The sequence below is a fragment of the Streptococcus mitis subsp. hohhotensis genome (assembly GCF_020089495.2).
GTDB lineage: Bacteria > Bacillota > Bacilli > Lactobacillales > Streptococcaceae > Streptococcus > Streptococcus hohhotensis.
In genome coordinates this window covers 3,465-61,135 of record NZ_JAIRCA020000001.1, presented here as the reverse complement: position 1 = coordinate 61,135, position 57,671 = coordinate 3,465, and the positions used below count along the sequence as shown (strand labels likewise).

Genomic DNA, 57,671 nt, shown 5'->3' with positions numbered 1-57,671 from the left:
ATCTATTCGTTTATTCACGATTGAAGGTCGTGTGTGCTTCACGATTGAAGGTCGCTTGAGCAGTATTCATTATAACATGCTTGGTTGGAGAAGACAAGAAAGAGGCTGTCAATCGACCAACCTCTTATTCTGAACCTATCAATCTAGCACTTTCTAGCTTCATTCGCTTTCTTAGCAACTGCAATCTGGTATTTCACTTGGTCAAATCCTGTACCTCCCAAAGAATTTCGTCTTTGAACAGCAGTTTTAGGTTGCAAGTAGACATAGATATCCTCGGCAATGAGGGAATGATAGGTTTGCAATTCCTCCAAAGTCCAATCTTGAATATTTTTAGCAGACTTGATAGAGTCTAGCACTAATCTTCCCACAACCTCATGAGCTTCTCTAAATGGCAAGCCTTTCCCTGCCAAATAATCTGCCAACTCAGTTGCATTTGAAAAGTCCTTCTCTGTAGACTCTTGCATTTTTTCTTTGTTCACCTGCAAGCTGGATAACATACCTGCCAACACATCAAGGGAATTTAAAATCGTTTCAACCGTATCAAACATTCCTTCCTTATCCTCTTGCAAATCCTTATTATAAGCTAAAGGCAAGGACTTCATGACTGTCAACAGTCCAAACAGATTCCCATAAACTCTACCAGTCTTTCCTCGAATCAACTCAGCCATATCTGGATTTTTCTTTTGGGGCATAATAGAGGAACCTGTTGTAAACGTATCTGACAAGGTAATGAATTGGTACTCAAAACTACACCAATTGATCATTTCTTCACAAAAACGGCTCATATGCATCATGAGTATGCTGGCATTAGACAGAAATTCTAAGATAAAATCGCGGTCACTAACAGCATCCAAAGAATTTGTATAAGGTTGCTTAAACTCTAACAAATCGCTAGACAATTGGCGATCAATGGGGAAAGTCGTCCCTGCCAAAGCTGCCGCACCTAGAGGGCATAGGTCTGTATGCTTCTGGTTAAATTCAAAACGTTCACTGTCTCTCTGAAACATATTGTAGTAAGCCATCAGGTGGTGGGCAAAACTAATAGGCTGAGCATGTTGCAGATGGGTATAGCCCGGCATGATTGTCTCCACATGATTTTCCGCCAAGTCTAATAAAACACCCTTGAGATGAGCCAGTTTATCTAGGACATGGCCTAGTTGCTCCTTGAGATATAAGTGCATATCTGTCGCAACTTGGTCATTTCGAGAACGAGCTGTATGTAACTTCCCTGCAAGGGGACCAATTTTTTCTGTCAGCAATACTTCCATATTCATGTGAATATCTTCGTTTGCGATATCAAAGTCAAGTTGGCCTGCCTCTAGCTCTTCTAAAAGCTCTTTCAAACCTTCTTGAATCTTTTCTGACTCATTCAAACTCAAAATACCCGTCTGACCCAACATCTGAACGTGGGCCAAAGAACCAATCAAGTCAAATTTAGCTAATTTCTGGTCAAAAGATATACTCGCACCAAAGCGCTCTACCCAGTCTTCGACAGTACCTTCAAAGCGACCACCCCATAATTTTGTATTCTTAGCCATATCACATCCACCTCTCTAGTCAATCGTCCTATTTGGCGCTTTTTTGAACCTCAGAATGAACCTTGGTTGGAAGTCCCCACAACTTAATAAAGCCAACAGCCGCATCTTGGTCAAAGGTATCTGCACTGGTATACGTCGCCAAATTTTCATCATAAAGTGAATTTGGTGATTTCCGAGCCACGACCTGAGCGCTCCCCTTATAGAATTTAACTTTTGCAGTCCCATTGACAACTTTTTGAGTCTCTTTAATATAAGCAATCAAGGCTTGTGTAGCTGGACTAAACCACAAAGCATTATAAATGAGATTTGATAATTCATTTTCTATGATTGGTTTAAAATGAGCCACTTCTCTCACAAGCGTCAAGTCCTCAATTTCCTTATGAGCTGTCAGCAGAGTCACTGCACCTGGGCATTCATAGATTTCTCTTGATTTAATCCCAACCAAACGATTTTCCACGTGGTCAATTCGTCCGACCCCATGTTTTCCAGCTATTTCATTGAGTTTTTGAATCAAATCTGCCAATTTTAGCTCTTCTCCATTGAGGGAAACTGGAACACCTTCACTAAACTCAATATCAATGTATTCTGGCGTGTCTGGAGCTTCCTCTGGAGAAGATGTGATGCCAAAGGCTTCTTCTGGAGCCTGATTCCATGGATTTTCCAAAATACCACACTCATTGGCACGTCCCCAAAGATTTTGGTCGACAGAGTAGGGATTGTCAAGGTCAGCAGGAACAGGCACCCCATTTTCCTTAGCATAGTGAATTTCTTCCTCACGAGACCATTTCCATTCACGAACTGGTGCAATTACTTTTAAATTGGGATCCAAGGCTGCAATCGATACTTCAAAACGTACTTGGTCATTCCCCTTACCTGTACAACCATGAGCAATTGTAGTCGCTCCTGTCTGATGCGCGATTTCAACCAATTTTTTAGAAATAAGAGGGCGGCTCAAGGCAGATACCAAGGGATACTTTTGTTCATAATAGGCATGTGACTGGAGAGCCACTAGCACATAATCTGTAGCAAATTCGTCCTTAACATCAATGACATAAGATTCGACTGCCCCAACCTTAAGAGCCTTATCATGGATGAAATCCAAGTCTTTCCCTTCACCCACATCCATACAAACTGCAACAACATCATAGTCTTTCTTTAACCAGGTAATAGCAACTGATGTGTCTAAACCGCCAGAATAGGCCAAAATTACTTTTTCTTTACTCATGTTCTTTTCCTTCTTTCTATTTTTCAATGGACGCTTTAAATGCATCCTCGATGAGTTTGTCTAATTCTCCAGACTCCTTCAACTTTTGAATGGTTTTATCGACTGCCTCTTTCAATTCCTTGCTATCTTTTTTCATGGCGACCGCGTAGGAATCATCTTGCTCTTTTTCAAAATTGAGGTCTGCGATTGCTAAATCAGGATTATTTTCCACAAATCCCTTGGCAACGGGTTCTTCAAATATAACTGCATCCACTTGCCCTGATTTTAAATCTGTGATTAAATTCCCATTTTTAGGCAGAGATACGAGGGAAGAATTTTGTAGCAAATCTTTCGCCATCGTCTCTTGAATCGAACCTTTCTGTGCTCCGACCTTTTTCTGCGCTAAGTCGTTGACAGACTGATAAGTGGCAAAGTCAGATTTTTTGACAATGAGCTTATTTTTTGAAGTATAGTAGGGAATTGAAAAATCGAACACCTTGCTCCGTTCATCTGTCTTAGAAACACCAGATATGGCAAGATCGGCTTTTCCTGATTGAACACTAGCCAGTACATTGTCAAAACTCATGGGAGATAGTTCCAATTCGACACCTAGTTCTGTTGCGATAGCCTTGGCTAATTCGATATCTGAACCCACAATCTGATTTTTCCCATCAACCACTTTTTGGTATTCAAATGGAGCAAAATCTGGATTGAGGGCTACAACCAATTTTCCTTTGGACTTGATGGCTTCAATTCCAGCCGATTGATTGTTACTACAAGCAAATAGTAGGGGGAGCATCACTAAACCAAACATCGTCATCAACACCTTCTTCATCTTATTCATAACAAAGCCTCCTTTATGTTTATTCTTTTTGGTTGTATAAATAATACTCCTATCCTCATCGTTTGTCAAGCCTAAATTGAAAAATTTTTCAATTTGAAACAAAAAAACCTAGAAATACTACATAAAAATGTCATTCCTAGGCGTATTTATGCTATTTCTCTCTGAAAAACATGAGTATTCAGCCAGTCAAAAGGAGCTGAATGAACTCATTTCCCCTCGCCCAATTCAATGATCCGATGACATTGTTGGGCTACATAAGCATCGTGGGTCACGATAATGACTGTTTTCCCCTCTCGATTCATCTCTAAGAGAAACTTCAAGACCAAGTCTCTATTTTCAGGATCCAGAGAACCTGTTGGTTCATCGGCTAAAATCAGCTGGCTGGGTTTTAAGATGGCTCTAGCAACTGCAATTCGTTGTTGCTCCCCACCAGACAACTCGGAGACCTTTTGATGCAAAGTAGCTGACAAACTTACTCTCTCTAAAATCTCTTCCACCTTTTTGAGCTTGTCTTTCTTAGACAATTTCACATATTTCAGTGCCAGCATGAGATTATACTCGACCGTTTCATCATCAATCAGGGCAAAATTTTGAAATAGATAAGAGATATGTTCACGGATTATTGTTTGCGACTTAGCAGAATTGACCGCTAGATTTGTCTGACCAAAAATCTCATACCGTCCGCTGTAATCACCATCTATCAAACCTAATAAATTTAACAAGGTCGACTTGCCACTGCCACTTTTTCCAACGATAGCAACTAAATCCCCCTGATCAATCCTGAGAGACAAGTTATCCAAAATCACTTTTCCTCCAATGGTTTTGGTAATATTTTTCAACTCAATCATAAGATGCCCCCTTTCAATAACTCTGCTAGGCTTCTTTTCTCCATCCTAGAAGCCAAAACTAGCACAAACAGTATATCCAGACATGTAAAACCTGCAAACAGTAGGAATGGCAAGAACGCATGGGCAAAGAAAATCAATACTAGAAGAGGAAGACTATAGCCCAGCAAGAGCAGAACGAGGAGAGGGCGATAGCGATCGACCAGTTTCCACCCCATAAACTTCTTGGTAATGATATCCCTGCGCTTCAACAAGAAAGTGGTAACGAGTAAAAAGTAGGAGACAATCATACTGAGAAGAGCAAATAAGGCAAAAAGAACGTTAAAATTACGAACAGAATCCCGATAGGTATCAACCATCCCCTCTTGAATTGCTTGAATCGATGAAAATTTTAAATAGCTACCATCAGATAAGTTATCGACTAACTCTGTAATCACTTTTTGATTTTGTTCTGTATTTTCAACTTTCATCGGGTTGTTTAAACCTGTCGTTGACAAGTGAGTCTTTTCTTCCCACATCATGTCTTGATCATTTACCAGACTAATGATTGGATTGTGGAGATTTTCCTTTCGCTCATTATTATAAGGGAAGAAAGACCAATCTCCTTCATAGTAAGCAATTTCTACATCCATATCTTCTATTGTTTGCTTTTGCTGATCTTCATACCTCAGAGAAAGATAGGCGATGGATTTTCCCAAGAACTGATTCTTGCCTTCTTGTCCTTTATCACTGGCTGGCATCAAAATAACTTTTTTAGTGCCGGTATCTGGTAACTTGAATCCCTTGCTCTTTAGAAAATTGCTATTAGCATAGTAAACATCTACCTTATCAGGTAGTTGGTAGTTCTGCACTTGTTCAGCTTTGATGACTGGTTTGATAGGAAGACTCGCACTTCGAACATAATTTACTTGTATTTTTGCTAGCAAGTCTTGATAAAATTGATAGAAATAATCTGTAGATTTCCCTGACCCTGCTAGCTCTTCTTGCCACAGGTTATCATTGAGTTTGAAGGTTTCTAAGGTCAGGTAATTGCCTTGGCTTACCCACTGTTTCTGATAAGCAAGTTCTTTGTTTTCTTGTTCTAGACTTCTGCCTACCCCAATCAGTAAGGCCGTCAGTAAAATAGTTGTTCCTATTTTCATCACATAATTGAAGATGAGACCAAGTTTGACAGATGAAAAACCTTTCAACATGGAACTAACTGTCATTTTCTGAATCATCAGGTAGGTCAGCCAACTGATGAACAAATACAACTGTAAAAGCAGAAATTGGGATAAGAGTAAACTTGGGAACAGAAGTTTTGGCCTGTAGTCCAGCACTAAAAATAGTCCCAAGTCAATGACAAGACTTCCACCCAAGAGAAGATAAAAATTAGTCTTTACAAAACCAGCTAAAATCGCCCTGCTTTGAAAACCAAGTAACTTTTGAACCCCCACTCGTTTCATCTCCATCATCGGCTGATAAACTGTCATTAAAATCACAAGCAAGATTGCCAAGATAAAGATAATGATAGATAGTAACAACTCTTGATTTAGCACTCCAACCTGACTTCGGTAAGTGGGTTCTAATAAAATCGTCTTATCTATCTGGAAAAAATCACTCCACTTTTGTAGAATGGTATCGCGATCTATCTCTTTGCTGGAGGTAATCATGTAGCGCCCATTTACAGTATGGGATTTATCCTCAATGTAGGATTGAAAGGTCTGGAGTCGAATGAGTTTCACCTTTAAAAAGGTGGGAATGGTTCCTAGATTATTGGGAAGATCCTGGTTGCTGTAGACCCCCTTCTCATTCTTTGAAAAATCAAGAGAAGTCAGACCGAACTCTTGATAGGGGAAGGTTTCCTTATCAAAAACACCAGCCTTGACGGCCTCATCGCCATTATCTACTTTGATAATAGAGACCTTGTCTTGACTTGCAACCTCTTCAAAAAACTGGAGAATCGTTTCTGTCGGTTTAGTGACATCTTTCAAGTACAAGTCAAATGAATAAGTTGTCTTGCCCATCTCCTGAATCCGCACTATTTCTCTTGTAACATTTACATTCAGGACAAAAAATGTAGTACACAGTAAGAGCAGGAGCATACAAAGATGACTGATTTTTTTCATAGAGATACCTCCCGTGAAGAGACGAAAGCGAGATAGGTGCAGGTACTTTTTATTTTTTACTAAATTTTAAATAGGTGTAAATAAATCCTGCACTTATAGCTAAAGTTGTCCACCATTTAAAGTCGATATGTAAAAGTGAAAAGATTATAAAACTGATGATTAGCGAGGCTAAAATATAAACAATGATTAAAATTTTATTTTTCATAGGAATTGCCTTTCTGAATGGATTCTAGTGTTTACAGCTCATTTGTAAAGTTTACAATAAACAACTAGGGCAATTGTCTATCAGAATGTCCTTTTATCTGTCAATAATCCTAAAAAATCTTGTCGTTTCAAGTCTGAGAAATGTTTGCTAGAGAGACTTCCTTTTTGAAGTCCATCATCTCTAACCTGCAAATAATAGCTATGTTGGCTTGTTTTAATTGTCAAAAAATCGCCAAATACAAAAAATTTTTTCCAGTTACGAATCTCAAATTCTTTCATCTCTGATTTTGGAATGCGGATAAGTCCTTGCCACAAATCACGATGATGCTCACTGATGAAAGTCATCCCATTCCCAAGATTTCTTATCAGTAGTTCATCTGGAGTTACCATCACCAGCGCTATTTTAGTTAAGAAAATTTCAACTGTTGGTGGTAAAATCGCCAAGTTGAACCAAGGATGTAGGTAGCGATAGGCTAAGAAATAATGAGGCTCCTCACCCAATCCTAGTTGTTTATATAAGGCCTTGACCTCACTATCTAACCTCGCTTCAAAAGACACATCCGAATGCTCTTCTTCCTTCTTCTGATTAAAATAACGCATCCAGACTAGGAAACCTATAAAGACTAGGACAAATATTCCTGATAAGAGATATTTTAAATTGTAGTTCATCACTTAACCTCCTGATTAACTACTCTACCTAAAGCAGAAGAATCGTATTTATTTTAAAAATAGTTCCATAACAACTTTAAATAAAACTGGTGACATTGTATCAAGCTAGAATTCTTTCTTTTCTAGTTGCATCATAATTCTTTGCTGAATACAAAGTTAAGGGTACTGTATTTGTCAACGCTCACACAACCCCTATTTTACCTATATTAAAAATCAACATATATAACCTGTCAAGTAATTAAAGAAAAATATTAAATATTTTCAAGTAGTTTCAGTCTTGAATACAATCAAGTTGAAAGGAATACCGTGTGGTTTTTGAATTTTTGAAGTTTCATAGGTCAGTTTGTTGGATAATGTTATAAGAAAATTCATGCTCATCAATAGAAGGCTTAATTCCCCTACAATTATCTGTTTACCTCTGTTATACATTCTAATTTTCTTTAGTCAGCGCAACATCTTTTTATTTTTTGCTGGATTTTAAGTCTGCAAAATAATACTAAACGAAACTAAAATGAATACTCCTTGCTTTTCTTGAGAGTGAAAAAGTACAATAAAATGATTGTAGTGGTTGCCACAAGATACTGACTAATAGACATCGTATTTGAAGCCACAAATACAGGTAAGGAATAAAAAGGAAGAAGTTCAATTGCTTTGATAAACAAATCATTACTAGTATTCATCATAATCGTATTTAATATATTAGGGACAAAGAGTAGTAAAGCTACTAAAATACCAAATACCAAGCCACTTTTCAATTTGTATAAATAGAAAATGTAAGATAATAGAAAATAAAATAGGACTAACAAAATTGTATTGACTACAATGACTGCTATAAAATCTAACCCTAAAGCACCTGGAACACCCAATTTACTTACGATGACTAGTAACAAAATACCATTCAAAGCATAAATAATGGAAACTGAGATGGCATATAGAAAATTGGACAAGACGTAAATCATCCGATTTTTCTGTTGATTATAAAATAAACTGATCGTATTGTGGGAAAAATCCCTGCTAATAATTCGGTTAGCATGTATAACAGCCATTAACATACCGAGCATGGCATAAAAATTTGAAATATGCTTAATACCAAGTGATGTCCCTTGAGTCTTTAGAATAAAGAATGTAACCAGTAGCGGCGGTATAAACGAGATAATCAATCCGAAATATATTACGCCTGATGAATATAAATCTCTTATATTTTCCTTAAGAAAATTCAATTTATTTAATTTCATGATTATAACCTTCCTTTATTTTGAACGATTTAGATAAATATCTTTAAGCGTCTCTTTTTTAGTTTCAAAATCAACTACTTTAATAGAGTTTTCGTTAAAAAATTTAAAAAGCTCACTACTTTGAATATTCCCAGACATAGTAATTCTCAGTCCCTCTTCCTGAACAATATCCCCAAATTCTTGCTTGGTAATGAAAATGTCTCTATCTGTAGCTGATGAAAAAGCTATCTCAAACAAGCAATTATGACTATCTTTTCCTACTTTTTGAAATGTCAAAAGCCCGTTCTCCAAGAAAAGAACCCTTTCACAAATTTCTTCAATATCTTCTAATTTATGACTCGATATTAAAATTCCCACATTTTCATGTAAAGCTAAATTTTTTAGAACCGCTAAAACTATTTGTGATGATTCAATATCTAAACCATTAGTCGGTTCATCTAAAATTAATATATCAGGTTCCGTAACAAGAGTCAGAAGCAAAGCTAATTTTTGTTTTGTACCCAAAGAATAGGTCTTTACTTTTTTATTAATAGACTGAGTCAAATCTAACTCTTGGATCAAACTTCCAAATCTTTCTTGATTGTAGTCAACACCATATAAATTTGACAAATATTTTAAATTCTCTAAACCTGTTTTAGATAAAAATAATTTTGGTTCTTCGATTAAATACCCAACATTATCACTACTTATAATATTCCCTGAAGTCGGTTGGTTATTCTGAACAAGAATTTTCATCAATGTACTCTTGCCAACTCCGTTTCTCCCTACTAGACCAACAATTTCACCCTTATTAAGTGCAAAATTTATATCTTTGAGAATGATTGAATGACCATAATGCTTACTTACATTTATAACTTCCATTTTTTATTCCTCCCTGTATTTTGTATCTACAGTATACCTCTTCTTTATTCTATTTTAAAATTAGTTAACTTTTTTCACACATTATTTTAGTTTTCTTTTTTACTATTCCTGTTATTATGATACAATATTTTTAATAGAATTTTATTATTTGTTAACTTTTTTCACGAAAAGGAGAAAATCATGCGTTATGATTTTGGAAAGGTCTATAAAGAAATACGTGAATCAAAAGGATTAACCCAAGAAGAGGTCTGTGGGGAGGTTCTCTCAAGAACCAGCTTATCAAAAATTGAAAGTGGTAAAGCAACTCCCAAATATGAAAATATGGAGTTTCTTCTCCGGCAAATCAATATGAGTTTTGAAGAGTTTGACTATATCTGCCACCTCTATCAACCGAGCCAACGAACAGAAATCATGCAAACCTATCTCAATATGAGCTCAACCCTAGGGACTAGTGAACTCGAAAAACTATTTCAAAAATGCCAAGACTATCTCAAAACCCACCACGACCTGCCCATAGAAGAAATCAGAGATATGTTGGAAATTGTCATTCATATCCGTCAACATGGTACAGAGCAACTGTCAGACCAAGTGAAACAGACTGTCAAAAAACTTTGGGAAAAAATTGAAAAACAAGATACATGGTATGAAAATGATCTAAAAATCCTCAATACCATCCTTTTCAGCTTTCCCATTGATCACCTCCATCTCATTACTGGAAAAATCCTGCAACGCTTGGAAGTCTATAAAAACTACCAACATTTATATGACTTACGAATGGCAATCCTACTCAATCTGTCCACCATTTACTTATACCATCAAGACAAAAACATGTGTCAACAAATCTGCTATACTTTACTAGAGGATGCCAAGAAAAAGAAGCACTACGATAGGCTTGCTATCTGCTATGTCCGTATCGGGATTTGTAGGGATGACGCTAGACTTATCCAAAAAGGGTTCTCCCTTCTGGAGCTGACCGAGGAAACTTCTATGCTGTCTCATCTCAAAAAAGAAGTGGAGAACTATTATCAACCGAAGAAAATATAAAAAGTCGAGGGATTTCCTCGACCTTTTCATATTATTCTGTTCGTTATTTCTTAATACCAACCGTTGCTAAGCCAGAAGTTTTTAGCGGCTGTCCATGAACCGTAACGTCCTGCAACGTAGGCATCTGCTACACGTTCTTGGTTTTCAGCTGAGTAGTCACCGTTCAAGTATGAATCTGTCAATTGGTAACGTCCGATGTAACGTCCGTTTGTAGCTGTGTAGCTGCCACCTGATTCTTTTTGAGCGATCCATTCTTTAGCTTCTGCTTCAGATCCACTTACAGTTGAAGCAACTGTTTCTTCTGCTACTGGCGCGCTTTCTGCTGGAGTTTCTTCCTCTACCTCTGTAGTTTCTGCCACTGTGGCTGAAACAGCTTCATCTTGGGCAGCTGGAGCTGCATAAGTAGCTGGCGCTGGTGTTGCAGCAGGCGCTACAGGGCCATCGATAACCAACTCTTGACCAACATAAATCAAATGAATGTTGTCGATGTGGTTGTTTTCTGCCAATTTCTCAACAGTTGTATTGTGAGTTTCAGCAATTTCTGAAAGTGTATCACCTTCTTTAACAGTGTAGGTTGATGATTCTTGAGCAGATACAAATGATGGAGCAAATACTGCAAACAAGGCAGCTACTCCTGCAAGAGTTGTTTTAATCTTTTTAGTTGTTGATTTCATATTTGAAAATTCTCCTTCTTTCTATAGTTCTATCATACCCTTTAAATATTACCGTTTCTTGACACTTTTATGTAGAAATATTACAAAATTATTTTTTATTTCCCTAAATAATGTGTTTTTTGTCATAAAAGATACTATTTTTATGCTATTTGAGGTATTAGAAAGGTTTTCATCTACAATTAAAGTCAAGACCTTTATTCTTTGATATAATAGAGATAAGAATTTTTATAAGGGGAAACTGATGAAATCACTTCGTTTTCAATCTGTCTTTGATATCATCGGACCAGTTATGATTGGCCCTTCTAGTAGTCATACCGCTGGGGCTGTTCGTATTGGGAAGATTGTCTCTTCCATCTTTGATGATACTCCGACAGAAGTCGAATTCCAACTTTTTAACTCATTTGCCAAGACCTATCGTGGTCACGGGACAGACCTAGCCCTTGTTGCTGGTATTTTAGGCATGGATACAGATGATCCTGAAATCCCAAACAGCCTGGAAATTGCTCACAAGCGTGGCATAAAGATTGTCTGGACCATTCAGAAAGACAGTAATGCTCCTCACCCAAACACCACTAAAATTACCGTCAAAAACGCGCACAAGACCATCAGCGTAACTGGTATTTCCATCGGTGGAGGGAATATTCAGGTCACAGAACTCAATGGCTTTGCCGTCTCTCTCAATATGAATACACCGACTATCATCATCGTTCATCAAGATATTCCAGGTATGATTGCCCTCGTAACAGAGGCCCTTTCACGCTATGATATCAATATTGCCCAGATGAATGTCACTCGTGAAAAAGCTGGTGAAAAAGCCATTATGATTATCGAAGTCGACAGTCGTAACTGTGATGAGGCCATCGAAGAAATTCGAAAAATCCCTCATCTCCACAATGTCAATTTCTTTAAATAGGAGGAAGCATGTTTTATTCTATCAAAGAATTGGTCGAGCAAGCAGATTTGGACTTTCAAGGAAATGTCGCAGAACTCATGATTACAACAGAGTTTGAATTGACCGGTCGCGAACGTGAAGAAGTCTTCCTTCTCATGGAACGCAATCTGGAAGTCATGAAAGCCTCTGTCCAACTTGGCCTCAATGAAAATAAATCTCGTAGTGGCCTGACAGGTGGAGATGCTGCCAAATTGGATCACTACATCAAAAACGGAAAAACTCTGTCAGATTACACAATTCTCTCTGTTGCCCGAAATGCCATTGCAGTCAATGAACACAATGCCAAAATGGGCTTGGTCTGTGCCACTCCGACCGCAGGAAGTGCTGGCTGTCTCCCTTCCGTTCTCACTGCTGCTATTGAAAAATTAGACCTTAGCCACGAGCAACAGCTAGATTTCCTCTTTGCTGCTGGTGCCTTTGGACTAGTCATCGCAAATAATGCCTCTATCTCAGGTGCTGAGGGCGGTTGCCAAGCCGAAGTCGGTTCGGCCTCTGCTATGAGTGCTGCAGCCTTGACTCTGGCTGCAGGTGGGACACCCTACCAAGCCAGTCAAGCTATTGCCTTTGTCATTAAAAATATGCTAGGCCTCATCTGTGACCCTGTTGCAGGTTTGGTTGAAGTTCCCTGTGTCAAACGTAATGCCATGGGAGCTAGCTTTGCCTTCATCGCAGCAGACATGGCCCTGGCAGGTATCGAATCTAAAATCCCTGTGGATGAAGTTATCGATGCCATGTACCAAGTAGGAGCAAGCATGCCGACTGCCTTTCGTGAAACAGCTGAAGGTGGACTCGCTGCCACCCCTACTGGTCGTCGCCTCCAAAAAGAAATTTTCGGAGAATAAGCTTATCAAATAGGAGAAACCATGACCTCTATCACAGCTATCTTTTTCGATCTAGATGGAACCCTCGTTGACAGTTCTATCGGGATTCACAATGCCTTTACCCATACCTTTAAAGAGCTAGGAGTGCCTAGTCCTGATACCAAAACGATTCGTGGTTTTATGGGACCGCCCCTCGAAAGTAGTTTTGCGACCTGCCTACCCAAAGAACAAATCACTGAGGCTGTGCAGATATACCGTTCTTACTATAGGGCAAAAGGCATCCATGAAGCTCAACTCTTTCCTAATATTGTAGACTTGCTTGAGAAGTTATCGAGCAGTTATCCACTCTACATCACCACGACAAAAAATACTCCAACCGCTCAAGACATGGCTAAAAATTTGGGAATCTATCATTTCTTTGATGGCATTTATGGTTCCAGCCCTGAAGCACCTCATAAGGCAGATGTCATTCGCCAAGCCTTACAGACACATCAACTAGCACCAGAGCAAGCCATCATCATCGGAGATACCAAGTTTGATATGCTTGGAGCTCAAGAAACAGGCATTCAGAAATTAGCCGTCACTTGGGGATTTGGAGAGCAAGCAGACTTGCTAAACTATCAACCTGATTATATCGCCCACAACCCCCTACAAATTTTAGAGTATTTTCAATAACATGACAAAGACTGGGCAACAACTCCATTTCAGAAGAAAATGAAGTAAATCTATACATAACAAAACGCATATTACCAAGGTTTCAAGTCCTGATAATATGCGTTTTTCTGATTTTAAAGATTTTTTATTCAACGTGGGTGGTTTGATTAGCAAAGGCGATAATAGCCTGCTTCAACTCATCTCCGCTGAGAGTGCGGAACTCTTCAATTTTTTGGTCGATAGCTTCTAGAGGCATAACATTAACCTTACCAACGAAAATCTTATCCATAACCTGATTGTCAACGAGTTCGGTTGATACCAAGAGTTCTTCGTAGAGTTTTTCACCTGGACGGATTCCAACTTCAACGATTGGAATTTCGCTCTCAGTGTGTCCACTTAGAAGGACCATTTTCTTAGCCAAGTCATAAATTTTGACTGGTTTGCCCATATCAAGGATAAAGACTTCCCCATCCTTGGCATAAGCACCAGCATGGATAACCAAACGGCTAGCTTCTGGAATGGTCATAAAGTAACGGGTCATGCGGAAGTCTGTCACCGTTACAGGACCACCTTCAGCAATCTGACGTTCAAAGACTGGAATCACACTACCACGGCTACCAAGAACATTCCCAAACCGAACTGCACAGTAGGTAGATTGGCTACGTTGGTTAAAGCCAGTGACAATCAACTCAGCCACGCGCTTGGTTGCTCCCATAACATTTGGTGGATTAACTGCCTTATCTGTCGAAATCATAACCATCTTAGGTACTTTGGCTTCATCAACAGCCTTAGCAACATTGTAAGTTCCACGTATATTGTTTTTGAAGGCTTCTTTTGGATTACGCTCCATCATAGGAACATGCTTGTGGGCTGCCGCATGATAAACAATAGCTGGCTTATACTGCTCAAAGACTTGCAACAAACGATCATAGTCTTGAATATCCGCAATCACAGGTACATAATCAATCCCTTGGAATGTACGAATCAATTCATGATACACAAGGTAGATTGAATTTTCCCCATGACCGAGCAAGACGATGCGTTCAGGATTGAAGCGACTAACTTGGCGACAGATTTCAGAACCGATTGAACCACCAGCCCCTGTGACTAATATGGTCTTACCTGTCAGTTCTGCGCCCAGACGCGATTCGTCAAGACGAATTTCCTGACGGCCCAAAAGGTCTATGATATCAATTTTTTGGAACCCAGTACCTGCTTGGTGAAGTCCTTGAACAACAGTTTCAACATTAGGCATCTTGTAACATTTGACATCCAGCTTATTACACATCTGCAAGATACGCTCATATTCTGACGGATCAAGTGACGGAATCGCAACGATAACACGCTCGATTTGATGGCGTTTAGCCAATTCAGGCAGATTGTCATAAGAGCCCAAAACAGGGATTCCACCAAGTTTTTGGCCCTTTTTCTTAGCATCCTTATCCAAAATACCGACAAGTTCTAATTCACTAGTTGGATGTTGGTAGCTATCCATAAAGAGGGCCCCACCATCACCAGCACCAATCAAGAAGGTTCGACGATGTTCTCCATCACCACTACCTTTTTTGCGTCTGGAGTAGATTAACTGCCAAGTAATCCGTGGCAATAAAATCAAGAAGGTACTCAACAAGATAAAGAGAATGATGAAACGGATGGAGAAGAGTGGCAAGAAGGCATAGCAAATACTATATGACAAAATGCTGCTAGCAGACACACCAAAAAAGATTTTCATGAAATCCGTAATCTTGCTGTAACGACTAATACTAGCGTTCAACCCCCAAAAAGCAATCATCAACTGATAAAACAAGAAGGCCAAACTCGTATAGATAATGTAGTCAACAGGGGCTGGATTAATCAATCCGTAGAATAAAATATAAGATACAATGATGGAAACCACCATACTCAAAATATCAAATATGCCCCAGAAGACCTGTTTTTGTTGTTTATTTAAAATTTCCACCAGATCAATGACATAATCTGTGAGTTTTTTATTCATAGAAATTTACTCCTCCTTAAAAGAGTTTTACTATATTGTTATTGTAGCACATTTTGATTTATTTGGCTTATTTTTCCAAATAAATTACTGTTCCCTTGTACTCTCTCTTCCATTTAAATCCTCTAATTAAACCTACAACCGTTCCAAGGCCATAAGCAAAGTGAATGGAAAATAAAAGAAAGGGCATCATAATTAGAAATCCATTTTTATGTTTTAATAAAGTCAGCAAAGTGAGTAATGACAAAAGTAGAAAATAGGCACCTAATAGTAAAGTTATGAATACGAATGTGATCGGTAACAATGCTAGACTAAACACAAGACTCAAAACAAATAAACAAGGAACATAGTGAAATAATGATAAACACTTAGTCTGAACATGACTTGTCAAGCCAATCCACAAACCATTTGAATACTTTTGATGCAGCATTTTCTTGAATGTTGGTCGAATATACTGATAAGATAGAATGCTTGGACTATAGCGGATTTTATAACCATGTTCTCGAATTCTATAATGAATATCATTATCTTCAGTTCGGCCAAGTTGCTCATTTACTAAACCAACCTTCTGGAAAACCTCTCGTTTATACATCCCATGAAAAATAGAAGAAACATATCTATCCTCGGAACTATTTCGATAATTGGCAATGCTACTGCCAAACATATTTTCCTCAACAAGATGCAAGGTCTCTGCCCATTTTCCCTTTCCTTCAACAATCGTCGGTCTAGGTCCCCCACAGACAGATTCACCTTGTTGAATAACAGCCACATTATTCATTACAAAACTCTCAGTAACTTTTGAATGAGCATCAATTTTTAAAATAAGGTCCCCTACAGAATGTTTAACTCCCAGGTTAAAACCACTAGCTTGATTTTTCTTAGGATTGTTATACAATCTAATTGAGTTAAACTCTGTGTCTTCTTTTATAAATTGCTGAATGATGGCTGTTGTCCCATCTGTAGACATAGCATTTATAAATAGAATTTCAATATTTTCTTTAGGATAGGTTTGATTTTTTAAGTCCTCAATTAGACCAGGCAGATATTTTTCTTCATTGTATGCACTGATTACAATGGATACGAGAAGACTTTCAACATTTTGAGTCACTACTACTCTCCTGAATTTTTCCTTCCACTATTTTATCATAATTTTCAAGACTTTCCTATTTTTATCTTGAAAGTCAGAAACCTTACTTGACATTATAGGGAAAAAGCCTTAAAATAAGCTGTTATTAAAATCAGCTAGAAGAGGTATTATATGAAAAAGCAATCACTCTTTTTTGTTCCAGGTATTATCCTAATTGGTGTTTCCTTGCGGACTCCTTTTACTGTTTTACCCATTATATTAGGAGATATTTCGCAAGGGCTGGGAGTAGAAGTTAGTTCGCTTGGTGTCTTGACCAGCCTTCCTCTCCTTATGTTTACCCTCTTCTCGCTCTTTTCTACCCGACTGGCTCAGAAAATTGGCTTAGAACATCTCTTTACCTATAGTCTCTTCTTCTTGACTATCGGTTCTCTGATTAGACTAATCAATCTGCCCCTGCTCTATCTAGGAACCTTGATGGTTGGGGCAAGTATCGCAGTTATCAATGTTCTGCTTCCTAGTCTTATCCAAGCCAATCAACCAAAGAAAATTGGTTTTCTGACCACCTTATATGTAACTTCTATGGGGGTTGCGACGGCTCTGGCTTCCTATCTAGCTGTGCCCATTACACAGGCCAGTTCTTGGAAAGGACTTATCATCCTCCTTACCCTGCTCTGTCTAGCAACTTTTTTGGTCTGGCTCCCTAATCACCGCTATAATCACAGATTAGCTCCACAAACCAAACAAAAAAGCAAAACAAAGGTCATGCGTAATAAACAGGTCTGGGCAGTGATTGTCTTTGCAGGTTTTCAATCCTTGCTCTTTTACACAGCTATGACCTGGCTACCTACAATGGCCATCCACGCAGGCCTATCTAGTCACGAAGCTGGCTTGCTGACTTCTATCTTCTCTCTGATTAGCATTCCTTTTTCAATGACCATCCCAAGTCTGACAACCAGCTTATCAACTCGTAATCGTCAGCTCATGCTCACTCTGGTTTCACTAGCTGGTGTAGTCGGCATTTCCATGCTCTTTTTCTCAATCGGTAATTTCTTTTACTGGCTTGCCATCCATCTCCTCATCGGAACCGCAACCAGCGCCCTCTTCCCTTATCTCATGGTCAACTTTTCACTCAAAACAAGCGCCCCTGAAAAGACAGCCCAATTGTCTGGTTTATCTCAAACAGGAGGCTATATCCTAGCAGCCTTTGGGCCAACCCTCTTTGGTTACAGTTTTGACCTTTTCCACTCTTGGGTGCCAGCTGTAGCTGCCCTCTTGCTCGTCGATATCCTGATGACTGTGGCCCTCTTTACAGTGGACAGAGCCGATAAAATTCTCTAAACTTCTAGTTTTGCCTAGGAGTTTTTTATATATAAAAATTTTACACATTTCTCTTGACAGGGCTTTCTTTTAGATGTACAATGTATGTGTAGAAAAATTATATATAAAAATCTTACACATTAGAAAAGGAGGTTCCCCATGTACTTTCCAACATCCTCTGCCTTGATTGAATTTCTCATCTTGGCTGTACTGGAGCAGGATGATTCTTATGGTTATGAGATTAGCCAAACCATTAAGCTGATCGCTAATATCAAAGAATCTACACTCTATCCTATCCTAAAAAAATTGGAAGGCAATAGCTTTCTGACAACCTATTCTAGAGAGTTCCAAGGTCGCATGCGCAAATACTACTCCTTGACAAATGGTGGTATAGAACAGCTCGTGACCCTAAAAGATGAATGGGCACTCTATACAGACACCATCAATGGCATCATAGAAGGGAGTATCCGCCATGACAAGAACTGAATACCTGACTCAGCTAGAACTCTATCTCAAGAAACTACCTGAAGCTGATCGCATCGAAGCCATGGACTATTTCAGAGAACTCTTTGACGAAGCTGGAGTCGAGGGAGAAGAAGAACTCATCGCTAGCTTGGGAACTCCTAAGGAAGCAGCCCACGAAGTCCTCTCTAATCTTCTCGATAAAAAAATCAATGAGGCACCCGCTCAAAAAAATAACCGACAAATTTTACATATCGCCTTGTTAGCTCTCCTTGCAGCCCCCATCGGTATTCCTCTGGGAATCGCCATCCTCGTGTCCCTGTTCGCAATCCTTGTGGCAGCCTTGACTGTCATTCTAGCTTTCTTTGCGGTTTCCATACTTGGTATCATCGGCGGATTCCTATTTTTAGTTGAAAGTTTCACTGTCCTAGCCCAAGCTAAATCAGCCTTTATCTTGATTTTTGGTTCTGGTTTACTAGCCATCGGTGCTTCTTCGCTGGTTTTATTAGGTATCTCCTATGTAGCTCGCTTCTTCGGCCTACTCATTGTTCGCCTAGTGCAATTTGTTCTCAAAAAAGGAAAGAGAGGTGACCAGCATGCGTAAATTGACAAAAGGATTTCTCATTTTTGGTGTGGTGACTACCGTTATCGGCTTTATCCTGCTTTTTGTAGGTATCCAATCTGACGGAATCAAGAGCCTACTTGCCATGTCCAAGGAACCTGTCTATGATAGCCGTACGGAAGAGCTGACCTTTGGCAAGGAAGTCGAAAATCTAGAGATAACTCTCCACCAACACGCGCTGACCATCACAGACTCTTTCGATGATCAAATCCACATTGCTTACCATCCATCTATTTCTGCTAACCATGATCTTGTCACAAATCAGAACGATAAAACGCTGAGTATCATTGATAAGAAACTGTCTGAAACTCCATTTCTCTCTTCTGGAATTGGCGGGATTCTCCATATCGCAAGCAGCTACTCTAGTCGTTTTGATGAAGTTATTCTCCAATTACCAAAAGGAAGAAGCCTAAAAGGAATCAACATCTCAGCCAATCGCAGACAAACCACCATCATAAATGCTAGTCTTGAAAATGCAACTCTCAATACAAATGGCTATCTCCTCCGAATTGAAGGAAGTCGTATCAAAAACAGTAAACTCACAACCCCTAATATCGTCAATATCTTTGATACAGACCTTACAGATAGTCAGCTAGAGTCAACAGAGAAGCACTTCCACGCTGAAAATATTAAAGTATATGGTAAAGTAGAACTATCTTCTAAAAATGCGCTCAGTATCATGCTAACTCAAAAAGAAAGCCAAGAAATTAACTTAGACCTCTCGAGTCACCATGGTCCTATTTATCAGTTATCGAGAGATGAGAGTCAACGCCACCCCAACGAATTAAGCAACCCTTACAAAACTGAAAAAACTGATGCAAAAGGTCAACTCATCGCTAAGGCTGATGATTATATTAGTCTTGAAACTACAGCTAACAGACCTTAATAAACCTATTTATATCGACCACTATGACACATAACCCACTAAAAAGGAGGTTCTACCATGAAACAAGAATGGTTTGAAAGTAATGATTTTGTAAAAACAACAAGCAAGAACAAGCCTGATGAACAAGTCCAAGATGTTGCAGACAAGGCTGAAGAAAGGATAGCCGATCTCGATACGCCAATTGAAAAAAATACTCAGTTAGAGAAGGAAGTTTCTCAAGCTGAAGTCGAATTGGAAAGCCAGCAAGAAGAGAAAATTGAAACGCCTGAAGACGGTGAAGCGAGGACAGAAATAGAAGAAAAGAAGGCATCCCATTCTACTGAAGAAGAGCAAGACCTTTCTAAAGAAACAGAAAAAGTCACTATAGCTGAAGAGAGTCAAGAAGCACTTCCTCAGCAAAAAACAACCACGAAAGAGCCCCTTCTTATCAGTCAATCCTTAGAAAGTCCTTATATCCCCGACCAAGCTCCAAAATCTACGGATAGATGGAAAGAGCAAGCGCTTGATTTTTGGTCTTGGCTAGTGGAAGCTCTCAAATCTCCTACGAGCAATCTTGAAACAAGTAGTACACACAGTTACACAGCCTTTCTCTTGCTCATTCTGTTTTCTGCATCTTCCTTTTTCTTTAGTATCTACCACATCAAACATGCTTACTATGGACATATAGCAACTATGCATAATCACTTCCCTGAACAATTTGCTTCATTAAATCTCTTTTCAATCATCTCTATCCTAGTAGCAACAACACTCTTCTTCTTTTCCTTCCTCTTGGGTAGTTTCGTTGTGAGACGATTTATCCACCAAGAAAAGGACTGGACGCTAGAAAAGGTTCTCCAACAATATAGCCAGCTCTTGGCAATTCCAATCTTCCTCACTGCTATTGCTAGTTTCTTTGCCTTCTTTGACAGCCTGCGATTTACGGCTCTCTTGTGTGTGATTAGCATTGGAATCATTCTGCTTGCCAGTCTCCATATCATTACAAGACCAAGTCAAGCAAGTGAAACCGACTCCTTCTATCAGTTATTCTTGTCTGTCCTTGTGAACGGAGTGATCATCCTCCTCTTCTTTGTAGCTGAAGTCGCACTGATTGGGGATTACCTTCGTATCTTGGCCTTTCTTTAAACTTCAATCCTGTCATCCATGGCAGGATTTTTTCTATGTCAAAAAAGCAAGTCGATTGACCTGCTTCTGCTTTACTCTTCTTGTGCTAATGCTTTAAAATCTTGTCCTAGGATAGATTTTATTTCTATAGTTCAGTAGTATGATAACGTTGCTATAAAGTTCGTTATTCCAAATATTATGCAAACTAGTTATATGTAAAATTAAGATTAGAAACCACCAATCTCCATTTTTTAACTTTTAATGAAATTCATCCATATTAATAACTTTGCTTGCTCTAGCAATAACATCCTTATCATGAGTCACGACAATAACAATCTTTTCCTCGTTCACTAATTTCTCAACCTCATTTAGAAATAATTCCGTTGAATTTCTGTCCAAATTTCCTGTAGGCTCATCGAATAAATATATATCCTTTTCTTGCGATAAACTCCTCATGAGTAGAATTTTTTGTTTCTGACCTTGCGAAATATTGGTAGCTTTCCCATCAATCTGATGACTCAGAGCTATATTAAGATTCAAACTATCAAGATTATTTGATTCATAGTTTTCCTTATTAAATAGGGTGAAATTAATATTCTTTGAAACGCTCCCAGGAAATACATGAAATTCAGATGAATACACGCTTAAATAATCCAAAATATTAGTTTCCTCTAAAGTAGAAAAACTTTCCATTCCATTCAGTACAATATCACCCTCTGTTGGAGAAGATAATCCCTGAATAATATTCAAAAGGGATGATTTCCCAGTTCCATTGCCGCCTGTAATAACGGTTAATTCACCACTATTAAACTCGAAATTTAATTTATTAAACACCAATCTTTCATCCCATTTTTTACATAAATTCCGGCATGACAATTGTTCAATTTTAGATACTGGAATGGTAGCAAGATTACTTTCCATCCCTACTTCCTCTAGTCCAATAAACTCAAAGGAATATTGACTTTTTTTCAATGCTACCCAAGATGTAATTAAAGAATTTAAAATGCTGGATAACAGTAATAGAATCAAAATACTATTTGCATACTCTGATATATGTGCGTAATCTCTAATAATATTCACAGTAGCAAGCAAAAATGAACCAGTTAAACCAATAAATATCTGCGTAGAAGCTAATAATCTATTGGTAATATGTGTACTATCTAGTTTCGTTCCCAACAGTTCATTGAGTCTTTCATCAAATTCTTTGATAAAATCGCTAGATTTTTGGAAACTTATAATATCTTGCAAACCATAAATTGTATTTTCTACAAGAGAACTAAAGTTAGAACTATTAGCAATAAATTCTCGCTGATTTTTTACAACTTTTCGTATCTCAAAATTGACATATAAACCAAGAATAGCTATAGATACGCATGTAACTGCGAAAATAATAATATTCAATTTTAATAGCAATAATAGTAGCAAACAGAACACTAAAAGCTGTACCTTTAAGTAAAATTTTTGCATAATACCTGTTGCTGATAACAACAAATTCCAAAAATAACTACTCACATACTCATAATTCTTAGTTAAAGAAAAATCATTTAATTGGTTCTTATAAAAAGAGGACAGAATATCATTTAAAAAATTATTCTCAATCTTTCCTTTTAATCTCGTTTCTAATATAGAGAACTGCCAATACAAATATGAAGCTAATATTATTGAAGCTAGGGTAAATAGTTGAATACTAAACTGAATGTTAAGTAGACCAGACATTGTTATTTGTAGTAAAAAAGCAATAGCAATAGGTAAACTAATTTTAGCTAATCCCAAGAAAAAGATTGCCAATTTTCTCTTCCAACCAAGTGAAGCTAGAAATCTATGATATAACTTATCTGCATAACTTATCGTAACAATATCTTTTCTATCTTCTGAATTAACATTCTCATTCTTTTGAGGAATTAAAACAATTCCTACACTCTGACTAAAAAGTTCTAATCTTGAAATTTTCTCAATTTCCTCATTTGCAGGATCAGAAACAATCAATGAACTACTGTCTCCATCCAACACGACGATATAATGAGGCAAGCTAGCTCTTTCTACTACCAGTAAATAAGGAAATGATACGTTGTTTAACAAACTAGGAGTCTCAATTTGATAAGAATCCGCATCAATACCATAGCTTTTTAATATATCTTCTATATCAAACAAAGACAGTCCTTGGTGGTTATTGTTATCAAATTGTAGACTATCTAAATGTTCTAATTTTGGGAAATAGTAAGAAATGATTGTCTTTACACAAGCCATTCCACAATCCATCAAAGTTGCTTGTTTATAGTGACTAACCATTATTTTCTCCTTTTTCAACACTTATCTTACTATAACCATCAACTTCAATGACGCTATTCGAAGTTTGACTTGTCGTAGGAACCTTTAAAACTTCTCCTGTATTATTTGTATGCAAAGTATAGATTCCATCAAAATCTTTAGGAACTGTAATAGATACATCTCCAACAAGTGTATCTACAAAAATTTTTTCGAAAGTTGCATTTTTTCCTAAGGAAATGGTTACATATAACTTATCTTTCCCTTGTGAACTCAAAGCCAAATTAAAGCCATGTTGTGAAAATGGAATATATAGACTATCTGAACTCATTTTAACGTTTTTAGTTATGTTATTCACTGATTCTTCGGAAACTTTTCCTTCTATTTGAACACTTGTTTCATCTGATTCACTCTTGACAACTTTAACATCAATTGCTTGCTTTGAACCATAAAACTCTAACGTTTTAATACTTTTAGAAGAAAGAGCCCATGATTGTTTCACACTGATTGTCGTCTCTCCTCGTTTTAAGGTTAATAAAATTCCGGCCACTACAAATAGTAACAACAGCCCAATTACAATTCCTATTTTTTTCATCATTAGTACTCCTACTTAAATTCTTTTTTACTGAATACAACAAACGCAAGTACAATCACTGCTATACTTACCAATATAGGATAGCCTGCATTCGTAAGGGTAAATTGACTTACCCCAGGTGAAGTTTTCAAATTTAAAGTCATTAGTAAATAGTCTCTCACACTCTCACCAGAGTTTGGAAGGACATAAACCAATAGGTTATCAAACAGTAAAATATAGAGTATATAAATCATACATGATTCATAAACCTTATCAAATATTTGAAAAATCAATAACGAGATACTGATAATAACCCAATAGTATGGTAGCTGGTGTAAAAATGTCGAAATAATCAACACCAAGTCTCCCTCCAAATAGACAAGGGCTGTTAAACTATAAAAAATAGTTATATATAGGAAAGACAAACAAAAGGCTCCCAAAGTTTTATATAAAAATAACTTCCATCGTTGTTTTTCTTTTGTGAGGAGAATGTTAATCGTACGGAAACTATAATCTTCCCCCCAGAAAAATAAATTAGTAGAGATAAAAAGCAAAGGAATAAAACCACTCACATTTGAAATCAATACTCGAAATGCTGGTTCATCTTCATTCGATGACTTAAAAAATAAGGAGAATAACAAAATCAATAATCCTATCAACAAACTCGGAAGCACTCCTCTTTTTTCCCAGTAAAATTTATACATATCTGCTTTAAGAGAATTCATGACTCTCCTCCTTTCTTAAATCATCAGATAATATTACTCAAATAGTAATCCTCAAAGCGTTCCTTCTTAATATATATATCCTGTATCACTAGATTTGAAGCAACACTATATTCCAAGAGAAGCATTAATTTTTCCTTTTCTGGCACAACCAGATAGTCATCCTGCTCAAAATGAACAATGCCCTCTTCTTTTAAAAACGTTTTTAGAATCTGATTATCACTCGTCTTAAGGAAGAGCTTTTCCGACAAATCATTTGCTAGCTCTTTTGAACTCATTACATTTAGAATTTTTCCTTTTTTCATGATGATATACTTATCTGTTATAAACTCTAACTCTGATAGGATATGGCTTGAAATTAAAAAGGTAACTCCCAACTGATCCCTTAAATTCAAAATCATTTTTCTTAAATCTGAAATTCCTTGAGGATCTAAACCATTCACTGGTTCATCTAGGATAATAAGCTCTGGATTATCCAAAAGGGCAATTGCTATCGATAATCTTTGCTTCATTCCAAGAGAATAGTTTTTTACTTTTCTGTCCCATGATGGTTTGGATAGGCGAACCAATTCCAACATTTTTATGATATCTGTCTTTAAACCAAATCTTGTTTTATAATATTGCAAGTGTTGACGTCCAGTCAAGTTTGGATAAAGGGCAGGTGATTCGATAATACTGCCAATCTTATGCTGAGAAACACTCTTGATTTCTCCCTTATCAGATTGAATTAGTCCTAGGAGAATTCTCATTAATGTTGTCTTTCCAGCACCATTCTCTCCGATAAGACCACATATTTCCCCTTGCTCAATATCAAAGGAAGCATTATGTAGAACCTGTTCTTTCCCATATGTTTTATCGATATTTTTAAGACTTAAAATCACACGATTCATAGTTTCTCTCCGTTCATTATATTAAAAAGTCTCTGACAAGGAATGAACCCTGCCAGAGATTTTTAGATTACGTTAACTCCAGCAGAAGAACCCAATACCTGTGAGCATTCCATAAATACCGAGTGGTGAAACAGCACAAAATTGACCTGCCACAATGTGTTTTTTATGTTTATTACTTAGTTTTTTCATTACTTAACCCTCCTTTTAATCCCAACAAAATATACCTACTCCATATCGAAGACCTATAATACAAAAGCGACCTGCTACAATGTGCTGTTTATTTTTGTTACTTAGTTTTTTCACTACTTCATCCTCCTATTTAATCCCAACAAAATATGCCTACTCCATATCGAAGACCTATAATACAAAAGCGACCTGCTACAATGTGTCTTTTGACACGTCCAGTTAGTTTTCTCATCAGAAAACCCTCCTTTTAAAAAATTTTTTATAATAACCAAATGAGATTCTCATTTCAGTCATTTATTAACTGTTTTAAATCTTTAGACAACATTTCTTCGCTTCCTTGTTCTACATAAATTTGTTTCACTATCCCATCCTTATCCACTATAAATATTGTTGGAATAGCTTTTACATCAAAAAACTTAAAAGCTTGTAAATCTTGATCTATATAAACTGGAAAGGTAAAACCCTGATTCCTTAAAAATTTATGAGAGGTTTCAAGTGTTTCACGTTCCCCATCAACTATATCCACCATAAAGAAATCAACTTTATCTTGGTATTTATCATAAAGGTGCTGAATGATTGGGAGCTCTTTTTGGCAATCAGGACACCAACTAGCCCAGAATACCACAACCTTTGGTCTAAACTTATAATCTGATAGTTGAACCTGTACTCCCTCATTAGAGGTTAACAATGCATTCTTGAATGTTGTATTTTTAGTTTTTGAAATATATTGTTTTATTTCCTCCTCTTTTTTTAAGAGGAGCTCTTGCGCTGTTTCTTCTTGATGATGAGATTCCTGGTTTTGATAGTAAAATCCTGCTAAAAATAAAGATGCTATCACAAGAAGAACCATTGTCTCTACAACATGTTTTTTTGACATCATGGATTGTCCTCCACTTCTGAAATTCTAAAACTTTCGATAATAGATAATTCTTCTGGTAAGATTAAAACTCGCTCTTCGCCTGCATCTAAAATAGCTAAACGGAATGGTTCCTTATTCAACTCTATTTGTACCAACTTTTGCTCCGTTGTGTTATTTCGAAACAGCAAACTGTGGCGAGTTTGTGTAAACGTCTCTAGCGAGATACTAAAATCTTCCATTTCTATCTCCTATCCAGAAAACCAAAAACTAAGACTTAAGAATACTTCAAATCCAAACATGCTTCTTTCCTCCTTATCTCTTGTTCTTTATGATCATAGTATAGCGCTTTCAAAAATAAAAAAACATGACAAAAATGTCATGTTAGCTCTCCATTTCCTCAAAAGTTTTTATATCTTTTTCTTTTTCTCCCAATATACGCGCTTCTAATACTTGGTCTCCAAATGCTTGAGCACAAATAATAGCTCTATCGTATAAGCGGATGGCTTTTTCCTTATCCCGTTTATGAAATAAGGTACACATAGCTTCAAGCATATCAACAATTGGCTTGTTTTGAAAATCCTGCGATAAAATCATCAGCCTGTTCATCGCCTTAACATAAGGCTCAAAAGTAGAGTAAGATTTTTCCATCCATTGAACAGCTAAAGAATCAAGCACTGTTCTCTTTAACATATAAGCTGTCTCTAAATCTGATGAATTTGTTTCTCTTATAAGTTTTTTAGAAAGCATCCAAAACAGTTCATGATGATACTCAGTCGGTCTTGCTAAACACGAAACAAAGTACAATTTTATAAGAAGCAAATCATTCACCGAATAGTTTTTCCTTATCTTTACTTGTTCAAAATATTCATCCAGCAAAGCATCGCCAAAACCTGCATCTTCACTTACAAAGACATCAAAACTAGCTTGTAAGGCACTAACTGCAATCTGTTCATCCTCAGGTAGACTGTCATAATAGTGTTCGTAAACTCTTTCAAACAACTCTTCCTTAACCTGGATTCGATCATCATCTCCATAAGTTTGAAACTTAATGAGTTTATCCTTTAATATCAAGTACTCTGAGGGTAAAATCATATGATCCATATCTACTATATGTGAAATTGGACAGCCTAGTTTGTAAGCTATATACTCTACCTTGGATAAACTTGGAGAAGATTGACCTGATTCAATTCGTGCTAATTGGCGCACCGTTATCTCAGTTTCATCATCACAAAGAGTTTCACGAGTGATATGTTTCATCTCTCGCAACATTCGGATTCTTTTACCTACTTCTATTTTGATATCCATTTGTTTACTCTCCTGACAACTATTTCCATATAAAAAATAAATTCCCTGTATATATTTTACTATTTTCTATGGAGATAAGCAATATTTGAAATATATATAACTATCTTTGTGTCATATCATAAATTTCAGTTTAACTGTTACTACACCTTGGCAATTCCAATCTTCCTCACTGCCATTGCTAGTTTCTTTGCCTTCTTTGACAGCCTGCGATTCACAGCCCTCCTGTGTGTGATTAGCATTGGAATCATTCTGCTTGCCAGTCTCCATATCATTACAAGACCAAGTCAAGTAAGTGAAACCGACTCCTTCTATCAGTTATTCTTGTCTGTCCTTGTGAATGGGGTTATCATCCTCCTCTTCTTTGTAGCTGAAGTGGCACTGATTGGAGATTACCTTCGTATCTTGTCCTTTCTTTAAACTTCAATCCTGCCATCCATGGCAGGATTTTTTATATGTCAAAAAAGCAAGTCGATTGACCTGCTTCTGTTTTACTCTTCTTGTGCTAATGCTTTAAAATCTTTGTCTAAGATGGGTTGCACTTCTAATTGATTAGCATCTAGTTGGTGGTAATATGCTGATGGTAGTGACTCTAGGAATTTTGCATAGTCCAAGCGAGCGACAGCTTCATAGTCTTCTGGTTTAGAGCCATCTCCTGTGATTTGAACCAAGTCAATCTCCCACTGGACTTCCTTATCCACCAATTGCTCAATATAGGCTACAGGAACAAATGGCTCTCTCGGTAAAACGGTCTTGACGCCTTGAGCCAGATGGTAAACACCGTGAACTTGTCCTTCTCCATCCTGATAGAAGGAAACTCTTGCAAAGTAAGCATCTGTCTCTTGAACCGCACGCACACGCGCTTCAAATTGAGCCAAGCCATCTTCCTCTAAAAAGCTCTTCAAGTCCTCATGACTAAAGAAAACAGGATTAAAAATTCCTTGGCAAATCGTAAAACGAGCTGCAGTGTCTGCTAGATGAGCTTGAATACCTGCTTGGAAATAAGCTTCAAAGTCAAAATCATCGAGTCCCTCAATCTCAGTTCCTGTATAAGCAAGTAGAGCATCTAAAAATGACTTGATGATCTCCCAGTCTGTCTTCGTTAGTAGGTCAGGAAGATCGACACGGTAAGCCTTTTGACCATCAGCATAACTAACCTTAAAGAGAAATTGTGATTGCCCCACTATCGCACATTCGATATACTCGAGACGGTTAATAGGCTGACGGAGATAGACTGCATCATAGCTATGTGACTCCAAACCATCTACCAAGCCCAAGATCGACTTGGCAGTCAAAATCTCCTGTTCTCCTAGAATGCTCTGTTTATTTGGAATAAAAAATGTTCTTGTCATAACTAGACTCCTTTTGAAATCGTTTACATATAGTATACCCTATTTTTCTGAAAGATACAGAAACAAACTTTAGATTTTTGAGTAAAAAGCATAGAAAAACAGCCCCTGAGGACTGTTTAATCTTATACAGTAGCTGCTTGATCCAAGCTTTCACCGATAGTGGCTAAGCGCTCGACCACTTCTGCTTGTGTCAATTCATTTTCTGAAACATAGCGGTTACGTGGGTGAACACGGCACTCGTGTGAGCACCCACGAAGGTACTTGTCTTCATTTTCTTCTGATGTCAAGATACGACGGTTACAGAATGGATTTCCACAGTTTACATAACGTTCACATGGTGTTCCATCAAACCAGTCTTTCCCTACAATGGTTGGATTGACATGGTTAACATCAACTGCGATACGCTCGTCAAAGACGTACATTTTCCCATCCCAAAGCTCACCTTGAACTTCTGGGTCTTTACCGTAAGTTGCGATTCCTCCATGCAATTGACCGACATCTTTGTAGCCTTCACGGACCATCCAGCCTGAGAATTTCTCACAGCGAACGCCACCTGTACAGTAAACCACGACACGCTTGTCCATGAATTTTTCCTTGTTGTCACGGACCCATTGTGGCAACTCACGGAAGTTGCGGATATCTGGACGGATAGCTCCACGGAAGTGTCCTAGGTCGTACTCATAGTCGTTACGTGTGTCAAGGACAACTGTATCTTCGTCAAGAAGGGCTTCTTTGAACTCTTTTGGAGACAAGTAAGCACCTGTTGTTTCAAGTGGGTTTATGTCGTTGTCAAAGTCGTTGTCTTCCAAACCAAGGTGGACAATTTCTTTCTTGTAGCGAACAAACATCTTCTTGAAGGCTTGTTCATTTTCTTCGTCAATCTTAAACCATAGGTCTTCCATTCCTGGAAGGCTGTGAACATAGTCCATGTATTTTTGAGTTGTTTCGTAATCACCTGAAACTGTTCCGTTAATTCCTTCGTCAGCGACTAGTATACGGCCTTTAAGGCCGATTGATTTACAGAAAGCCAAGTGGTCTGCAGCAAATTGCTCTGCATTTTCAATTGGAGTATAAAGGTAGTAAAGTAAGACACGAATATCTTTTGCCATAAGATTTGTTCTCTTTTCTATTCTTAAATTTTCTAAATTTTTTATTTATCCATACTAGTATACCTGCTTAAGAAAACGAATGCAATTTATTTGACTGGAAATTGTAGAAAGGAATTTATCCCTGCATTTCATTAGTAACCATAGCGAATCGCCGATAATTCTCTTAATTTCTTTATCTGCTCGGCTTGACTTTCTGACAAATTCAGCTTATGGTCAATCAACACACGTGAGATATCAACGTTCATTTGGCTTAGAATAAATGGAACAGAGGTCCCATCGTCCTTTAATCGTCTTTTATAAATCACTAACTGATTTTCCAAAGGAACAAGTTGAGGCGTATCCTTTATATCTTCCAATAGATGATTTATGATCGTCAGGGCTTCACTACGTCTTTCGCTTCCTCCCGCAAACCATTTTAATGGTGTCATACTCATTTACCTCCTGAAACTCGCTTATAAATTGAAAAAACTATCATTCCTAACTCGTCTGTCAGTATTTTATCCAAACACCCTATGTAAAAAAGTCAGCAGAAATGGCAAGGTCGCCACAATATTATTGATCACATGCACCGCATAGGAAGGATAAATGCTCTTGGTATAACGGATCAAACCAGCAAAGATGATTCCAACTGTTGCAAATACAAATATATCTAACAGACTAGGCAGGCTTGAAAAATGAGGGATAGCAAATAAAATAGAAGGAAGAAGCAAATCAAGACCAAATCGCGAATGCTTAAAGAAAGCGTGTTGCAGTAATCCTCTATAGATTAACTCTTCCATCAGTGGAACCAGAAAGAACAGGGCTATATAAATACCTAGCTCTGCAAAGTTAGTCCCACTATAACCAATCAATACAGCCCAACCTTCCGCAGTTGACTGAACATGTTTAGCTGTCTGAACGTTAAAAGAGATCTGGAACACTACCACTAATACTGTCAAAATCGAATACCAAAGCCATTTTTTTCTTGGAATGCGAAAGAGATAACCATGGCCTGTCTTAACAAGAACCACAATCATGACTCCAATAAAAAGTAAACTCAAGATATTTTGAATCCAGAATAAATTGCCTATCTGGGAAGAAAATTGCCAATAATTTTGAACAATAAGCGTCAGCTGAGAAAGGCCAAATACGAAAAATAGGTAAGAGAGAACAGCACTTATTTTGAATAGAAGTTGATACTTTTTCATATGAACTCTCCTTTGTAAACTCGAGACATCTCTAATATAAGCCATATTCCCCCAAATCCTTACTCTAAATCCTAAATAGTGCTTGAGATTTCCTGAATGGTTTAAGAGGAAAAATCCGAAACATGGATATACATGTCCTGATTTCAAAAAATCACTACCTCCCCTAGAGAACTAAGGAAGGCAGTGATCACATTTTTAGGAATTAGGAATGAATACACGAAATCAATTGATCTTATGATTTTTTGTTTTTCAAGAATTCATCGTATTGTTTTTGCATTTCATTCAATACTTTATCGTAAGCACCCTCAGATTTCAATTTTTCCATCAATTCTGGAATAGCTTTGTCTGGGTCTACAGTACCAGTGTTGATAGCTGTATCGAATTGTTGCATTGTGTTAGAGATTGCTGAGATTTCAGATTTCACACTGTCAGTGTTAAAGATGAATCCAAGCGCTGGAGATTCTTTAGCTTCTGCCAATTGTTTCTTAGAATCTTCGATTTGTTGGTCTGTAACGTTTTCGTTGATGTAAAGAATCCAGTTGTTACCAGTGTTCCATCCACCCATGTGAGTGTTTCCTTTGTAGCCATCAAGAACGCGAACACGGTTTTCTTTACCTTCAATTTTTTCCCAGTTCTTGCCTTCTGGACCATAAACTAGACCGTTCAAGAGTTCTGCGTTAGTGTTCAAGAGATTCAACACTTCCATTGATTTTTCTTTGTTCTTAGAGTTGTTTGAGATGACAAAGTTAGCAACTTGTGTTGTTTGGTTTTTCTTGATGAAGTTAGTGATTGGTTTGATTTGGATATCTTTGTTCGCAACACGTGAAAGCAAGCTGTTACCGTAGTCAGCTGGTCCTACTGTTTCTTCACGAACGAACCAAGTATCTTGTTGAAGGTCAAATGAAGTATCGCTTGTTGCTACGTCTTTTGGAATGTATCCAGCTTCATAGAATTTGTGAAGAGTCTTCAAGTGTTCTTTGAAACGAGGTACTTCGTAACGGTTTACGATCTTAGTAGTGTCTCCTTCAAGGTCGATAACGAATGGAAGTCCGTTTGGAACTGGGTAGTCAAAGTTATCAGATGGAATGAAGTTCTTAGTAACCGCAAATGGCACTACATCTGGAGCTTTTTCTTTGATTTGTTTCAAGACTGGCTCAAGTGTTTCGTATGAAGTGACACCTGAAATATCGATACCGTATTTAGCAAGAAGTGTTCCGTTGAAGGCGAAGTTTTGAGATGATGCAACGTTGGCTGCAACTGGAACTGCGTAAATTTTACCGTTAATGCTGTTACCTTTGATGTAAGCTGGGTCAAGTGCTTTGTAAAGGTCTTTACCTTCTTTTTTGTACAATTCTGTCAAGTCAGCATAAGCACCTTTTTGAGCGTTTACAACATAGTTAGATGCAAAGGCGATATCATAGTTTTCACCAGATGATGTGATAACTGACATTTTCTTATCATAGTCACCCCATCCAAGATATTGGATATCCAATTTAGCACCAACTTTTTCTCCGATGATTTTGTTAGCAGTTTCTAGCAATTCATCCAAGTTATCTGGTTTGTCACCGATTTGGTACATTTTGATAACAGGTTTTTCACCTGAAGCTGAGTCAGCAGCTTTTTTGTTACCTGAAAGGTTTCCACAAGCAGCGAGACCAGCAGCCAAAGCGACTACGCTAGCAGATGCAAAAGCATATTTTTTCCAGTTTTTCATGACAAAAACTCCTTTTTTTATTTTTAAACTTATAAACAATGTAATGATCTTATACTCAATGAAAATCAAAGAGCAAACTAGGAAACTAGCCGCAGGCTGTACTTGAGTACGGCAAGGCGACGTTGATGCGGTTTGAATTTAATTTTCGAAGAGTATTAACTTCACACAAGGGAAGTTGGGAACTGAGAAATGATTTTTCTCAACAAGCACTATTCTTTCACACCACCGATAGTCAAACCTTTTACAAAGTAGCGTTGGAAGAATGGGTATAAAATCGCGATTGGAAGGGTTGCGACCACAACCATGGCCATACGTCCTGTTTCTTTTGGAAGAGCAACTCCCAGTTGACCAGATAAGCCGACTGCTTTGGCTATGTAATCCATATTTTGTTGGATTTGCATGAGCAAATATTGTAATGGATACAAGTTGTCACTCTTAATGTAAAGAAGGGCGTTGAACCAGTCGTTCCAGAAACCAAGAGCTGTTAAAAGCGTGATGGTTGCGATACCTGGTAGTGACAATGGCAAACAGATTTGGAAGAAGATCCGGGCTTCACTGGCACCATCGATACGAGCAGATTCTAGAATGGCTTCTGGAATGGTCTTCTTAAAGAAGGAACGCATCAAGATGATGTTAAATGGTGAGAGAAGCATTGGAACAATCAAGGCCCAAACTGTATCACCAAGTTGAAGTAAACGAGTGACCACGATATAGCCCGGTACCAAACCAGCGTTGAACAACATACTAAGAAGGGCAAAAATCGTAAAGAATCTGCGATACTTAAAGGTTGTCCGTGAAATAGCGTAGGCATAAGTTGTTGTGATAAAAACGTTTGTGATAGTCCCCACCACTGTTACAAAGACTGAGATGAAGAGGGCTTGGAGAATTTTATCCTTAAACTGTGCCAAGAACTCAAAACCGTCTAGACCAAATTGGGATGGGAAGAAGCTATATCCATTTTGGAGGATACTCTTTTCATCTGTCACCGAAATAACGATAACGAATACAAAGGGTAGTATACAAGATAGGGCGATCAAACCAGAAATGATACTGAAGAAGATATCTGCTTTCTTACTGAAGGAGTGAATGCCGACATTATCAATTTTTTCTTTTTTAATTTTCTTTTCTGCCATATTCTCCTCCTTTCTAGAACAAGGCTGAGTTTGGATCAACTCGTCTTGCAAGTAAGTTTGATAGGATAACCAGAATCAAGCCAACAACTGATTGGTAGAGACCTGCCGCTGAAGCCATGCCGATATCCGCTGTCTGAGTCAAACCATTATAAACATATACGTCCAAGACGTTGGTTACGTTATAAAGCTGACCAGCATTGTGGGGGATTTGGTAGAAAAGACCGAAGTCTGCACGGAAGATATTTCCGACTGCCAGGATGGTCAATACAGTTACCAATGGTGTCAACTGCGGAATGGTTACATTGCGAATTCGTTGCCATTTGCTGGCTCCGTCTACTGTCGCTGCTTCGTAGTAGGTTGGATCAATTCCCATGATTGTCGCATAGTACATGACACTGCTATATCCAAAACCTTTCCAAATACCTAGGAAAAGTAGGAGATATGGCCAGATACCCAAGTCAGCGTAGAAATTGATTTCCTTCATTCCGATAGATTCTAGGAAATGGTTGAACACCCCTTTATCAATATTTAGGAATGCATCTGTAAAGAAACTGATGATAACCCAAGACAAGAAGTAAGGGAACAACATGGAAGTTTGGAAGATCTTAACCATTCTCTTAGAACGGAGTTCACTGAGGATGATGGCAATCCCTACAGATACAATCAAACCAATAAAGATAAAGCCGAGATTGTAGAGGACAGTATTTCGTGTGATAATAAAGGCGTCTTTTGAACTAAACAAGAATCTGAAATTATCGAGTCCGACCCATTTACTATTCATGATACTATCTATGAAACCATTACTGGTCATGTGGTAATCTTTAAAGGCAACCACGTTCCCAAATACTGGAATGTAGAAGAATAGAATCAACCAGAGTGCCCCTGGCAAAACCATCAAGAGAAAGATCCAGTTATCTCTCAAGGTTTTTGAAAACTTATTCATAATTTCCTCCCTTTTTTATTTTGATACCTATCTAAAAATTCCTTTTTAGACTTTTGATAACGATTACATTATTAGTATACTCCTATTTGAAGGTTAGGTTAAACTACTAATTATAGAAAAAACTCCACAAATTATTTTATGTGGAGTACTTTTTAAGAAAGGGATGTTTCACGAGAAACACTCTGAACAAGGGACACTGTTCTTGTTTTTAAGTTGTATAAATCGTCGAAGCTGTCGCAATAGTATGCCACTGGTTGGCTGTTGTAGCAGCGAAGTCCTTGTCTTCGTAGAAGTCTGTAAATGGTAAGATTTCCACTTCTAGCTCATCAATACGGTCCAGCTGACCTGCCAGATAAGCCTCGATGCGACTTTCTGCTCGCTTGATTCGTTGCAAGAGCCCACCCATACGGATATCAACTGTATCCAAGCCAAAGACCTTATTTTCTTTCAGCCATTGGTGACTAAAGAGGGCATGGAAGTCTTCAATTTGGCTTCTGAGTTCTGGTAATTCTTGTCTTGCGATTTCTTGCAGATTGTCCTTATCATCCGTTTGGTAAACCTGACGAATGCGTCTTCCCACATCAACTTTGCTACTTAAAATAGCATTCAACTGGGCCTGAGTTTCAAAGAGATAAGCATAGTTTCCCGCTTTTTCTTTGATTTTAGCAAGAATCTCGGTTGCCTGAGCGAAGTGCGGTTTATCCTGTTCAGGAGTCATGTGTCGGTCAAGGATCGGACAGAGAACATCCTGATAAAAGACATAGCGGTTGGGATTGATGCCACTGAGATTGCTTGGTAGGTCTGGCAAGAGATTGGCTAGATCAATCTGCATAAAATCTTCAACCGATAGACCTGTATTGGTCTGGAAATGAGCAGACAGTCGGTCTAGGTCATTGCGATAGCTGAGTTCTGCCCAGATTTGCAAACTTGGTAAGATAGAGAACTGGGCAGTTTCACCACCATTGTCTCCCCAACCCGTCACGATGACTTCTTTGATTTCATTGGCACGACAGGCTTTATTGGCTTCAAGAGCGATAAGACGGCTAAAATGGTTGTTGGGTGTGAAACCAATCCACTTCCAAGCCCCGCCTGCAAAGGCGATATCTTGGCTAATCTTGTGATGGTTTCGGAAGTTACGATTGTATTTTTCCTCGCTATCCTGATAATAGTCCCAGTAAACCAAAGTCACTCGGTCTTTAAGGCGGTCTAGGTAGACACGAGTTTCTTCTGGAATTTCCACATCACGGTCGTACTGGCCATCTGCTGACATAAGTTTAAAGAACATATCGCTCCACATCTGGCAGTTGAATCCATATTTGTCTGCAATATCCAGCACGCGCTCCAAGTGTTGGCACATGAGAAGACTACGATCCACAACACCGTTTAAGATAAGATAGCGTCCCAAACCAACCAAGTGGGCTTCGTCCATCCCAATATTGACCTTGCGAGTCTTCAATTTAGACAAAGTTGCAAACATGCCATCAATCAGGTTATAAACCTTTTCTTCTCCAATGAGAAGAATATCCTCTACATCACGGAGTTCCTGCACTTCTTTGACACCCCATTTGACGAAGGCAGACAAGTGGGCCAAGGTCTGGATACAAGGCACAAAGATCATATCAAACTGCTGGGCATAGGTTTCGATTTCCTGCAATTCCTCAGCTGAGTAGGCTCCACGGAAATAGCCAAAGTAAGGCTGCCCTTCAATCTGATAAGTGTCTTCCATGTAGAGCTCAAAGGTTGAGTAGCCCATAAGAGCCAAGACCTCAATCATCTGCTTGGCAGAAGCGACATTCAGCACCGCATTTCGCGAACAGTCTGCCATATAAGCCAAATCTTCATAAGCTGCTTGTTCCTCAATCTCTACTTTGTTACCTTCTACTAGAGCTGCTGCCAACAAGGACAAGGAGCGATAGAGTTGATGAGGTTTACGGTAGGTCAATTGATAATGACCACCCTCACCCTTGATAGAGATAGAAGCTTGGTCAGACTGAGCGACTGCAACTTCCACATCTGGCAGAGAAATGTGATTTTTTAATACTTCAATAGCTTGCGCTTGTTTGTCACTAATTCCTGTAAATCTTACCATTGGTTTTCCTCCTGTAGCCAGTTGACAAGTGCACCGTAAAGATTGGCATCTGCATGATAGGTACAGGCTTGAATGACGGGCGCAATTGTATATTCTTCATATCTTTCCACAAAAGCATCTACTGCTTTTTGAACTCCTTTGATAAATTCTGGGTTCTGACTGATAGAGCCTCCCAGACTGATGATATCTGGATCAATCAGATACTGAATATTGAGCAAGCCTTGCGCCAGATTACGGTTCATGCGCTCAATGGCTTCTTGACAAAGGGCATTCCCAGCTGCAGCCCCTTGGTAAATCTTGCGACCGTCCCAGTCAGTCTGACCAGATTTTTCAATCACGTAGCGCACCATATTTCCAGTTGACGCTAGTTGCGACCAGTTGTTGAGCTTTTCAGCAGGGGCAAGAGTTGTCATGTAGCCAAATTCCCCACCCAGACCGTGGCGACCTCGATGAAGTCTACCATTGATAATCATAGCTCCGCCAATCCCTGTCCCAATCACGACACAAGCTGCATTTTCAAGTTCTGGATGAGCTAGTAATTCACTGAGTCCAACGCAGTTGGCATCATTTTCTAAATGGATAGGTAGCTGATGATGGGCCAGTGCCTCATACCAAGAAAAGCCATGGATGTAGGGCACCGCACTAAAGCCATCAATCACACCTGTCTCTTGATTGACCGCGCCTGGAACGCTCATAGCAATCCCACTGTAATCCTGCTCTGACAAGCGCTGGTCTAGCCAAGCTATTAAATCTTCCAAGTTTTCTGGCGTTGGGATACTTGTCTTATCTAGTATTTTCCCATCAGGAGTCAGACTAGCAAACTTAATCCCAGTCCCTCCGATATCAATCGTTGCAATGGTCATTGTTTTTACCATAAAAAGGGGCGAATCAGCAGTTAGTTCTTACTTTTTCGCCCCTCCTTTCTTTTTATGTTTATTTTTTGAAATTAAATTTCTTCTTTTTTAATCAATTCTGTACGAATTTCTTGTGGAGCCAATAGTCCTGAATGAACTGGATATGGTCGCTCAAGTAAGTCAAGAATGGTTTGTTGGTATTCTGATATGCGCACATTTTCTTGACTCATATTGTAGTAACGGAGGACATAGCCTTCTTCATTTTCAGCTACCTTAAAGGCTGTCGGACAGATTTGTGGTAAGCTGAGTGCCGCATGACTCAAGAGGCTACCAGTCGCAGCAACGCTTCCTTCTTGTTTAGCAAGCTGAAGGCTGGTAAACGGTGTCTGCAAGGCTTTAGCACGACGATAGGCTGAGAAGCGTTCTTGGGCTTGGTGGCATTCAAGTGCAAACTCGACTTCAAACTCACGCAAACACTGTGCTTCTGGTGTTGGGAAGTAACCCCAGTCTCCCAGCTCACCTGATGCACGCAAAATAGTCACTGCAATGGTGTCGTCTCCAAGGATTTCGTATTCATTCAATCCCTTGTTGGATACAGTCACACCTTTTTCATCGTCATACAGACTGACAAAGGCTTGTTGGTGTTGAGGATTTTCAGGATTTTCCCATGAAGCAGCTGGTTTGTTTGGTCGTGTCACCACCTCATAGATGCTTTCTGAATCATTGCTTGGACGCGTGTTGTGAGTCTTAACCAAAAGACGGATACGGTGATCTTTGGCAGTGTTAGTAAAGCGAGTCTTGCAACGGATTTGTGGATTATCAACGAAGACAATCATCTCAGTTTCCAGAGGAATGCTTGTCAATTCTTCTGAACGTCCAGCCTCACGCTTCATAAACTCGATGATGCCTTTTTGCTCTTCTTCTAGTTTTTCATCCGCACTGACAGGCACAGTCAATTCATGTTTGAGCAAAATTTTAGCATAGCGAGCTGTGTTTTCCAAGACCTCGTAGCCTTTCAGCTCTGCGAAGATAGGCTCTGTTCCTTTTGGTTGGAAATAGATGTACTCGTTTCCGATGTCCCCACGATTCTCAAAACGGATAAAATCTTCATAGGCTTCGTGAGTTGTCTTATCATAAACTGTGATGTTATCATCCACACTCACCGTTACAAATGGCGTATCAATCACTCCGTTTTGGTAAATGCCCTCACGGTGTTCTTGTTCTCCTTCCAGCAATTGGAAAGTTGTCCAAGAAAGCGGTGCTAGATGAACAGGGATAGTCACGCGCACTTGGCGAGCGATACGAGCTTGGCGGAACTTGTCTTTTGGTAAATCATACTCAAAATTAGCTCCAAGGTCTTCGATTTTAGCCTCTACAGGACGACCATCCAAGTCCTCTACACGGTAGCTTGGCAAGGTCAAAGCAGCCATCTTCTTGTAGCCTTCTGTTGGGTGCAATTCCTTGAAATCACAAGTCGCCACATCAATCACTGTGCTGACAGTATCAACCTTATCATGCAGGCCTGTGTTAATAACCGTAAAGAGATAGTCGCTCTGAGCTTCGTGAGTTGCAATTTTGCCCTTCCACTCGTTAAGAAGATTGCCCTTAACAAAGTTTCCGACTTGGTTTACCTTAGCAAAACGCGTTTCCATCTCACGATGAACTTCGTCCACGCTACAGCCACAGATACTATCATGTGGCGCATTCTGCAAAAGTGTTTTCCAAGCATAGATCAACTGATCCTTGTGGTTGTGGCCCTCAGTGATAATTGTCAAGGGTTCTACAACTTGCTCTAGGAGGTTGCTATTTTCTTGGAAGGCTTGTTTTAGGTAAATACGGGATGAAGAAGTGTTGGCAAGTGTGTACCAGCCATCTGTTTCCTGACTGGTCAACTCACCTGTAACCGTTGATAACTGCTCTGGAAGCGCACCTTCCACAGCTTGAACATATTCATCAAAAGAACTATGAACAAAGGTTACATCTGGGAAGAGTTCATTTGCCACACGAATGGCTTCGCTCAGATTTTTCTGTACAGGCTGGTGATCACATCCGTTCATCATCAACCATTGGTTGGTCGAAGCGTAGGCACGCACATCTGACAATTTTTGTTTCCAGAAGGTCAAGGCCTCATCTTTATCAACTGGAATTTCATTCCCGTTACTGTACCAGTTGGCAAAGAGAATACCTAAAACACGACTACCATCCGCACCCTGCCAGTACATTTCTGAAAACTGGGATGTAAACTGCTCATCTTCGAGGACTTGGTTATCAAATCCAATCGGCTTCACACCACGACCAAAGGCCGCCACGTGAATACCTGATTTTTGAAGGATTTGAGGCGCTTGCCCCATATTTCCAAAGGTATCTGGGAAGTAACCAATCTGGGTTGATTTGCCCCATTTTGCAGCTTCTGCTTGGCCAATCAAGGTATTGCGGACGTTAGCTTCACTTGAAATCAAGTAGTCATCCTGCAAGATGTAAAAAGGACCAATCTTGAGTTTTCCTTCGTCGATATAACGCTGAATTTTGTCGCGATTTTCAGGGCGAATTTCCAAGTAGTCATCAAGGACAATGGTTTGTCCATCTAAATGGAAACTCTTAAACTCAGGGTCATTTTCAAAAAGATCAAAGAGATTGTCAAACAATTCCACCAACTGCATACGGTGGCTTTCAAAAGGCAAGTACCACTCACGGTCCCAGTGACTATGAGAAATAATATGTACAACAACATTTTCCATGAAGTAAAACCTCATTCTAACTTAAATTTAAAAATATATTTGTGATCCTTAACAAGAGTCTATCGAGCTAAAACTCATTATCGGATATCCAAGTAATCCAAGACCAACTCACAGAACATCATGTTGGCCCAAGAGAACCATTCACGAGAGTAGAGGGTCGGATCATCTACGTGGAAGCTTTCGTGCATGACACCTGTACCACCATCGCAAGCAACCAGCTGATCTAGCAAGAATTTTTTCTCAGCTTTATCTGTAGCTGTCAATCCTTGGATAGACAGAGCAATGGGCCAAATATAGCGATAGAAGGTATGAGAACTTCCGAGACCGCTAGCGTATTCTCCTTGGTAGAAATATGGATTTTCAGGGCTCAGAATGGTACGACGAGTTGCTTGATACACTTCGTCTTCAATGTCGCAATAGCCCAGATAAGGCGCAGCCAGTAAACTTGGTACGTTTGGATCATCCATGATGCTAGCATTTCCCAAGCCATCCACTTCAAAGGCGTAAATCTTTTCACCCTTACTATTGGTGGTGTAAGCGTAGTTTTCGATTCCTTCTTGGATTTCAGACTGGAGACGCTTAGCATCAGCAATAATACTCTCGCTATCAGCTAGGTCTAATTTTGCAAAGATTTCTTGCACGTAACCCAAGACTACTACTGCAAACATATTGGACGGAATCAAGTAACTATACTGACAGCAGTCATCGCTCGGACGAAAAGCTGACCAAGTCATACCTGTCACTGCAAAATCAGGTCCAAAGCCATCATTTACCAAAGTGTCTTCCTTACGATCGGTATCACGAACAAAACGATAAGGAGAGTTCTTGTGGTCCTGTTCTACCGTCCAAAGATGGAGAATCTTCTTAGTCGCTGCAACAAAAGTTTCATCAAACTGACTAGTCTCGCCAGTCTCTTTCCAAAGGAGATAAGCCAACTGCAAAGTATAGCAAAGAGAGTCCACTTCGTACTTGCGTTCCCAAATCCATCCATTAAGGTCTGTATGGTCAGTCTCGTGGTGCCCCTTCCAGTTTTCCTCGATGTTGAAGGAATTGGCATAAGGATCCTTGAGTACCAAGGTCATCTGACGTTTGACCAAACCTGAGATGGTCTGACGCAAGAGGGCATCCCTTTTAGCCACATGCAGGTAAGGTCTGAGTTGGGCTGTCGAATCTCGAAGCCACATAGCAGGAATATCCCCAGTCAAGACAAAAGTCGAACCATCTTCTAGGATTTCAACCGTATTGTCCAAGGTATCTGTATAGCAATGTTCAAAGACATCCACCCACTCTGGATGGTCCTTAGCCTGCTCTGCTACTTCATCCAGCCATTCTCTAACAATTTCTTTTGAATAAATCATCGTGCAGTATCCTCTTTCAAACAAGTTTCATTTTCAGTATATAGCTTTTGAGACAGAAAATACATACACAAATGATAGTCATTTTTCTACATAATAAAAGAATTATTATTTTAGGTTTCCTTAGGGCTTCCTGACCCTTATATCACGCGCTTTTTAACAAAAAATACTAACATTACTTTTTACTACTTGCTCCCCCAAAGTACGCAAAAAGGGGAGCAAAAAAGCCCCACAAAAGGGCTAAGATTTAACGAGTTCAGCAGGCAAGAAACTAGCACGGTCAAACGTGCTTTTTTTATTGCTGGTTGCTGATAGGTATATTATACCATGAAGCGCGTGGTTTATAAGATTGTGACCTCACAAAAGTCCCTAGATTCGTTTCTAAGGGCTTGTAGTTTGTCCGTGGTGTTTTTTGTCCAGTACGAAACAAAGCAAAATAGGGGGCGAATATGAAGCCTCAGCCTACATTTGCCTACTTATATGCTTCTAACTCTTGTAGTAAGGTTAAATCTAACCCATCAAAGTCAACATCTATTTCAAAATCTATGTCTATATCCATGTTTAAATCTATGTCTATATCCTCTAATTGGATATTCTCCAGATCAATCAAAAAATCTTCAATCATGTCATTCCCCCTCACTTAAATCTCAACATTTCTCAACAAAACACCACAAACGCCTACCTATACACTTCTAGCTCTCCGTTCTGGTGGATTCTCGCAAAGTTTAAGACGGCTATCTGTTTGTATCGGTGATAACTAGTGGAGCTAGTACCTGCCATTTCTACGCATTCGCTCATTGTTTTCTTTCTCATATAGCAATAATGGATAATAAAGTATTTTCTGGCTCGGTCGTTCTCTATCTTATTGATATCGTTGGCGAATATTTCCAACCCCTCACGGATTGCTTTTTCATGCTCACCGCTCAAATTCCACTGATCAGGTAAGACAAGTTCCCAAGCCTCTTCATCTATCGTAACTTGGTTTTCACTCCCTGCCATCCTCTGGAATCTCAGAAAGTAAGTCATCCGCTCTCTTACGTTCATCATCGTTTTAAACTTATCCAGCTCCATTAGTTCGCTCCTTCATGATATAATATTATTGAGATTATAGCTGAGGTGGGGCGCCTTGGCTTTTTTTTCGTTTTCTCTATGTTCGCTCTAGCTTCAAATGACTTCCCGTGAGAAAAAATGTACAATGACGGTGTGAAGCTCATAGAAGCGCGTGGGGAGGGAGATAGCCCCCGTATCTCCTTATGGTTTGATAAGCAATTAAGGGATGTTTTTATTTCTCTTCTTTCCTTGTCATTCTGCAAGCAATTAAGGCAAGTTATTTCTTTGCTTATCTGCTTATCGTTTTATAAGCAACAAATCCAAAATAACAGACTTTTAAACTGCTCTTATCTCCTTATCATTTGGTAGGAAAATAAGGGGAGTTATTTTAGTTCTTATTTCCCTGTCATTTTGTAAGGAGAAAATCCAAATTAAGGAAGCTAATAAGTCTCCTTATCTCCTTACAGTTTTTCAGGGAGTAGAATCAAAATAAGCGATGTTATTTCCTGTCTTATTTCCTTACCGTTTGACAAGGAGAAAAACGAAAATAAGGGGCTTTTAAATTCATCTTAACTTCCTATCGTTTTGTAAGCAATTAAGAAGGCTTATTGTCGTCCTTATCTGCTTGTCATTCTGCAAGGAGTAAATCCGAAATAAGAGGGGTAAAAACTCCGCTTATCTGCTTGTCGTTTCTCAGGGAGTTAAGGAGGGTTATTATTGCTCTTATCTGCTTGATAAATGATAGGGGAATATAGCCACTTTCTCGGCGTTCGCTCGGAGTTCAACACACATAACCCTGCCATTTGTCAGGCATATTTACTGCTACTACCTAACCAAAACCTCACCTTTTCTAACCCTCGGTAAACCTCTCTACCTTGTGGTAACCTTGGGGCTTTTAAATACGCAACCTTGACAAAACCTTTACATTTTTTGCTCTTACCTCACCAAAACCTTACCGTTCTATGGTTCTAAAAAAGTAGCTATACCTTAGGGTAATCTTAGGGTTCTATCACTAGAAAAAAAGCCCTGTACCTTGCTAAAACCTTGCTATTTTGAAGTATGTGACCTTGTACTAACCTTGTACTTTTTATATGCAACCTCACCCTTTTTTTGGAACGCTTACCGCATCCTTTTTTGGAACGCTCTACTTACTTAAATCCTTGATATATCTAGCTTTTTTAACATTCAAACCGTCTAATATGTAGTATTTGTTCGTTTTGTAAATTGCACACTACTTCATATTGTCTCACAATCTCGAACCATTCAGCCAAAATCTATCCCCTTTTTCAATATACTTCAAAAACTTCTTATAGTGCTTATGATACCTGTCACGTTTCATATACGTGGGTCTTTCGGGGAAACCATCAAACATATATCCACCACGTCTAGGACTCCACCCTGGTTCTACCTTTCTGGCTTCTTTTAGTGCAAGCTCCCAGTAGTATTGGCAATCCGTTTTACTACGGTTCAGGGTGCTCTTGTGGATATCTAGACAAGTACCGCAACTAAAATATAAATATCGTTTATAAAGCAACCTGCACCGTCTCCCACAATCAGGGCAAAGAAAGAAATATCGATTACCTCCCTTAGTTCCTGCTATTCTGTCTAATTCAAATGACTCTCCACCAAAATCAATCATTAAACTATCCAAATCAATCTCTAAACGTTGACCGTCCAACTCGGCTATACCCTTAGTTATTCCTCTCAGCTTCATTGGTTTAGTGATTGTTTCTATTGCTAACTGCTTCATTATTTCCCCCTATATGGAAAAACCCAAATCGATTGGGTTAGTAGTAATGAAATCACAAAAAGAGGCAAAGCCCCTTTGCTACTATTCTTCACTGAGCAAGCCACTTACTACCACATCACAGACAAACTGAGCTTGTTTTTCTTCGGGCAGTTGCAAAGCTTCAAGTAAAGACTCCAGAACTTGCTTGTCAGTTCCTGCAATCAACTTCTTAATGATATTCTGGAACTGTCCTTCCAAATACTCGCAAAAATGTATCCGCTGTGCTTGTGTTGGCTGCACTGGTACTGGTGAACTATCTGTAATCAGCAAGAAGCAGGCTTCCGCGATTTGGGCGAATAACTTTGCACGCGCTTCAGGGTGTCTGTATAACTCATAAGCATTTATGCTGGTGTCTTCCGTCCGGAGTTTCTCACCTAGTTCAATCAGTTTAGGCGTATCTTCAAGACATACTGGTGTTGCATCCGCCATAAAATCATCACGTTTGCGATTGAGTTCCTCCAGTTCCTGATCTGCCTGTTCAAAGTATGTTTGTTCTGTCATGGGGTTCCTCTCTTTCTCCGGCTAAAAATTGCGCTTCATCCTCTTATCTTTAATGTCTGTAATAATAAATACGTGCCCCTCTGATCGTTTCCCAATGCGACTGACTAGCTTATCATTATAAATTCTGGCCAGCTCTTTTCCGTTGTGATTGGTGTTGATGATAGTTGTGTCTCGCTTATCAAAAATCTTGAAAAGAAAGGCCTGTACCCAATTATTAGCTTCATTTTTTTGGCTGTTCATAACGCTTTCTGTTCCTAAATCATCAATAAAGAGATAGTCAACCTCGGTCAGCAACTTCAAGGCGTCATACTCTGTAAAATCACTCTGTCTATATTGCCAACCTGACTGAATGCGCGTGATAATCTCAGTAATACTGACAAAAAGCACACTCTTAGGCTCATTCCTAGACTTATAACCCTCGTTAATGGCTTTGGCCATAGAATAGCATAAATGACTTTTGCCAGTACCTGGATTGCCCATAATTAGCGTGTTCCCTGTCATACCGTTTAGGTACTCCTTAGCTTGTTTGATAGCAAACTCCTTGGCCTCGTGTTCCTCTTTTGTCTCGGCTTTGAAAGTGCTAAAAGAGGCCTCTCTCAGCTCATTTGACACCGTACTTTCACGCGCTAGCACATCATAGGTTGAAGAGTCCAGATCATGGCCTAGGGCTTTTTCTATGCCCTCTAGCTCCGTCTGTTTGATGTTCTCCCTAGTACATTCCATGCAGTAGGGTGATGTATAACCATCTGGCTTTTTGAATTGTACTAGGTTAATCTGATGGGTTGGGCAAAGCTCATCAGTGACCTTTATTTTTTCATTGAGCTGGTCTGTATTCAGTAATTCCATTGTTTCTCCTCTCCGTCAGTAGATAAACGGATCTTGAATATCATCGTCAGACTGACCTTGTTTCTTTTGCTGAAACAGTCTCTGTTCATCTTCGACTTGTACCATGGTTCTAATACCATTCTGTCTCCAGTTCTTGAGTATTGAATTGATATAGCTAAAAGATCGCTTGCCGTTATCTGCAGCCTTGTCTATAGCAATCTTGATAACCTCTAGCTCCATACCGTCAAGAGTGAGATAGTCAGTCAGTATTTGATATTGTTGCCCATCCATAACCCCTATACGCTTTTGGTAATAGTTAGAGATTTCAGCAGTAGGAGCAGAAGAAGTTTTTTTCTCTATCTCTTCTTCTAACTCTATCTCTATCTCTTTCTCTATCTCTATCTCTATCTCTGTCTTACATGTAGTTAACAATGTAAGATTGTCAGATGACATTGTAAGATTTTCCTTTTGTTCTCGTTGCTGTTTCCGATATTCTCGCATGTATGCTGCTTGGTTGGTTTCCTGCTGTACCAAGGCTTTTGCCTGCGGTAGTTCTGCGTTTTTATCTTCATCAACTTGTATTAGACCACATTTAGTAAAGTATGCCATGGTCATATCTATATCATCTTCCGATACGTCTAATTTTAGGGCTAACTCTTCCTTAAGATTGTCAAAGTAACCCTCATAGTATAAAATACAGTCACTTTCTAAGCTCTCTAGCATGAGCCTAATATAAATCACCGTCATAGTGTACCCACCAGGTACCGTTTTTAGTCTCTTGATAAAAATATTATCAAAAAATTTCTTATCAATTTTTAGCCAAAAATATATTTTAGTTTTTGCCATTCTCCACCCCCATAAACTTCCAGATGTCCGTAACTTTGTAATAGATTTTCCTAGTATCTTCAAGCGGTGGCTGGTATCTCCTTAACCCTGCTTTTTCCCACTTTTGGAGTGTCATATATTTTATATCTAACTCGTCCATGACTTCCTGGGCTGATATTAAACCTGTCAGTCGTGGTTTGACTGTATCACGCGCTTCCAGGTATCTTTCCACTACCTCCAGAATGCCATGCGCTAGGTCTTGCTCACTTTCTCGGCTTAGGCTAAACATATCCGCCCACCTCCTTCAAGGTTTCTTTGTAGCTCTCTAAATCAGCATTTAAAAGGACAGTTAGGCGTTTCTGTTCTTCCTGTACTTGGTTATAGAATGCTTTTGCTCCGTCCAGTAACTCCTCTTTGTTAGCTGGGATAAAATATCCTCTAAATGTCCCATGGCGAACCCCAACAATAGGAACGCTATGGCGCGTGATTAGACGGCTGATAATATCTTGCACGGTTCTTTCTGCCAGCTTAGTGATCAGGCTGATTTCTGCCCCTGTTATGGAGTGCTCAGCCCCTACCTTGATTAGTCTTAATACTCGTTTGTCATTCTCTGATAGACTCATTCAGTGCCTCCTCTCCTTTGCTTTTATTCAAAAAGGTTATTTGTCCGCTCGCTACCCCTCGCAAAATATCTTTTTGAGTTTCTATGATGGTATCAAGGGTTTTCAAAATAGCTGTCTTAGTCTCTAAATCCAACGTTTGTTTTGTCAACAAGCCCATAGTTACAGCTAACTTTGTTGCATTGTCCATACACGTAGCTAGAAAAATATCTTTTGTAAAATAAGGTTCATCTGGTATTTTTTCACTATCAAGGTATATCTTCACTGTGTAACTCATTTCATCCCTCCGTAAACTCTTCCCCCTGCAAGCTGGATATATCGCCCATAATCAGGGTTTAAATCCTCGCTAGGTGTTTCTATCGTCTGTTGGTTTTCTCGCTCAAATTGGGCGCTTTTTTTGCGGTCTAGGTGGTTTAAATAAAGCAGCAGTCCAACCAGTACCACGCTAACAAAAAACGCCTGTGTGTTGCTTAAATCTAGTTCATTCATCTTATACCCTCGCCTTATAGTTCTTGATAAATTCCGCTTGTTTAGGTTGTTCTATATTCAGCAAGTCGTCTTCGGCTTGTGCCATTTCTTTAATATCTTTAGTCATGGTATGCCTCCAGCTCTTTAGCGTTGTCATTGTTCAAAAGCAAAAAGGCTATTTCATTTAGACGATCGTATAGCTTTTCATTCTGGGCGTATGCTGTATCAGTGTATTTTTTAGCAAGCCATAAGAACATGGTTGTATCTTTCTGTAGTGCAAACTCAAGCCCTTCAAGAGCTAGGTTATTCATTTCTAAAACATTCATGATGTCGGTTAATTCGTTCCCTAATTCTGCTAGTTTCTTAGCCGATAATAGAACTTGTTGGCTTGATGTTGCTTTTTTTGTTGTCATGTTTTTTACCTCTTTTTCTATCTTTTTATACTTGCCACGATGGCTTTTTAATACTTTTTTTCTTGCCTACAGCCTCACGCTCAGAAGTTTGCCGACCGAGAGCGTGGGGATTTTTGAGTTGTTTCTTATACAGGATATCCTCACGCTCAGACTCGCCAAATTGAAAGCGTGAGAAAGTACCAGTTTAAAGAGTTAGCGCTCTCCGTATGGTCAAATTGCCCTAGATATGCTATAATCTAGGTATAAATCTTTACTAAAACCTCTTTGATAATAGCTTGCCTGCTTTTTGTTAAATTCGTTTTAGTGTTAGTGTTAAAGGCTTTGCGGTGTGGTTATTGCTAAGCCTTTTTTGTTGCAATCACGCGCTTCTTTGGCGTGTTTTTTTATTTCTGAATGCCATTGCTTTGATTTCCTGATAACTCATATTCAAGCCAATCATGGCTATTACCATATCCTCAAAGGCTTGATATTGCTCCAGCTCGTCACTGGTCAAGCTATCGATGCCATTATAGCCCCCACGTTCTTTCCTTAACTGCTTAGCGTTCATGTCAGTTACTGCTTTCAGTAGCAAGTTGTTCATGGTGCTATGCGCGTGCTTGGGTTTTGCTTCCCATGTCTCAATGCTGTCATGCAAGGTTTTCCTTTTTGGCTTTTCTAGCGCTCTCTGCATACGAAACTTAGAAAGTTCCTCACGCATTTCAAAGAATGCTTTGACTAGGTTCATTTTGAATTTACGCACTGGTGCAGTATTCTTTAGATAAGTGATCAGCAAGGTTGCTTGTTGCTCATTCAAGCGATAGATTTTCATTGGTCTCCCTCGCCCGTCTAATTTACGCATTTCAAATGCGATAATTCCGTAGCTTTCAAAATCAGCTTTATGCTTTCTTAAAAGTTCTTGTACTGTGTGATGGGTAACTTCAGCACATTCAGCGATGATTTCGCTAGTGGTATACGGCTCTTTCTTGCCGTCCATGTAAACAATGTTCATGGTGTCCCTCCTAATCTTCAACGGTAAGTAGTTCGTCAATGGTAACGCCTAGATACTCGGCTACCTTTTGCAAGGTTTCAATATCTGGGCGCTTTGTGCGTTCATAGTATAGTGATATGAGTGCGCTTTTTGATATGCCTGTTGCCTTGTGAACGTCACTAACTTTTTTACGTTGTTTTGCTAATATGACACGAAAATTATTGTTCATATCGTCAACCCCTCTCGTTATTATTCTATGCAATAATTATCGCATAGAATAATAATAACCAATAAAAAATAAATTGTCAACAAAAAAATTATTCTTTGCGATAATTTTTTATTGTGTATTTCAGAAGATAATTGTAAAATGTATCTAAGGAGGGATGGTTGTGATAAAAAATAATTTAGCAAATATCTTGAAGACAAAAGAAAAAACAGCTGCATGGCTATCAGTTAAAACTGGAATAACTCCAGCAGCCTTGTCTAAAATTGTTAATAACAGCAGTACAAAAATAGATTACATAACATTAAATAAAATTTGTTTGGCGCTAAAAATAGAACCAAAGGATTTTTTTGACTTTTTACCCTATGATTACGAAGTAGAAAGTATATACGATAATAAAGATATAAAAGTTTCTCTAAAATCATTTGAATTAGATGAAAAGCCTAACAGTTCTCAAATAGAGAGTTTGGATTTTTATCAGCATCAAGCAGATAATATAGATATTGAAGTTAGTTGTGATTTTGGGTTAGAAGTTAATTTTATGAATACCCCAATGGGAGATAATTTTAGTATCTGGTATATTTCAGCTTACTTTTATGATTTGGATTATAATTCATTTACTGTTAGCATAGATATTGATGATGATAGTATAGGCTTTCTAAAAAAATACATTGCACCATATGATAAGGGCGAATTATTTAAAATAATTAAGCGTGAAATAATTTCAAAAATTCAATCCAATTATTTCGATTGGTTCGAAAATCAATATGGAAAAGTTAGTAAAGAAGAATATGGATTTTTAAAATCATTAAATTGGTGGATTGGTGAAGGTACTCAGGATTACAAAGTGAATGATGAAGATATTCAAATAATGATTGATATTGAAAAGAAAGACTAACCCACGCGCCACAATGTTCAACAATCCTGAAGCGCGTGCTTTCTCGGAGTTCGCTCGTGCTTCAACCCAACATAAGCCCCATATCTACTAATTTTGTTGATGTCAACAAATGTCAACCACTTTCAATATTTTAGAAAGGATCTCATGAACGAATTACAATTCTTAATCTATACCGCTGATAACGATAGCGAGACAGCTAGTGTCATCATCAAAGGCGAAACTATCTGGGCTAGTCAGAAAGAAATGGCTAGACTTTTCGATGTCGGTGTTCCTGCAATTAGTAAACACCTAAAAAATATCTTTGAAGAGGGCGAATTAGAAGAAAAGGTGGTTGTTTCCAAAATGGAAATAACCACAAAACACGGTGCAATTGCTGATAAAACCCAAACTAAGGATGTCAGCTACTACAACCTTGACGCCATCATTTCAGTTGGTTACCGTGTCAATTCCCAAAAAGCTACGAGATTTAGACAGTGGGCTACTTCAGTACTTCGTGAGTACATGATAAAAGGGTTCGCCATGGATGACAACCGTCTGAAACAAGGCGAAAACTTGCTGGAAAAAGACTATTTCCGTGAGCTCTTGGAGCGCGTGCGTTCTATCCGAGCTAGTGAGCGTCGTATATGGTTGCAGATTACAGATATTTTTGCAGAAATCTCTATTGACTATGATCCACAAAGTACGTTGACTAAGCAATTCTATGCTGATGTACAGAATAAGTTTCATTATGCAATCACTGGCCAAACTGCTGCGGAAATTATCTACACGAAAGCAGACCATACAAAAGACAACATGGGGCTTACAACATGGAAAAACTCCCCTAACGGTCGCATACTGCAAGCAGATACCCAAATAGCAAAGAATTACCTTTCAGAAACAGAAATCCGTTCCCTTGAAAGAGGAATATCTAGCTATTTTGATTACCTGGAAAGACAGATAGAACAGCGAAAAGCTCAGACAATGCAACAACTAGCCCAAAGTATTGACCGCTTTTTGACTTTCCAAGAATACGATATTTTAGAAGGTCATGGGAAAATCACTTCCAAGGTTGCGAAAGATAAAGCAAAAGCAGAGTACCAGCTCTTCAACAAAACTCAAAAGATAAACTCGGACTTTGAAAAAACTTTAAAACAGCTAACTGACGATTAAAAACTTTAAATATAGGCCTGTTTACTATAAACAAGCCCATATTAGCCCCATATCCGCCTTGTTTCCAACTCTGGTATTATTTACCGTCTGACTATTTAAAATCGAATACAGGGCAATCTGTGAAGCCCTAGCATGATATAAACCACAATCTAAAACCTTTTTAATAATAGCTTGCCTGCTGATGTATTTTAGAAAGGTTTATCATCATGAAAATAACTGAAGTTATAAAAAAAGACGGTAGTAAAGTCTATCGTGCTAATGTATATCTAGGAGTTGACCAGGTAACAGGAAAGAAAGTTAAAACTAAGGTAACAGGTCGGACACATAAAGAGGTAAAGCAAAAGGCCACTCAAGAAAAAATTGCTTTTCAAAAAGCAGGATCTACCAGACAAAAGGCTAGCACCATAAAAAACTATCAAGAATTAACCAGTCTCTGGTGGGAAAGCTATAAGAATACAGTTAAGCCAAACACTCAAGGAAACGTTAGAACGCTAATAGATAATCACATATTGCCTACTTTTGGGGAGTATAAGCTCGATAAGCTCACTACTCCACTTATTCAGTCAATTATCAATAAACTTGCTGATAAGGCTAATAGAGGGGAAGAGGGCGCTTTTCTACACTATGATATGATACACGCTTTAAACAAACGTATCTTACAGTATGGCGTAACCATGCAAGCTATACCGTCCAATCCTGCGCGTGATGTGGTTTTACCTCGTAACACTCAGAAAGCAAAGCGACAAAAGCTAAAGCACTTTGATAATCGAGAGTTAAAAAAGTTTCTTGTTTATCTTGATAATTTAGATAGTTGTAAATATCGTTATTACTATGACCTAACACTCTATAAGTTCCTACTGGCCACTGGTTGCCGTATCAATGAAGCTTTAGCCCTTTCCTGGTCTGATATTGACTTAGATAATGCCGTTGTGCATATTACCAAAACACTAAATCGGTATTTAGAAATTAACAGCCCAAAGTCAAAGTCTAGTTATCGGGATATAGATATAGATCAAGAGACTGTTAGCATGCTGAAGCAGTACAAACTACGCCAAACTAAAGAGGCTTGGAAGATAGGACAACGTGAAAGTGTAGTATTTTCTGACTTCATTCATGAATATACTAGCATTGTAAAACTTAAAAAAAGATTACTAACACATTTTAAACGCGCTGATGTTCCGAATATAGGTTTTCATGGTTTCCGTCATACTCACGCTAGTTTACTGCTTAACTCAGGAATACCTTACAAGGAACTCCAGCACCGCCTAGGTCATTCAACTTTATCAATGACCATGGATACATATAGCCACCTCTCAAAAGAGAACGCAAAAAAAGCAGTCTCATTCTACGAAACTGCACTAAAAGCACTATAGGGGGAGCAAAAAGGGGAGCAAATTCAAAAATTAACAATTCAAGACAAAGCAAAAAGCCAATAGCAACAGGGTTTTTGTTAGATTTATTTTGAAAAAGGTTCATTTTTCTACAAAATAGTTATCTTTGAAACTCCTTTTCTAAAGGCTATCTTTTTCTGATATAATGTAGGAAAACAGCTAAAGGAAAGACTATGAAACCACTACTTGAAACCATTGATACCCGCTTTGGAACTGCCAGCAAGCATGCCTTTTCTCGGGGAAATACCCTGCCGTATACAGGCGTACCTTTTGGGATGAATTACTTTGTACCCCAGACCAGTGACCAGGAGGGAGCTTGGTTTTTCGATCCGCATCTGCCTATATTTCAGGGGATTCGATTAACCCACCAGCCCAGTCCTTGGATTGGGGACTACTCTTGGATCCTTCTGACACCTGTCACAGGTCAACTAGGTGGAGACAGCCTCTTCCATCGTCAGTCTTCCTATGATATGGATAAGGCCTCTTTCCAACCTCATTATCTGAAGATTTTCTCCCTGCGCTATCAGATTGAAATCCAGCTCACACCGACTTGCTATGGTGCTTCTATTCGTTTGGAGCAAAAGCAAGGCAAAGCACTCTCCCTCTATCTTCACGCAGCAGATGAACTGACCGTGGAGCAAGTAGATAAGCGAACTCTTGCCCTGCGACAAGAAGGTAAAACTGAAACCAACAAAAATCCACTAACGATGTTCACTGCCCTGCAAATGAATACGGATATTCTTGCTATCAGCCAAGAAGGCGAAGACTGGCGAATTGACCTAGAAGATAGTCATGCCAAAATTCAGCTAGCGACTTCTTTCATCTCTCACTCTCAGGCTCTGCTTAATCTACCTAAAGAAGATTTTGATAACTGTAAATCAAGTGCCCAAGCGGATTGGGAAAATCTCCTCCATCGTTTTGACGTTATCGAGACAGGAGAGGCTGACCGAACCTTCTTTGACCACTGCCTTTACAGACTCTTCCTCTTCCCACAGACTTTTTATGAGGTTAATGAATCAGGGCAAGCCATCCACATGGATCTGGCGACTGGTACTGTCAAGCCCGGTGTCCTCTTCAGCAACAATGGTTTCTGGGATACCTTCCGCACCACCTTCCCCCTCTTTGCCCTTATCATACCAGAACACTATCGTCGCTTTTTAGAAGGTTTCCTCAATAGCTACCGCGATACTGGATTTCTTCCAAAATGGCTGGCTCCAGATGAACGGGGTATGATGCCAGGTACACTTTTAGACGGTATTATCGCAGATAGCGCCTGCAAGGACATGGCCCCCGACCTAGAAGAAGAACTCCTCCAAGCCATGCTTGAAACAGCCAGCAAGGCCGACCCTCTCGGCATCAATGGTCGTCACGGACTAGCCCAATACCAAGAACTAGGCTACCTCTCTACTGAGCACCACGAAAGCGTCAGCCACACCCTAGACTATGCCTATAGCGACTTTTGTATCGCTAGCTGTGCTGAAAAACTAGGGAAAATAGAAATCGCTGAAACCTACAAGGCCGCATCACAAAATTACCGCTATCTATTTGATGCTGAGACAGGTTACATGCGAGCGCGTGATGGTCAAGGCAACTTCCGTCCTGATTTCTCTCCTTATAGTTGGGGACGCGACTATGCCGAATGCTCTGCCATCCAAGCTACTTTAGGTGTCCTCCATGACATACCAGGCTTGATCCAGCTTATGGGTGGAAAAGAAGCCTTCAGCAACTACCTTTTGAAGACCTGTCAAGATGCTCCCCTCTTTGAGACAACAGGCTATGGTTACGAAATTCACGAAATGAGCGAAATGGCTACTGCGCCTTTTGGGCAACTCGCCATTTCTAACCAACCTAGTTTCCACATTCCTTATCTCTTCCGCTACAGCAACTACCCTGACTATACTGCCCTTCTCATCAAGACTCTCCGTCAGAAAGCCTTTCACCCAAGTTGGGAAGCTTATCCTGGCGATGAGGATAACGGCAGTCTCTCGACCTGGTACATCTGGTCAGCTCTCGGATTTTATCCGACCTGTCCAGGAAAACCAAGCTATGACCTCGGAATCCCTCTCTTTGATCACCTTCGAGTTTATCTGGCTAAAGAAGATAAATGGTTGGATATCCATACTAAACAAAACCATAGCCATTTTAACTTTGTAAAAGAATGTCGACTAGATAATACCTCTATAACTAGCATTCAACATCAAGATCTCTTAAAAGCTGAACAGCTAACCTTCACCCTTAGCTGGTTACCAAGTCAGCCGTCCACTTCCTGAAATGCAAAAATCTCCTAGCAGGCTTTCCTGCTAGGAGATTTTCTTGTGAGAGGTACTTGTTTAAGCTTTGAAAATCGGATTTATCATCTGATGTTTATCAAACAATCTACCAATTAAGCTTCTTCGTCTTCTTTACGACGACGGCCTGCAAGACCAAGACCAAGTAATGCACTTGCGGCAGCTGCTACCATAGCTACAGTAGAATCTGCTGTACCTGTATTTGGTAATTCTTTAGCTCCTTTACGCGCATTTGCTTGTGCTGATGCTGCTTGAGTAGTAGCTGTATCTACAGCTGGTGTTTGAGCAGCTTGGTCGTTAGCTGGAGTTGCATGATCAGTTGATGAAGCAACTTTCGCCATAAAGCCTTCGATACGTTTAACCATTGCATCCACTTCTGCTTGACTTGCGTCTGCATTGGCAAATACTTTCTTAGCATCTGCTGATAATGCATTCGCTTCTTTTGCAGTTTCTGCATCAAGCTTAGCTGATTCTTTAATGATTAATTCATCTAATTGACGAATAGCACCTTCTAACTTCGCTTTATCCACTTTTGCATCAGTGTTAGTAGCTCCGTTATTGCCAGAAGCTCCGTTACCGTTACCACTGTTATTGCCGCCACCATTTGATGGTACATATGGACGTTGTTTGAAGATATCTTTAGCTGCGATTGTGTAAACTTTACCATCTTTAGTAATTACAGTTGCATTTCCTGCTTTGTCGAAGACAACTTCTACTACATCAGCATTTGCTCCTTTAATCTTAGCTTTTGCAGCTTCTTTTTCTGCATCTGTTAAGTTATTGAAGTCTGCTACTGTTTCTTTTTCGAAGTCAACGTTGATGTTTTCACCATTGTTCTTAGCTGCAACATCTTTAGCATCTTTAACTAATTGAGCTGCTGGAATGGTTGCTGTCTTACCTTCTGGGGTTGTAACTGTTGCGTTTCCTTTATCGTCTACTACTACAGTTGATCCTGGGTTGACTGCTTTAATTGATTCTTTAACTTTTTCAATTTCATCAGCTGTTAATTTAGCTTTATCTCCAACTAACACTCTAGTTGCTGGTGTGTTCACACCATTTTGTTGAGTTGGATCAGTTAATTTATCTTCTGGAATTACTAAGTCAAGTTCTGGGATTACTAATACTGTTCCATCACCTTTAGTAACGATTACATCACCTTTATCATTTACTACTACAGTTGATCCTGGGTTTACATCCTCTACTGCTTTCTTAACTTTTGCTTTTTCTTCATCTGTTAACTTAGCTGGATCTTTTACTACTGTCTTAGTTGCTGGTGTGTTTGCTCCATTTCCTGCATTTGCTTTACCTGCGTCTGCTGCTGACTTAGTTACATCTGCTGCTGGAATGGTTGCTGTTTTACCTTCTGGAGTTGTAACTGTTACGTTTCCTTTATCGTCTACTACAACTTTAGATCCTGGATTTACAGCTTTAACTTTGTCTTCGATTGCTTTCTTCTCAGCGTCTGTTAAGTTAGCTGGATCTTTAACTTCTACCTTAGCTGCTGGTGTGTTTACTGCATTTGCTTTACCTGCATCTGCTGCTGACTTAGTTACGTCTGCTGCTGGAATGGTTGCTGTCTTACCTTCTGAGGTTGTGACTGTTGCGTTTCCTTTATCGTCTACTACAACTTTAGATCCTGGGTTTACTGCCTCAATTGCTTCCTTAACTTTTGCTTTTTCTTCATCTGTTAATTTGGCTGGATCTTTAACTTCTACCTTAGCTGCTGGTGTGTTTACTGCATTTCCTGCATTTGCTTTAGCTGCGTCTTCTGGTGATTTAGTTAAGTCTGTTGATGGAATTACTACTACATCACCTTCTGGGGTTGTGACTGTTGCATTTCCTTTATCGTCTACTACAACTTTAGATCCTGA

At 39.0% G+C, this 57,671-nt stretch carries 56 protein-coding genes and 2 pseudogenes; 14 read left to right on the top strand and 44 right to left on the bottom strand.

The features are described from left to right. Positions 1-143 precede the first annotated feature (143 nt). From argH to K4Z77_RS00265, 9 genes are all read right to left on the bottom strand, one after another. Positions 144-1,538 carry an argininosuccinate lyase gene (argH, locus tag K4Z77_RS00305; RefSeq protein ID WP_101786460.1) on the bottom strand — a complete coding sequence of 465 codons (1,395 nt, stop codon included), beginning with the start codon at positions 1,536-1,538 and terminating at the stop codon, positions 144-146. Positions 1,539-1,566: 28 nt separating this feature from the next. Next, entirely contained in the window at positions 1,567-2,763 is a 1,197-nt protein-coding gene (locus K4Z77_RS00300) for an argininosuccinate synthase (RefSeq protein WP_224218117.1), read from the bottom strand. Between the two features lie 16 nt (positions 2,764-2,779). After that, positions 2,780-3,586 carry an ABC transporter substrate-binding protein gene (locus K4Z77_RS00295; RefSeq protein WP_224218116.1) on the bottom strand — a complete coding sequence of 269 codons (807 nt, stop codon included), beginning with the start codon at positions 3,584-3,586 and terminating at the stop codon, positions 2,780-2,782. A gap of 206 nt (positions 3,587-3,792) precedes the next feature. Next, the gene (locus K4Z77_RS00290) at positions 3,793-4,434 is read right to left on the bottom strand and encodes an ABC transporter ATP-binding protein (RefSeq protein ID WP_224218115.1); all 642 of its coding nucleotides are present in this window, start codon (positions 4,432-4,434) and stop codon (positions 3,793-3,795) included. Further along, a complete protein-coding gene (locus K4Z77_RS00285) occupies positions 4,431-6,539 on the bottom strand; it encodes a bacteriocin-associated integral membrane family protein (RefSeq protein ID WP_224218114.1) in 2,109 nt (702 codons plus the stop codon). Before K4Z77_RS00285 ends, K4Z77_RS00290 begins: the two co-directional genes overlap by 4 nt. A gap of 49 nt (positions 6,540-6,588) precedes the next feature. Beyond that, entirely contained in the window at positions 6,589-6,744 is a 156-nt protein-coding gene (locus K4Z77_RS00280) for a hypothetical protein (protein ID WP_162838030.1), read from the bottom strand. A gap of 80 nt (positions 6,745-6,824) precedes the next feature. Then, on the bottom strand, positions 6,825-7,412 hold the full coding sequence (locus K4Z77_RS00275; protein ID WP_224218113.1) for a hypothetical protein: 588 nt from the start codon (positions 7,410-7,412) through the stop codon (positions 6,825-6,827). 506 nt (positions 7,413-7,918) lie between these two features. Next, a complete protein-coding gene (locus K4Z77_RS00270; RefSeq protein ID WP_000773480.1) occupies positions 7,919-8,647 on the bottom strand; it encodes an ABC transporter permease in 729 nt (242 codons plus the stop codon). 15 nt (positions 8,648-8,662) lie between these two features. Further along, a complete protein-coding gene (locus K4Z77_RS00265) occupies positions 8,663-9,508 on the bottom strand; it encodes an ABC transporter ATP-binding protein (RefSeq protein WP_000452049.1) in 846 nt (281 codons plus the stop codon). Positions 9,509-9,688: 180 nt separating this feature from the next. Between K4Z77_RS00265 and K4Z77_RS00260 the strand changes: the two genes are divergently transcribed. Then, positions 9,689-10,552: a helix-turn-helix domain-containing protein gene (locus K4Z77_RS00260; RefSeq protein WP_224218112.1), complete on the top strand. Its 864-nt coding sequence runs from the start codon at positions 9,689-9,691 to the stop codon at positions 10,550-10,552. A gap of 50 nt (positions 10,553-10,602) precedes the next feature. Here the strand turns inward: K4Z77_RS00260 and apf are convergent, their stop codons facing one another. Beyond that, positions 10,603-11,226, bottom strand: coding sequence for an aggregation-promoting factor (apf, locus tag K4Z77_RS00255; protein ID WP_224218111.1), 624 nt, complete (start codon positions 11,224-11,226; stop codon positions 10,603-10,605). A gap of 241 nt (positions 11,227-11,467) precedes the next feature. On the opposite strand from apf, the gene sdaAB reads away from it, so the two are divergent. The 3 genes from sdaAB to K4Z77_RS00240 are packed head-to-tail and all read left to right on the top strand — an operon-like array spanning position 11,468 to position 13,674. Continuing rightward, a complete protein-coding gene (sdaAB, locus tag K4Z77_RS00250) occupies positions 11,468-12,139 on the top strand; it encodes an L-serine ammonia-lyase, iron-sulfur-dependent subunit beta (RefSeq protein ID WP_000838909.1) in 672 nt (223 codons plus the stop codon). A gap of 8 nt (positions 12,140-12,147) precedes the next feature. Beyond that, a complete protein-coding gene (gene sdaAA / locus K4Z77_RS00245) occupies positions 12,148-13,020 on the top strand; it encodes an L-serine ammonia-lyase, iron-sulfur-dependent, subunit alpha (protein ID WP_224218110.1) in 873 nt (290 codons plus the stop codon). Positions 13,021-13,041: 21 nt separating this feature from the next. Then, complete coding sequence (locus K4Z77_RS00240) at positions 13,042-13,674, top strand: HAD family hydrolase (protein WP_224218109.1); 633 nt, start codon at positions 13,042-13,044, stop codon at positions 13,672-13,674. 124 nt (positions 13,675-13,798) lie between these two features. On the opposite strand, the gene K4Z77_RS00235 is transcribed toward K4Z77_RS00240, so the two are convergent. Together K4Z77_RS00235 and K4Z77_RS00230 are read right to left on the bottom strand one after the other, a co-directional pair. Next, positions 13,799-15,649, bottom strand: coding sequence for a polysaccharide biosynthesis protein (locus K4Z77_RS00235; RefSeq protein WP_224218108.1), 1,851 nt, complete (start codon positions 15,647-15,649; stop codon positions 13,799-13,801). Between the two features lie 38 nt (positions 15,650-15,687). Beyond that, positions 15,688-16,754, bottom strand: a pseudogene (locus K4Z77_RS00230) (glycosyltransferase family 2 protein). A gap of 150 nt (positions 16,755-16,904) precedes the next feature. On the opposite strand from K4Z77_RS00230, the gene K4Z77_RS00225 reads away from it, so the two are divergent. The 5 genes from K4Z77_RS00225 to K4Z77_RS00205 all read left to right on the top strand — a co-directional run bounded on the left by K4Z77_RS00225 (position 16,905) and on the right by K4Z77_RS00205 (position 21,142). Beyond that, on the top strand, positions 16,905-18,071 hold the full coding sequence (locus K4Z77_RS00225; protein WP_224218107.1) for a CynX/NimT family MFS transporter: 1,167 nt from the start codon (positions 16,905-16,907) through the stop codon (positions 18,069-18,071). 138 nt (positions 18,072-18,209) lie between these two features. Continuing rightward, complete coding sequence (locus K4Z77_RS00220; protein WP_000273858.1) at positions 18,210-18,536, top strand: PadR family transcriptional regulator; 327 nt, start codon at positions 18,210-18,212, stop codon at positions 18,534-18,536. Then, positions 18,523-19,116: a DUF1700 domain-containing protein gene (locus tag K4Z77_RS00215; protein WP_224218106.1), complete on the top strand. Its 594-nt coding sequence runs from the start codon at positions 18,523-18,525 to the stop codon at positions 19,114-19,116. Before K4Z77_RS00220 ends, K4Z77_RS00215 begins: the two co-directional genes overlap by 14 nt. After that, positions 19,109-20,020, top strand: coding sequence for a DUF4097 family beta strand repeat-containing protein (locus K4Z77_RS00210; protein WP_224218105.1), 912 nt, complete (start codon positions 19,109-19,111; stop codon positions 20,018-20,020). Before K4Z77_RS00215 ends, K4Z77_RS00210 begins: the two co-directional genes overlap by 8 nt. 57 nt (positions 20,021-20,077) lie before the next feature. Further along, positions 20,078-21,142, top strand: coding sequence for a DUF6574 domain-containing protein (locus K4Z77_RS00205; protein WP_224218104.1), 1,065 nt, complete (start codon positions 20,078-20,080; stop codon positions 21,140-21,142). 237 nt (positions 21,143-21,379) lie between these two features. Here K4Z77_RS00205 and K4Z77_RS00200 read toward each other — a convergent pair whose 3' ends face one another. From K4Z77_RS00200 to K4Z77_RS00170, 7 genes are all read right to left on the bottom strand, one after another. Continuing rightward, positions 21,380-23,410 carry an ATP-binding cassette domain-containing protein gene (locus tag K4Z77_RS00200; protein WP_224218103.1) on the bottom strand — a complete coding sequence of 677 codons (2,031 nt, stop codon included), beginning with the start codon at positions 23,408-23,410 and terminating at the stop codon, positions 21,380-21,382. Further along, positions 23,403-23,984 (bottom strand): hypothetical protein, encoded by a 582-nt coding sequence (locus K4Z77_RS00195; RefSeq protein WP_004244792.1) that lies wholly within the window; start codon positions 23,982-23,984, stop codon positions 23,403-23,405. The genes K4Z77_RS00200 and K4Z77_RS00195 overlap by 8 nt, the downstream gene beginning before the upstream one ends. Before the next feature lie 8 nt (positions 23,985-23,992). Next, complete coding sequence (locus K4Z77_RS00190; protein WP_001086662.1) at positions 23,993-24,685, bottom strand: hypothetical protein; 693 nt, start codon at positions 24,683-24,685, stop codon at positions 23,993-23,995. Between the two features lie 23 nt (positions 24,686-24,708). After that, on the bottom strand, positions 24,709-25,572 hold the full coding sequence (locus K4Z77_RS00185; protein WP_001082446.1) for an ABC transporter ATP-binding protein: 864 nt from the start codon (positions 25,570-25,572) through the stop codon (positions 24,709-24,711). A 472-nt stretch (positions 25,573-26,044) separates the two neighbouring features. Then, positions 26,045-26,638, bottom strand: a complete 594-nt coding sequence (locus K4Z77_RS00180; RefSeq protein WP_000987173.1) for a TlpA family protein disulfide reductase — start codon at positions 26,636-26,638, stop codon at positions 26,045-26,047. Continuing rightward, positions 26,635-26,856, bottom strand: a complete 222-nt coding sequence (locus tag K4Z77_RS00175; protein ID WP_000389381.1) for a hypothetical protein — start codon at positions 26,854-26,856, stop codon at positions 26,635-26,637. Before K4Z77_RS00175 ends, K4Z77_RS00180 begins: the two co-directional genes overlap by 4 nt. 142 nt (positions 26,857-26,998) lie before the next feature. Continuing rightward, the gene (locus K4Z77_RS00170; protein ID WP_000351775.1) at positions 26,999-27,922 is read right to left on the bottom strand and encodes a helix-turn-helix domain-containing protein; all 924 of its coding nucleotides are present in this window, start codon (positions 27,920-27,922) and stop codon (positions 26,999-27,001) included. Between the two features lie 147 nt (positions 27,923-28,069). Between K4Z77_RS00170 and K4Z77_RS00165 the strand changes: the two are divergent. Beyond that, positions 28,070-28,339 (top strand): annotated as a pseudogene (locus tag K4Z77_RS00165) (DUF6574 domain-containing protein); the annotation flags it as partial. A gap of 71 nt (positions 28,340-28,410) precedes the next feature. On the opposite strand, the gene K4Z77_RS00160 reads toward K4Z77_RS00165, so the two are convergent. From K4Z77_RS00160 to K4Z77_RS00045, 24 genes are all read right to left on the bottom strand, one after another. Next, a complete protein-coding gene (locus K4Z77_RS00160) occupies positions 28,411-29,271 on the bottom strand; it encodes a DUF4299 family protein (protein ID WP_049539874.1) in 861 nt (286 codons plus the stop codon). A 122-nt stretch (positions 29,272-29,393) separates the two neighbouring features. After that, entirely contained in the window at positions 29,394-30,380 is a 987-nt protein-coding gene (gene trhO, locus K4Z77_RS00155; RefSeq protein WP_049539876.1) for an oxygen-dependent tRNA uridine(34) hydroxylase TrhO, read from the bottom strand. A gap of 131 nt (positions 30,381-30,511) precedes the next feature. Then, positions 30,512-30,808 carry a bacteriocin immunity protein gene (locus tag K4Z77_RS00150; RefSeq protein WP_020899965.1) on the bottom strand — a complete coding sequence of 99 codons (297 nt, stop codon included), beginning with the start codon at positions 30,806-30,808 and terminating at the stop codon, positions 30,512-30,514. 69 nt (positions 30,809-30,877) lie between these two features. Continuing rightward, positions 30,878-31,567 (bottom strand): CPBP family glutamic-type intramembrane protease, encoded by a 690-nt coding sequence (locus K4Z77_RS00145; RefSeq protein WP_049539878.1) that lies wholly within the window; start codon positions 31,565-31,567, stop codon positions 30,878-30,880. Positions 31,568-31,799: 232 nt separating this feature from the next. Beyond that, complete coding sequence (locus tag K4Z77_RS00140; protein WP_224218102.1) at positions 31,800-33,281, bottom strand: ABC transporter substrate-binding protein; 1,482 nt, start codon at positions 33,279-33,281, stop codon at positions 31,800-31,802. A gap of 209 nt (positions 33,282-33,490) precedes the next feature. After that, a complete protein-coding gene (locus K4Z77_RS00135) occupies positions 33,491-34,414 on the bottom strand; it encodes a carbohydrate ABC transporter permease (RefSeq protein WP_023945674.1) in 924 nt (307 codons plus the stop codon). 13 nt (positions 34,415-34,427) lie between these two features. Beyond that, on the bottom strand, positions 34,428-35,357 hold the full coding sequence (locus tag K4Z77_RS00130) for an ABC transporter permease (protein WP_001032150.1): 930 nt from the start codon (positions 35,355-35,357) through the stop codon (positions 34,428-34,430). A gap of 208 nt (positions 35,358-35,565) precedes the next feature. Next, positions 35,566-37,446 carry a beta-N-acetylhexosaminidase gene (locus K4Z77_RS00125; RefSeq protein ID WP_224218101.1) on the bottom strand — a complete coding sequence of 627 codons (1,881 nt, stop codon included), beginning with the start codon at positions 37,444-37,446 and terminating at the stop codon, positions 35,566-35,568. Next, positions 37,440-38,309 carry an ROK family protein gene (locus K4Z77_RS00120; protein WP_224218100.1) on the bottom strand — a complete coding sequence of 290 codons (870 nt, stop codon included), beginning with the start codon at positions 38,307-38,309 and terminating at the stop codon, positions 37,440-37,442. Before K4Z77_RS00120 ends, K4Z77_RS00125 begins: the two co-directional genes overlap by 7 nt. An 83-nt stretch (positions 38,310-38,392) precedes the next feature. Further along, entirely contained in the window at positions 38,393-41,038 is a 2,646-nt protein-coding gene (locus K4Z77_RS00115; RefSeq protein ID WP_224218099.1) for an alpha-mannosidase, read from the bottom strand. Between the two features lie 77 nt (positions 41,039-41,115). Continuing rightward, positions 41,116-42,396 (bottom strand): glycoside hydrolase family 125 protein, encoded by a 1,281-nt coding sequence (locus tag K4Z77_RS00110; protein ID WP_224218098.1) that lies wholly within the window; start codon positions 42,394-42,396, stop codon positions 41,116-41,118. A gap of 469 nt (positions 42,397-42,865) precedes the next feature. Then, positions 42,866-43,018, bottom strand: a complete 153-nt coding sequence (locus K4Z77_RS00105) for a hypothetical protein (protein ID WP_224218097.1) — start codon at positions 43,016-43,018, stop codon at positions 42,866-42,868. Between the two features lie 53 nt (positions 43,019-43,071). Further along, positions 43,072-43,464, bottom strand: a complete 393-nt coding sequence (locus K4Z77_RS00100) for an ArpU family phage packaging/lysis transcriptional regulator (protein ID WP_224218096.1) — start codon at positions 43,462-43,464, stop codon at positions 43,072-43,074. Between the two features lie 1,225 nt (positions 43,465-44,689). After that, positions 44,690-45,193, bottom strand: a complete 504-nt coding sequence (locus K4Z77_RS00095) for a hypothetical protein (RefSeq protein ID WP_224218095.1) — start codon at positions 45,191-45,193, stop codon at positions 44,690-44,692. An 81-nt stretch (positions 45,194-45,274) separates the two neighbouring features. Beyond that, positions 45,275-45,733, bottom strand: coding sequence for a hypothetical protein (locus K4Z77_RS00090; protein ID WP_224218094.1), 459 nt, complete (start codon positions 45,731-45,733; stop codon positions 45,275-45,277). 21 nt (positions 45,734-45,754) lie between these two features. Then, a complete protein-coding gene (locus tag K4Z77_RS00085; protein ID WP_224218093.1) occupies positions 45,755-46,579 on the bottom strand; it encodes an ATP-binding protein in 825 nt (274 codons plus the stop codon). Positions 46,580-46,594: 15 nt separating this feature from the next. Continuing rightward, on the bottom strand, positions 46,595-47,404 hold the full coding sequence (locus K4Z77_RS00080) for a DnaD domain protein (RefSeq protein WP_224218092.1): 810 nt from the start codon (positions 47,402-47,404) through the stop codon (positions 46,595-46,597). Then, a complete protein-coding gene (locus K4Z77_RS00075) occupies positions 47,391-47,672 on the bottom strand; it encodes a hypothetical protein (protein ID WP_000492138.1) in 282 nt (93 codons plus the stop codon). Before K4Z77_RS00075 ends, K4Z77_RS00080 begins: the two co-directional genes overlap by 14 nt. After that, positions 47,665-48,006, bottom strand: coding sequence for a DNA-binding protein (locus K4Z77_RS00070; RefSeq protein ID WP_224218091.1), 342 nt, complete (start codon positions 48,004-48,006; stop codon positions 47,665-47,667). Before K4Z77_RS00070 ends, K4Z77_RS00075 begins: the two co-directional genes overlap by 8 nt. Further along, on the bottom strand, positions 47,987-48,280 hold the full coding sequence (locus tag K4Z77_RS00065) for a hypothetical protein (protein ID WP_224218090.1): 294 nt from the start codon (positions 48,278-48,280) through the stop codon (positions 47,987-47,989). The genes K4Z77_RS00070 and K4Z77_RS00065 overlap by 20 nt, the downstream gene beginning before the upstream one ends. After that, a complete protein-coding gene (locus K4Z77_RS00060; RefSeq protein WP_224218089.1) occupies positions 48,277-48,492 on the bottom strand; it encodes a hypothetical protein in 216 nt (71 codons plus the stop codon). The genes K4Z77_RS00065 and K4Z77_RS00060 overlap by 4 nt, the downstream gene beginning before the upstream one ends. A gap of 98 nt (positions 48,493-48,590) precedes the next feature. After that, on the bottom strand, positions 48,591-48,884 hold the full coding sequence (locus K4Z77_RS00055; RefSeq protein ID WP_224218088.1) for a hypothetical protein: 294 nt from the start codon (positions 48,882-48,884) through the stop codon (positions 48,591-48,593). Between the two features lie 358 nt (positions 48,885-49,242). After that, positions 49,243-49,872: a Rha family transcriptional regulator gene (locus K4Z77_RS00050; RefSeq protein WP_224218087.1), complete on the bottom strand. Its 630-nt coding sequence runs from the start codon at positions 49,870-49,872 to the stop codon at positions 49,243-49,245. Between the two features lie 10 nt (positions 49,873-49,882). Continuing rightward, entirely contained in the window at positions 49,883-50,080 is a 198-nt protein-coding gene (locus K4Z77_RS00045; protein WP_084889433.1) for a helix-turn-helix domain-containing protein, read from the bottom strand. 160 nt (positions 50,081-50,240) lie between these two features. On the opposite strand from K4Z77_RS00045, the gene K4Z77_RS00040 reads away from it, so the two are divergent. The 4 genes from K4Z77_RS00040 (at position 50,241) to K4Z77_RS00025 (ending at position 55,782) form a co-directional block, all read left to right on the top strand. After that, positions 50,241-50,972: a helix-turn-helix domain-containing protein gene (locus K4Z77_RS00040; protein ID WP_007284901.1), complete on the top strand. Its 732-nt coding sequence runs from the start codon at positions 50,241-50,243 to the stop codon at positions 50,970-50,972. 144 nt (positions 50,973-51,116) lie between these two features. Further along, positions 51,117-52,121, top strand: a complete 1,005-nt coding sequence (locus K4Z77_RS00035) for a virulence RhuM family protein (protein ID WP_224218086.1) — start codon at positions 51,117-51,119, stop codon at positions 52,119-52,121. A gap of 206 nt (positions 52,122-52,327) precedes the next feature. Further along, the gene (locus K4Z77_RS00030) at positions 52,328-53,494 is read left to right on the top strand and encodes a site-specific integrase (RefSeq protein ID WP_224218085.1); all 1,167 of its coding nucleotides are present in this window, start codon (positions 52,328-52,330) and stop codon (positions 53,492-53,494) included. Between the two features lie 191 nt (positions 53,495-53,685). After that, positions 53,686-55,782: a GH92 family glycosyl hydrolase gene (locus K4Z77_RS00025; RefSeq protein ID WP_224218084.1), complete on the top strand. Its 2,097-nt coding sequence runs from the start codon at positions 53,686-53,688 to the stop codon at positions 55,780-55,782. Between the two features lie 113 nt (positions 55,783-55,895). Here the strand turns inward: K4Z77_RS00025 and K4Z77_RS00020 are convergent. Further along, a partial coding sequence (locus K4Z77_RS00020) for a MiiA motif-containing surface protein (RefSeq protein WP_224218083.1) occupies positions 55,896-57,671 on the bottom strand: 1,776 nt, incomplete at its 5' end.

Bases quoted from the DNA above. Each gene is read 5' to 3' on its own strand.
- argH (WP_101786460.1), bottom strand. From the start codon at position 1,538: ATGGCTAAGAATACAAAATTATGGGGTGGTCGCTTTGAAGGTACTGTC.
- K4Z77_RS00300 (WP_224218117.1), bottom strand. From the start codon at position 2,763: ATGAGTAAAGAAAAAGTAATTTTGGCCTATTCTGGCGGTTTAGACACA.
- K4Z77_RS00295 (WP_224218116.1), bottom strand. From the start codon at position 3,586: ATGAATAAGATGAAGAAGGTGTTGATGACGATGTTTGGTTTAGTGATG.
- K4Z77_RS00290 (WP_224218115.1), bottom strand. From the start codon at position 4,434: ATGATTGAGTTGAAAAATATTACCAAAACCATTGGAGGAAAAGTGATT.
- K4Z77_RS00285 (WP_224218114.1), bottom strand. From the start codon at position 6,539: ATGAAAAAAATCAGTCATCTTTGTATGCTCCTGCTCTTACTGTGTACT.
- K4Z77_RS00280 (WP_162838030.1), bottom strand. From the start codon at position 6,744: ATGAAAAATAAAATTTTAATCATTGTTTATATTTTAGCCTCGCTAATC.
- K4Z77_RS00275 (WP_224218113.1), bottom strand. From the start codon at position 7,412: ATGAACTACAATTTAAAATATCTCTTATCAGGAATATTTGTCCTAGTC.
- K4Z77_RS00270 (WP_000773480.1), bottom strand. From the start codon at position 8,647: ATGAAATTAAATAAATTGAATTTTCTTAAGGAAAATATAAGAGATTTA.
- K4Z77_RS00265 (WP_000452049.1), bottom strand. From the start codon at position 9,508: ATGGAAGTTATAAATGTAAGTAAGCATTATGGTCATTCAATCATTCTC.
- K4Z77_RS00260 (WP_224218112.1), top strand. From the start codon at position 9,689: ATGCGTTATGATTTTGGAAAGGTCTATAAAGAAATACGTGAATCAAAA.
- apf (WP_224218111.1), bottom strand. From the start codon at position 11,226: ATGAAATCAACAACTAAAAAGATTAAAACAACTCTTGCAGGAGTAGCT.
- sdaAB (WP_000838909.1), top strand. From the start codon at position 11,468: ATGAAATCACTTCGTTTTCAATCTGTCTTTGATATCATCGGACCAGTT.
- sdaAA (WP_224218110.1), top strand. From the start codon at position 12,148: ATGTTTTATTCTATCAAAGAATTGGTCGAGCAAGCAGATTTGGACTTT.
- K4Z77_RS00240 (WP_224218109.1), top strand. From the start codon at position 13,042: ATGACCTCTATCACAGCTATCTTTTTCGATCTAGATGGAACCCTCGTT.
- K4Z77_RS00235 (WP_224218108.1), bottom strand. From the start codon at position 15,649: ATGAATAAAAAACTCACAGATTATGTCATTGATCTGGTGGAAATTTTA.
- K4Z77_RS00225 (WP_224218107.1), top strand. From the start codon at position 16,905: ATGAAAAAGCAATCACTCTTTTTTGTTCCAGGTATTATCCTAATTGGT.
- K4Z77_RS00220 (WP_000273858.1), top strand. From the start codon at position 18,210: ATGTACTTTCCAACATCCTCTGCCTTGATTGAATTTCTCATCTTGGCT.
- K4Z77_RS00215 (WP_224218106.1), top strand. From the start codon at position 18,523: ATGACAAGAACTGAATACCTGACTCAGCTAGAACTCTATCTCAAGAAA.
- K4Z77_RS00210 (WP_224218105.1), top strand. From the start codon at position 19,109: ATGCGTAAATTGACAAAAGGATTTCTCATTTTTGGTGTGGTGACTACC.
- K4Z77_RS00205 (WP_224218104.1), top strand. From the start codon at position 20,078: ATGAAACAAGAATGGTTTGAAAGTAATGATTTTGTAAAAACAACAAGC.
- K4Z77_RS00200 (WP_224218103.1), bottom strand. From the start codon at position 23,410: ATGGTTAGTCACTATAAACAAGCAACTTTGATGGATTGTGGAATGGCT.
- K4Z77_RS00195 (WP_004244792.1), bottom strand. From the start codon at position 23,984: ATGATGAAAAAAATAGGAATTGTAATTGGGCTGTTGTTACTATTTGTA.
- K4Z77_RS00190 (WP_001086662.1), bottom strand. From the start codon at position 24,685: ATGAATTCTCTTAAAGCAGATATGTATAAATTTTACTGGGAAAAAAGA.
- K4Z77_RS00185 (WP_001082446.1), bottom strand. From the start codon at position 25,572: ATGAATCGTGTGATTTTAAGTCTTAAAAATATCGATAAAACATATGGG.
- K4Z77_RS00180 (WP_000987173.1), bottom strand. From the start codon at position 26,638: ATGATGTCAAAAAAACATGTTGTAGAGACAATGGTTCTTCTTGTGATA.
- K4Z77_RS00175 (WP_000389381.1), bottom strand. From the start codon at position 26,856: ATGGAAGATTTTAGTATCTCGCTAGAGACGTTTACACAAACTCGCCAC.
- K4Z77_RS00170 (WP_000351775.1), bottom strand. From the start codon at position 27,922: ATGGATATCAAAATAGAAGTAGGTAAAAGAATCCGAATGTTGCGAGAG.
- K4Z77_RS00160 (WP_049539874.1), bottom strand. From the start codon at position 29,271: ATGACAAGAACATTTTTTATTCCAAATAAACAGAGCATTCTAGGAGAA.
- trhO (WP_049539876.1), bottom strand. From the start codon at position 30,380: ATGGCAAAAGATATTCGTGTCTTACTTTACTACCTTTATACTCCAATT.
- K4Z77_RS00150 (WP_020899965.1), bottom strand. From the start codon at position 30,808: ATGACACCATTAAAATGGTTTGCGGGAGGAAGCGAAAGACGTAGTGAA.
- K4Z77_RS00145 (WP_049539878.1), bottom strand. From the start codon at position 31,567: ATGAAAAAGTATCAACTTCTATTCAAAATAAGTGCTGTTCTCTCTTAC.
- K4Z77_RS00140 (WP_224218102.1), bottom strand. From the start codon at position 33,281: ATGAAAAACTGGAAAAAATATGCTTTTGCATCTGCTAGCGTAGTCGCT.
- K4Z77_RS00135 (WP_023945674.1), bottom strand. From the start codon at position 34,414: ATGGCAGAAAAGAAAATTAAAAAAGAAAAAATTGATAATGTCGGCATT.
- K4Z77_RS00130 (WP_001032150.1), bottom strand. From the start codon at position 35,357: ATGAATAAGTTTTCAAAAACCTTGAGAGATAACTGGATCTTTCTCTTG.
- K4Z77_RS00125 (WP_224218101.1), bottom strand. From the start codon at position 37,446: ATGGTAAGATTTACAGGAATTAGTGACAAACAAGCGCAAGCTATTGAA.
- K4Z77_RS00120 (WP_224218100.1), bottom strand. From the start codon at position 38,309: ATGACCATTGCAACGATTGATATCGGAGGGACTGGGATTAAGTTTGCT.
- K4Z77_RS00115 (WP_224218099.1), bottom strand. From the start codon at position 41,038: ATGGAAAATGTTGTTGTACATATTATTTCTCATAGTCACTGGGACCGT.
- K4Z77_RS00110 (WP_224218098.1), bottom strand. From the start codon at position 42,396: ATGATTTATTCAAAAGAAATTGTTAGAGAATGGCTGGATGAAGTAGCA.
- K4Z77_RS00105 (WP_224218097.1), bottom strand. From the start codon at position 43,018: ATGATTGAAGATTTTTTGATTGATCTGGAGAATATCCAATTAGAGGAT.
- K4Z77_RS00100 (WP_224218096.1), bottom strand. From the start codon at position 43,464: ATGGAGCTGGATAAGTTTAAAACGATGATGAACGTAAGAGAGCGGATG.
- K4Z77_RS00095 (WP_224218095.1), bottom strand. From the start codon at position 45,193: ATGAAGCAGTTAGCAATAGAAACAATCACTAAACCAATGAAGCTGAGA.
- K4Z77_RS00090 (WP_224218094.1), bottom strand. From the start codon at position 45,733: ATGACAGAACAAACATACTTTGAACAGGCAGATCAGGAACTGGAGGAA.
- K4Z77_RS00085 (WP_224218093.1), bottom strand. From the start codon at position 46,579: ATGGAATTACTGAATACAGACCAGCTCAATGAAAAAATAAAGGTCACT.
- K4Z77_RS00080 (WP_224218092.1), bottom strand. From the start codon at position 47,404: ATGGCAAAAACTAAAATATATTTTTGGCTAAAAATTGATAAGAAATTT.
- K4Z77_RS00075 (WP_000492138.1), bottom strand. From the start codon at position 47,672: ATGTTTAGCCTAAGCCGAGAAAGTGAGCAAGACCTAGCGCATGGCATT.
- K4Z77_RS00070 (WP_224218091.1), bottom strand. From the start codon at position 48,006: ATGAGTCTATCAGAGAATGACAAACGAGTATTAAGACTAATCAAGGTA.
- K4Z77_RS00065 (WP_224218090.1), bottom strand. From the start codon at position 48,280: ATGAGTTACACAGTGAAGATATACCTTGATAGTGAAAAAATACCAGAT.
- K4Z77_RS00060 (WP_224218089.1), bottom strand. From the start codon at position 48,492: ATGAATGAACTAGATTTAAGCAACACACAGGCGTTTTTTGTTAGCGTG.
- K4Z77_RS00055 (WP_224218088.1), bottom strand. From the start codon at position 48,884: ATGACAACAAAAAAAGCAACATCAAGCCAACAAGTTCTATTATCGGCT.
- K4Z77_RS00050 (WP_224218087.1), bottom strand. From the start codon at position 49,872: ATGAACATTGTTTACATGGACGGCAAGAAAGAGCCGTATACCACTAGC.
- K4Z77_RS00045 (WP_084889433.1), bottom strand. From the start codon at position 50,080: ATGAACAATAATTTTCGTGTCATATTAGCAAAACAACGTAAAAAAGTT.
- K4Z77_RS00035 (WP_224218086.1), top strand. From the start codon at position 51,117: ATGAACGAATTACAATTCTTAATCTATACCGCTGATAACGATAGCGAG.
- K4Z77_RS00030 (WP_224218085.1), top strand. From the start codon at position 52,328: ATGAAAATAACTGAAGTTATAAAAAAAGACGGTAGTAAAGTCTATCGT.
- K4Z77_RS00025 (WP_224218084.1), top strand. From the start codon at position 53,686: ATGAAACCACTACTTGAAACCATTGATACCCGCTTTGGAACTGCCAGC.